The 57,671-nt window shown below is 41.3% G+C and carries 36 protein-coding genes and 1 pseudogene (1 of these 37 running past the window's edge); 15 read left to right on the forward strand and 22 right to left on the reverse strand.

The annotated features are described in order from the left end of the window. Positions 1-37 precede the first annotated feature (37 nt). Positions 38-739, forward strand: coding sequence for a DJ-1/PfpI family protein (locus G4P69_RS17175; RefSeq protein WP_208350622.1), 702 nt, complete (start codon positions 38-40; stop codon positions 737-739). An 805-nt stretch (positions 740-1,544) separates the two neighbouring features. On the opposite strand, the gene treY is transcribed toward G4P69_RS17175, so the two are convergent. From treY to G4P69_RS17225, 10 genes are all read right to left on the reverse strand, one after another. Beyond that, positions 1,545-4,343, reverse strand: coding sequence for a malto-oligosyltrehalose synthase (gene treY / locus G4P69_RS17180; protein ID WP_208350628.1), 2,799 nt, complete (start codon positions 4,341-4,343; stop codon positions 1,545-1,547). Positions 4,344-4,756: 413 nt separating this feature from the next. Beyond that, a complete protein-coding gene (gene treZ, locus G4P69_RS17185; protein WP_208350631.1) occupies positions 4,757-6,604 on the reverse strand; it encodes a malto-oligosyltrehalose trehalohydrolase in 1,848 nt (615 codons plus the stop codon). A 166-nt stretch (positions 6,605-6,770) separates the two neighbouring features. Further along, complete coding sequence (glgX, locus tag G4P69_RS17190) at positions 6,771-8,906, reverse strand: glycogen debranching protein GlgX (RefSeq protein ID WP_208340233.1); 2,136 nt, start codon at positions 8,904-8,906, stop codon at positions 6,771-6,773. 692 nt (positions 8,907-9,598) lie between these two features. Continuing rightward, positions 9,599-13,024, reverse strand: coding sequence for a maltose alpha-D-glucosyltransferase (treS, locus tag G4P69_RS17195; protein WP_208340232.1), 3,426 nt, complete (start codon positions 13,022-13,024; stop codon positions 9,599-9,601). Positions 13,025-14,322: 1,298 nt separating this feature from the next. Beyond that, positions 14,323-15,489 carry a hypothetical protein gene (locus tag G4P69_RS17200; RefSeq protein WP_208340231.1) on the reverse strand — a complete coding sequence of 389 codons (1,167 nt, stop codon included), beginning with the start codon at positions 15,487-15,489 and terminating at the stop codon, positions 14,323-14,325. A 143-nt stretch (positions 15,490-15,632) separates the two neighbouring features. Beyond that, positions 15,633-17,054, reverse strand: coding sequence for a WGR domain-containing protein (locus tag G4P69_RS17205; protein WP_208340230.1), 1,422 nt, complete (start codon positions 17,052-17,054; stop codon positions 15,633-15,635). Between the two features lie 452 nt (positions 17,055-17,506). Further along, positions 17,507-20,260 (reverse strand): PAS domain-containing protein, encoded by a 2,754-nt coding sequence (locus tag G4P69_RS17210; RefSeq protein ID WP_208340229.1) that lies wholly within the window; start codon positions 20,258-20,260, stop codon positions 17,507-17,509. Between the two features lie 164 nt (positions 20,261-20,424). After that, positions 20,425-22,581 (reverse strand): DNA helicase RecQ, encoded by a 2,157-nt coding sequence (gene recQ, locus G4P69_RS17215; RefSeq protein WP_208340228.1) that lies wholly within the window; start codon positions 22,579-22,581, stop codon positions 20,425-20,427. Between the two features lie 126 nt (positions 22,582-22,707). Continuing rightward, positions 22,708-23,151 (reverse strand): hypothetical protein, encoded by a 444-nt coding sequence (locus G4P69_RS17220; protein ID WP_208340227.1) that lies wholly within the window; start codon positions 23,149-23,151, stop codon positions 22,708-22,710. 164 nt (positions 23,152-23,315) lie between these two features. Then, a complete protein-coding gene (locus G4P69_RS17225) occupies positions 23,316-24,674 on the reverse strand; it encodes a M6 family metalloprotease domain-containing protein (protein WP_208340226.1) in 1,359 nt (452 codons plus the stop codon). A gap of 801 nt (positions 24,675-25,475) precedes the next feature. On the opposite strand from G4P69_RS17225, the gene G4P69_RS17230 reads away from it, so the two are divergent. Next, entirely contained in the window at positions 25,476-27,851 is a 2,376-nt protein-coding gene (locus tag G4P69_RS17230; RefSeq protein ID WP_208340225.1) for an alpha/beta hydrolase family protein, read from the forward strand. Positions 27,852-27,862: 11 nt separating this feature from the next. Here the strand turns inward: G4P69_RS17230 and G4P69_RS17235 are convergent, their stop codons facing one another. After that, entirely contained in the window at positions 27,863-28,252 is a 390-nt protein-coding gene (locus G4P69_RS17235; RefSeq protein ID WP_208340224.1) for a 6-pyruvoyl trahydropterin synthase family protein, read from the reverse strand. Between the two features lie 493 nt (positions 28,253-28,745). Here G4P69_RS17235 and G4P69_RS17240 point away from each other — a divergent pair, with 493 nt between their 5' ends. The 3 genes from G4P69_RS17240 to G4P69_RS17250 all read left to right on the forward strand — a co-directional run bounded on the left by G4P69_RS17240 (position 28,746) and on the right by G4P69_RS17250 (position 31,771). Beyond that, positions 28,746-30,035 (forward strand): glucose-1-phosphate adenylyltransferase, encoded by a 1,290-nt coding sequence (locus tag G4P69_RS17240; RefSeq protein WP_208340223.1) that lies wholly within the window; start codon positions 28,746-28,748, stop codon positions 30,033-30,035. Positions 30,036-30,164: 129 nt separating this feature from the next. After that, entirely contained in the window at positions 30,165-30,641 is a 477-nt protein-coding gene (locus G4P69_RS17245) for an AAA family ATPase (protein ID WP_208340222.1), read from the forward strand. A gap of 137 nt (positions 30,642-30,778) precedes the next feature. Further along, positions 30,779-31,771 (forward strand): DnaJ C-terminal domain-containing protein, encoded by a 993-nt coding sequence (locus tag G4P69_RS17250; protein ID WP_208340221.1) that lies wholly within the window; start codon positions 30,779-30,781, stop codon positions 31,769-31,771. A 190-nt stretch (positions 31,772-31,961) separates the two neighbouring features. Here the strand turns inward: G4P69_RS17250 and G4P69_RS17255 are convergent, their stop codons facing one another. The 4 genes from G4P69_RS17255 to tsaB all read right to left on the reverse strand — a co-directional run bounded on the left by G4P69_RS17255 (position 31,962) and on the right by tsaB (position 34,790). Continuing rightward, on the reverse strand, positions 31,962-32,681 hold the full coding sequence (locus G4P69_RS17255; RefSeq protein WP_243902240.1) for a carbonic anhydrase: 720 nt from the start codon (positions 32,679-32,681) through the stop codon (positions 31,962-31,964). Then, positions 32,678-32,989 (reverse strand): P-II family nitrogen regulator, encoded by a 312-nt coding sequence (locus tag G4P69_RS17260; protein WP_208340220.1) that lies wholly within the window; start codon positions 32,987-32,989, stop codon positions 32,678-32,680. Before G4P69_RS17260 ends, G4P69_RS17255 begins: the two co-directional genes overlap by 4 nt. 4 nt (positions 32,990-32,993) lie before the next feature. Next, a complete protein-coding gene (locus tag G4P69_RS17265; protein WP_208340219.1) occupies positions 32,994-33,962 on the reverse strand; it encodes a sodium-dependent bicarbonate transport family permease in 969 nt (322 codons plus the stop codon). Positions 33,963-34,103: 141 nt separating this feature from the next. Then, positions 34,104-34,790 carry a tRNA (adenosine(37)-N6)-threonylcarbamoyltransferase complex dimerization subunit type 1 TsaB gene (tsaB, locus tag G4P69_RS17270; protein WP_208340218.1) on the reverse strand — a complete coding sequence of 229 codons (687 nt, stop codon included), beginning with the start codon at positions 34,788-34,790 and terminating at the stop codon, positions 34,104-34,106. Between the two features lie 210 nt (positions 34,791-35,000). Between tsaB and G4P69_RS17275 the strand changes: the two genes are divergently transcribed. Then, on the forward strand, positions 35,001-35,612 hold the full coding sequence (locus tag G4P69_RS17275) for a hypothetical protein (protein ID WP_208340217.1): 612 nt from the start codon (positions 35,001-35,003) through the stop codon (positions 35,610-35,612). A gap of 192 nt (positions 35,613-35,804) precedes the next feature. On the opposite strand, the gene G4P69_RS17280 is transcribed toward G4P69_RS17275, so the two are convergent. From G4P69_RS17280 to G4P69_RS17295, 4 genes and pseudogenes are all read right to left on the reverse strand, one after another. Continuing rightward, a complete protein-coding gene (locus G4P69_RS17280) occupies positions 35,805-36,761 on the reverse strand; it encodes an MDR/zinc-dependent alcohol dehydrogenase-like family protein (protein ID WP_208350633.1) in 957 nt (318 codons plus the stop codon). Positions 36,762-36,902: 141 nt separating this feature from the next. Continuing rightward, positions 36,903-37,274 carry a hypothetical protein gene (locus G4P69_RS17285; RefSeq protein ID WP_208340215.1) on the reverse strand — a complete coding sequence of 124 codons (372 nt, stop codon included), beginning with the start codon at positions 37,272-37,274 and terminating at the stop codon, positions 36,903-36,905. 927 nt (positions 37,275-38,201) lie between these two features. Then, the gene (locus G4P69_RS17290) at positions 38,202-38,762 is read right to left on the reverse strand and encodes an aspartoacylase (protein WP_208340214.1); all 561 of its coding nucleotides are present in this window, start codon (positions 38,760-38,762) and stop codon (positions 38,202-38,204) included. Next, positions 38,740-39,018, reverse strand: a pseudogene (locus tag G4P69_RS17295) (transposase family protein); the annotation flags it as partial. The gene G4P69_RS17290 and the pseudogene G4P69_RS17295, both read right to left, overlap by 23 nt. 271 nt (positions 39,019-39,289) lie before the next feature. Between G4P69_RS17295 and G4P69_RS17300 the strand changes: the two are divergent. Continuing rightward, entirely contained in the window at positions 39,290-40,426 is a 1,137-nt protein-coding gene (locus tag G4P69_RS17300) for an AAA family ATPase (protein ID WP_208340213.1), read from the forward strand. After that, positions 40,426-41,136 carry a DUF4276 family protein gene (locus G4P69_RS17305; protein WP_208340212.1) on the forward strand — a complete coding sequence of 237 codons (711 nt, stop codon included), beginning with the start codon at positions 40,426-40,428 and terminating at the stop codon, positions 41,134-41,136. The genes G4P69_RS17300 and G4P69_RS17305 overlap by 1 nt, the downstream gene beginning before the upstream one ends. Before the next feature lie 677 nt (positions 41,137-41,813). Here G4P69_RS17305 and G4P69_RS17310 read toward each other — a convergent pair. Together G4P69_RS17310 and G4P69_RS17315 are read right to left on the reverse strand one after the other, a co-directional pair. Continuing rightward, complete coding sequence (locus G4P69_RS17310) at positions 41,814-42,512, reverse strand: tetratricopeptide repeat protein (RefSeq protein WP_208340211.1); 699 nt, start codon at positions 42,510-42,512, stop codon at positions 41,814-41,816. A 3-nt stretch (positions 42,513-42,515) separates the two neighbouring features. Next, positions 42,516-43,289 carry a Uma2 family endonuclease gene (locus G4P69_RS17315; RefSeq protein WP_208340210.1) on the reverse strand — a complete coding sequence of 258 codons (774 nt, stop codon included), beginning with the start codon at positions 43,287-43,289 and terminating at the stop codon, positions 42,516-42,518. A 443-nt stretch (positions 43,290-43,732) separates the two neighbouring features. Between G4P69_RS17315 and G4P69_RS17320 the strand changes: the two genes are divergently transcribed. The 4 genes from G4P69_RS17320 to G4P69_RS17335 all read left to right on the forward strand — a co-directional run bounded on the left by G4P69_RS17320 (position 43,733) and on the right by G4P69_RS17335 (position 48,409). Further along, the gene (locus G4P69_RS17320; protein ID WP_208340209.1) at positions 43,733-44,839 is read left to right on the forward strand and encodes a serine/threonine-protein kinase; all 1,107 of its coding nucleotides are present in this window, start codon (positions 43,733-43,735) and stop codon (positions 44,837-44,839) included. Positions 44,840-45,014: 175 nt separating this feature from the next. Then, complete coding sequence (locus G4P69_RS17325) at positions 45,015-45,548, forward strand: COP23 domain-containing protein (protein ID WP_208340208.1); 534 nt, start codon at positions 45,015-45,017, stop codon at positions 45,546-45,548. A gap of 215 nt (positions 45,549-45,763) precedes the next feature. Beyond that, positions 45,764-47,287, forward strand: coding sequence for a S1 family peptidase (locus G4P69_RS17330; RefSeq protein ID WP_208340207.1), 1,524 nt, complete (start codon positions 45,764-45,766; stop codon positions 47,285-47,287). A gap of 30 nt (positions 47,288-47,317) precedes the next feature. Beyond that, positions 47,318-48,409, forward strand: coding sequence for a S1 family peptidase (locus tag G4P69_RS17335; RefSeq protein WP_208340206.1), 1,092 nt, complete (start codon positions 47,318-47,320; stop codon positions 48,407-48,409). Between the two features lie 95 nt (positions 48,410-48,504). On the opposite strand, the gene acs is transcribed toward G4P69_RS17335, so the two are convergent. Then, complete coding sequence (gene acs / locus G4P69_RS17340; RefSeq protein WP_208340205.1) at positions 48,505-50,475, reverse strand: acetate--CoA ligase; 1,971 nt, start codon at positions 50,473-50,475, stop codon at positions 48,505-48,507. 813 nt (positions 50,476-51,288) lie between these two features. On the opposite strand from acs, the gene G4P69_RS39290 reads away from it, so the two are divergent. The 3 genes from G4P69_RS39290 to G4P69_RS17355 all read left to right on the forward strand — a co-directional run. Beyond that, the gene (locus tag G4P69_RS39290) at positions 51,289-53,328 is read left to right on the forward strand and encodes an AAA-like domain-containing protein (RefSeq protein ID WP_243902238.1); all 2,040 of its coding nucleotides are present in this window, start codon (positions 51,289-51,291) and stop codon (positions 53,326-53,328) included. Between the two features lie 107 nt (positions 53,329-53,435). Then, the gene (locus tag G4P69_RS17350; protein WP_208350635.1) at positions 53,436-57,221 is read left to right on the forward strand and encodes an AAA-like domain-containing protein; all 3,786 of its coding nucleotides are present in this window, start codon (positions 53,436-53,438) and stop codon (positions 57,219-57,221) included. 222 nt (positions 57,222-57,443) lie between these two features. Beyond that, positions 57,444-57,671, forward strand: the 5' portion of a protein-coding gene (locus G4P69_RS17355; RefSeq protein WP_208340203.1) for a hypothetical protein. It continues 162 nt past the right edge of the window; only the first 228 of its 390 coding nucleotides appear in the window; it begins with the start codon at positions 57,444-57,446; its stop codon lies off the right edge, out of view.

A 57,671-nucleotide genomic window follows, 5' to 3' on the forward strand; every position in this document is an offset into this window, starting at 1 on the left:
TGAACCAAGCTTTAAGGCATTGGTGGACTTGTAGCCCATGAACAATCAAGCACAATATGACATTGGGTTGGTGATTTTTCCTGAAATGACCCAACTTGATATTACAGGACCTCACCAAGTATTTTCCTTTATTCCCAACGCTCGCATTCATTGGGTATGGAAGACTTTGGAGCCAGTAAAGAGCAACGATGGCATGACAATTTTGCCGACTACAACCTTTGATGCATGTCCACCTCTAGATATCTTCTGTGTTCCTGGTGGACCAGGACAGATTAATATGATGCAAGATACCGAAGTGTTGGAATTTCTCAAGCAACAAAGCAAGACAGCAAAATATATCACATCAGTCTGTACTGGCTCTCTAATTCTGGCTGCGGCTGGGCTACTTCAAGGTTATCGGGCTGCTTGTCACTGGTTATTTCTTGAGCAACTAGCAATGCTTGGAGTCGAAGTTGGAACAGAAAGAGTTATCATTGACCGCAACCGCATTACAGGTGGTGGTGTAACTGCTGGCATCGATTTTGGTTTAGTGGTTGTTGGTGAGCTATGCGGAGAAGACACCGCAAAGATGATTCAGCTACTACTACAATACGACCCAGCACCGCCTTTTAATGCAGGGATACCACAGAAAGCTGGAGAAGCTGTTGTTCAACAGGTCAAAAAGTTAGGAGAGCAACTGGTAGAGGCATCTCTCGCACAAACAAAGCGAGCGGCGGCTCAGTTGTCTATTGATCTTTGACGGGTTGTGGGAGCTTTCTTATAACGAAACTTTCTGTCGGGGCAAGATCCCGCCGCTTTTTGGAGTTCTTGAACGCATATATTGTATCACTATCCCTATTACTGAAAGTAGTCTTCTGAGGAGAGATAAAAGGCGTGTGCTTTGTCTCTTCTATAAAAAATGGCTCTTGTGGAGGAATTGACATAACTTCATCTTTTTGAGCTAATTCAGCATTTGCTCTAGTAAGAGATCCGAGCAACAGCGCTGGCACTAGTGTTATGAATCTTAGCTTACGTAAGAAGTTAGAAGCGTTGAATTGTAATGGTATTTGCACAGATTTATCCACGTTAAACAGTAGATCCGTAACATTAGTTACGAAATGGTTTCAGCAATGTATTGGTTTTAATCAAATTTCTATGTGTCTGAATTAATGGACATTCAAGTTGCATCAAACGGACATCGAACCCATGATGGGAAGAAGGTTCAGCTGCAAAAATGAATGGCGCAAGCAAGAACAAGAACCATTTTGAGAAGTATCTAATACTTTGGGTTTACAAAAGGGCTATGTTTCAACTAAAACATCCTGCTGGATTTGCAATTCAGAACCTCATGAAAAATGGCTAAAGTTGAACATGTAAGCTTCTTTAAAGTTACTTTGTACTGAGTATCGGAGACCTCAGAATTAATACTTAAAATAGAATCTTTTGCTAAGTTTGAACTCGTAAGCTGATGTGCAGTAATAACACGCTACAATCTTAATTACGGTGCGTTAGGACAAAGTCCGTAACGCACCCTACCGTACTATACCCTACACCTTACACCCTGTTCATGTGGTTGTACTGGTTAGCAGAGCTACAGGGAAGTGTTTCAGTACCTCGCCGATTAGGAGTTTGCCATTAGCCTGAACTGGTTGCTCTGTGATTGCATCTTTCCAAGATGAAGATACCTCTTTTGGTAAATAAAGATAAGTATCATCCCAGATTTGTTTACCCAGTGGGTACTCGCCAAGTTGAATAAGCTTTGTGAAAAAGCGAGGGGCAATGGTAATAATCGTTGTATCACCATGACTCCTGGCAAAAGCAACTATGTGTTCTTTAAACCTACCGCCAGCCTCTAAAGGTAAGTAACTACCTTTTTGGAAAACGTCTAAATATTCTGTTCTTGCTTTTAAGGCTTGCACAATTACAAACAGCTTGATTCTTGCATCTTCCTTATGATTAAGTAAGTCTGCTATGAGCTTGAGAATATCTGTCTGTGCTTGCTTTTTAATTTCTTGGAGATATGATTGCCGTATTTCAAAGTCAACTGGACGGCGGTTGTCAGGATCAACTAAACTAAAATCCCATAATTCAGTTCCTTGATAAAAATCTGGAACTCCAGGAGAAGTGATTTTTAGCAAGGTTTGAGAGAGAGAGTTAAAGATCCCATAGTAAGCAACTTTTTTCTGAAATGGTAAAAATTCTTCAAGGAAAGTGCTTCTTTCTGGAGTTTCTAAAACTGCCGACACAAAGTCAATAAACGCATTTTCATAGGTACTATTTTGTCTAAGCCAGGCAGTGTAAACTTTTGCTTCTCGGATCGCTTTAAGCAGATAATCTTTAACACGTTGAACAAAGCTACTGTACTCTTCCTCAGCGAATGGAAATGCCCCTATTAATGTCTGATAAAAAAGATATTCATCGTTTTTAGCTGGCATTGTAACCCGCTTAACGTTCTTTTTATAGGAGTAATTAATTTCCATCCAATTACGGACGTGTTGTTGCCATTCGTCAGGAATTTCGGAGAGAACATTCAGTCTTGCTCTAGTATCTTCGCCGCGTTTAGTATCATGAGTAGAGAGAGTACTCATTGCATGAGACCATCGATTTTGGCGTTTTTGGTTGAACTCATGAAACTCAGAAAGCTCAATCCCAAACCTACCAGGTTCACCACCAACTTCGTTTAAAGCAACGAAGCGGTTATAAACGTATAAAGCAGTGTCTTCTACTCCTTTTGCCATTAGTGGTCCTGTGTACTGTTGCACTCTCATGACAAAATATAACCACTGGTCTTTTTCTGCTTGGGTTAGAGAATCTTCATATTCCAACAACATCAACTTTTGAATGAAGTTCAACTCATGAGACAGCAGAGGTGTATTTGCTTTTGCAGCTTCAGTCACTTCCTGGATATAGTAACGATCCATATCCGATAGACTGTCTTGAGTCACATAAGTTCGGTATACAGGAAAGCGAGTTAGTACTTCTGCAAGTGCCTGCTTCAAACCGTTAATTGTAAAGTCATTTCCATGACGATACATACCAGCTATTTTCTTTAGAAGAACTGTCAGATTTTCAATATCACCTGCAAAGTTTCTATCTATAATCAAATGTTTTTTCTCTGCTACAATTTCCTCATATGGGGTTTTATTTCCCGTAATATCAGCATAGATTTGAGTAAACTTGTCTTGGTTTTCTGTTTGACAAAAAATATCGTTGACATAATTTAAGTAATCGTAACCAGAGGTACCTTGAATTGACCAATTATCAGGTAAGTCCTCGCCGTGTTGCAAAATTTTCTCAACAAGTATGTATGTATCGCCTGTTTTTTCTTTCAACCTTTCTATATATTGTGTCGGGTCATAAAGACCATCTATATGGTCAACTCGTAACCCTGTAATTTTACCCTCTTCCACTAGCTGACTAATCAAACAGTGGGTATTGTTAAATACTTTTAATTCTTCGACTTTGACTGATATTAACTCGTTAACGGTAAAAAATCTTCTATAATTAATCTCTTCGGCTCCAACTTTCCAATAAGACAGCCGATAAAACTGTTCTGAAAGTAGATTATCTAAAAGATTAAAACTCTCTGGTTTTCCTTTTTCACCGTTAAAAAGTTCTAAATTTTCATCAATAAATGCTTGAATTTCTGAATTGTCTGTGTAAAGTTCCCAAAGAAGCCCTTTAACAAATTCTGTCTGATCTCGTCTTTGGCGTGCAGTTGCTTCTGAAGGAATATTTTTGACACTATATAGCAAACCAAGTAATCTCACAAAGGTGGGATGCTTCCGCCCCAAATTCGTGACTAATTTACCTAAATTGCGATTTAAAAAACTGGCGTAAGATTCTAGTTTGATTGGTAACTTTAAACTGTAGTAATTGATACTTAATCCACTTTCATCGTATTGAAGTTGAATTTCACCGTTTTCTAAACAATCTCCGTAAAAGTTACCGAGCAATGGAACTAAGATTGGTTCTTGGTTACTCCCAAAAGGAGAGTTCCAAGAAATATCAAAGTAGTCAACATAGATTGAATCTGGGCCATTTTCCAGAATATCCATGAGATACTTATTTTCACTGTCATAAGCCATATGGTTAGGTACAATATCCTGCAACCAACCCATATTCTTTTGTTTTAAGTCTTGTATTAAGTTCTCAAAAGACTCTTCGGTTCCTATCTCTGGATTTAACTGTGTCGGATCAACAATATCATAACCGTGACTACTTCCTGCTCTAGCTTTAAATATGGGAGAAGCATAAAGATCTGAAATTCCTAATTCTGCAAGATAGCTTGTAATTGCTTTTGCTGCCTCAAAGCCAAATGCAGAATTGAATTGAATTCTATAAGTTGCTGTTGGAATTCGCATATAATAAAATCTTCCTTCCAAGCTAAGTGAATCGACTAGTGCAGCGCGGTGTACATAAACCTACCATTTAAAATGGCGCAAAAGACCAGTAGAATCAATTCTTTTGACTTTTGACTTTTGATTTTTGACTTCCGCGAAGCGGTGCTAGGGAAGGCAATGCCTACCCTAAAGGAATCTTTGGGCATTGCCAACTACATCTGTTTTGATTGAACTCAAGGGTTAAAATTAACTAAGAAGAATTCAGGATTCAGGAGCCAGAATTCAGAAATAAGATTCGTACGTAGGAGTGGATGAATCATGGTTTAAAGCCGCCGATATTAATCGTGGCGATAATATTAAATATCAGTTGATGAAACCTCCAACTTGATTTTTTGGGGTATTCTGAATCCTGACTTCTGACTTCTGACTCCTTTTTATGAGTTTTCGTAAAGTGCAAAACTCTGCGATCGCAAAGTTAATTTCTGCCCTGAAGCAATTTCTTCTGGCGAAAGTGAACCAGCACCTTGCCACTGTTCATCAGCAGAATCTAAAATCTTTTTCCAACCGTTAATTATCAATTGAGGTTGGAAAACCACATCACTTTGATTGAAATTCATCAAGCAAAGTATTTTGTTACTCTCACTCCACCTACACCACCATACAATTTTTTCTTCTTCTTGAAAACCTACTTCTATATTTTGGCGTTCTCGCTTCACCAAAGCCGGAATGGTACGGCGTAATTCAATCAAGCGTTGATATAGTGACCAAATAGCTTGATGTTTCCCTTCTTTGCGCTTTTCCCAATTCAACTTGCAAGCTGCAAAGGTTTCTGCAGACTCGGGATCAGGGGGTTCTCCTGCCAAGTGAAAAGCTTTAAACTCTTCTTTTCTGCCTTGTCTTACCGCCCTAATTAAATCTGGATCGCCGTGACTCACAAAATAAGTAAAGGGGGCTTCTTCACCATACTCTTCTCCCATAAATAGTAAGGGAATGTAAGGAGAGAGTAAAACCGCACCAGCCGCTAGCTTCAAGGCTTCAAACGATACAAGCTTAGATAACCTCTCCCCTCTTGGTTGGTTGCCTATTTGGTCATGATTTTGGATACAAACCACAAATTGCGTAAAGGGGCGATCGCCTGTGTAATTTCCATGAAACCTTTGCCGATGCGGTGCATACTTCCAGTCATACACAAAAGTATCCTTGAAGGCTTTTGCTAAATGTTCGCACTTACCAAAATCCTCGTAATACCCGATCTCATCTCCTGTAAGCAAGGCGTGTAGCGAGTGATGAAAATCGTCACTCCATTGAGCATGGAGTCCATATCCTCCGTACTCACTAGGACGAATGATGCGGGGATCATTTAAATCACTCTCTGCAATTAGATGAAACTCCCGACCTTCTTGCTTAGACAAATTTGCCACATTTTCTGCCATCTCTTGCAAAAAATGTTTTGCGCCTAAATCATATATAGCATGAACTGCATCTAATCTTAGTGCATCAATGTGATGATCCCGCAGCCAATACAGTACATTCTCGATAAAAAACTGACGCACATGATAGCTGTGGGCATCGTCAAAATTAATAGCACTTCCCCAAGGGGTACGATACTCGTCTGTAAAGTAGTATCCAAAAATGTTTGTGTAATTCCCTTCTGGTCCAAAGTGGTTATACACCACATCTAGAACCACTGCAATTCCCTCTTGGTGACAAGCATCTACCAACCGTTTTAATGCTTGGGAACCACCATAAGAGTTTTGAACGGCAAACGGATAAACCCCATCATAGCCCCAGTTACGATAAGCATCTTTCTTATCTGTAGGATGATCCCCAGTAAACTGAGCGATCGGCATCAATTCAATGGCGTTAACCCCTAACTCCCGTAAATCCTTCAGCCGAGGAATGATTGCTTCAAAAGTGCCTTCTTGGGTGAAAGTACCAACGTGTAGCTCATAGATAATCATGCTTTCTAAAGGAACACCAGACCAATTGCTGTCGTTCCACGTAAAACTATGGTCAATCACCTGCGAAGCTCGATGAACACCCTCCGGCTGAAAATAGGATGCGGGATCTGGTCTATTATCACCGTTATTGACTTGGTAGTAGTACAGCGTTCCCGGAGGAATGTCATTAGCAGTCGCTTGCCAATACCCTCCTTCCTCCTGCTGCATGGGGATCAAGCGTTCCTGTGGCGAGACGATTTTAACCGCTACAGTTTCTAACTTCGGTGCCCAAACCCTAAATTCGCAATTGTTGTTACCCAGATAACGAGCGCCAATTTTCATGTCTATATTATGTGCGAGGAGTAAATGTTTAAAGAAGGAGTCAGGAGTCAGGAGTCAGGAGTCAGGAGCCAGAATAGTATTTTGTGGGACTGGTCGATAAATTGTGGTAAGACAGTAAAACATATTTTGACTCCTGTATTCTGTATTCTGACTCCTGTATTCTTTTTTATCCTTGACGGCGTAGCACTAAGAGCGATCGCGCCGCAACTGTAACAGTTTGAGAACTTTTATAAAGTCTTTCTTCCTGTACAAAGCGAGGCTCCTTAGTATCAATTACAACAATCCATTCTCGATTTTCTAGTTCAGCTAACGCTGTTGGTAGGGTAAACTCGATTGTTTCATAGTGAGCATTAAAGAACAACACAAAACTATCATCGCTAATCCTTTCGCCTTTAGGACCAACGCTAGGTAGCTGGTTTCCATCTAAGAAAACTCCTATTGCTTTAGCGTAACCAATATCCCACTGTTCCTGAGTCATTTCACTACCATCAGGGTTAAACCAAGCAATATCACTGATCCCCTGTCCGTGAATTGCTCTACCTTGGAACCACTTACGCCGACGAAATACGGGATGCTGATGGCGGAAGTAAACAAGTTCACGGGTAAAATTCACCAGATCCTTATTTCCTTGTTCCAAATCCCAATCGAACCAAGATATTTCATTGTCTTGACAGTAGGCATTATTATTACCTTTCTGCGTCCGCCCAATTTCATCTCCCCCTAGTATCATTGGGATACCTTGGGATAGCATCAGGGTTGCTAAGAAATTCCGTCGCTGTTGTTCGCGTAATTGCAGGACTTCGGGATCATCGGTTTCGCCTTCAACTCCACAATTCCAAGCACGGTTATGGCTTTCGCCATCTTGGTTATCTTCCCCATTAGCCTCATTGTGTTTTTCGTTGTAGCTAACCAAATCATTTAAAGTAAAGCCGTCATGGGCGGTGATAAAGTTAACACTCGCGTTAGGTCGCCTTCCGTTGAGAGCATACAAATCAGGGCTACCTGTGAAACAATACGCAAATTGCCCTAATGTACTATCTTCCCCACGCCAGAAGTCTCGCACTGTATCGCGATATCTACCATTCCACTCAGACCAAAGAACTGGGAACTGGCCAACTTGATAACCACCGTCTCCAATATCCCAAGGTTCTGCAATCAGTTTCACATCAGCTAGCACTGGGTCTTGGTGAATAATATCAAAAAAAGCAGCCAGACTATTAACTTCGTATAGCTCTCGTGCCAAAGCAGAGGCTAAGTCAAAGCGAAAGCCATCTACATGCATTTCTAAAACCCAGTACCGGAGGCTATCCATTATTAACTTGAGAACCTGCGGGTGGCGCACATACAGGGAATTGCCACACCCTGTAAAGTCCATATAATAACGGGGATCATCTTCTACCACACGATAGTAAATACTATTGTCAATCCCTTTTAGCGTTAGAGTAGGACCCATATGATTGCCTTCTCCAGTGTGGTTGTAAACCACATCTAGGATCACCTCAATTCCAGCACGGTGTAGCGCCTTCACCATTTCCTTGAATTCAGTGACTTGTTGCCCAAGTGAGCCACTGGAACTGTAGCCTGAGTAAGGAGCAAAATAGTTGACGGAGTCGTAACCCCAAAAGTTCCTTAAGCCCTTATCAGCGAGATGTCCTGGACTGGATAGAAAGTGATGGACAGGCATAAGTTCAATTGCTGTGATCCCCAGGCGTTGCAGGTGTTCAATAGCAGCAGAGTGGCTCATACCTGCGTAGGTTCCACGCAATTCTTCTGGGATATCTGGATGCAGCTTGGTAAAACCCTTAACATGCGTTTCGTAAATTAAGGTTTCGTGCCAAGGGGTTCGCAATAGCTGATCCCCCTCCCAATCAAAAGATTGATCGACGACGACAGACTTCGGTATTAAAGGCGCGCTATCTAGATCCGAGAAAGATAAATCTTCTTCAGGTGAGTCCCAGGAGTAGCCAAAGATCTCTGGACCATTGCCAACTTCTCCATCTATTGCCTTTGTATATGGGTCTATCAAGAGTTTATTAGGATTAAAGCGATGACCTTCACTGGGTGCATAAGGACCGTGTACTCTAAACCCATATCGTTGTCCTGGTCCTACTCCTGGCACATACCCGTGCCACACAAAATTACTGACTTCAGTTAAAGTCAGACGTGTTTCCTGATCATCTTTATCAAATAAACAAAGTTCAACCCCTGTTGCATTTTCTGAGAATAAGGCAAAGTTTGTACCTTTACCATCCCAGCTTGCACCTAGAGGATATACGTTACCTGGCCAGAGCGCTAAGAACATAGATCAGTCACTAAAAACAAACACTTTGATTGCTGGAGAATACTTTGAGGCGCAGCTTTGTAAATTATTCTTTACGAACCGTTTTTTTGAGTCTACCTTTAGGAGGATAAAATAAGTTGAATTAACACAGTAGTGGACTATACTTCTTTAAATCGTTTCACAAAAAGGGGCTTTTTTTTTCCTAAAGCTACCTAATGATATATTAGAAATATTTATTACATTGATAAATAAGTTTAAAGACCTAATTTAACAACCATTTTTCTCAAGATAAATCTGCTTCATTTTCAGCCATTAGGTATATTGACAAATGCGCTTATATATCAAAAAGTAACGATTTATACCATTTTTATATGAAGATCCCCCCCGCCTTCTTTCCTCTCCTTGGAAAGGGGAGGAAAGAAGGCGTAAAAATAATGTGCAGCTTCACAGAAAATTGATACTAGCCATAAGGTGATTTCCAAGAAAGAAAATACCTGGGGAATGCGAGTTTCGGCTCCGCTCAACTCAAGGTTTCGACTTCGCTCAACTCGCGATCTCTCAGTTGGTTGAGCGAAGCCGAAACCAACTAGGGTGGTATATTTATTCCTGTAAATCACCTAAAATAAGGGAGTGCTCAACCGAGTACTCCCTTATTTTCAACCTTCAAATTTCAGCATATGCGCCTAAATGCAGAATCCTAACGTTATAAAATTCTAAGGGTTGTTGCTGTGTGATTCTCGCGCGAGCAGCTGCAGTGGAATTTGTACCCACTCAGGACGATTATTAAGTTCATTCCCCAACGCGTTAATGAGCTTCTCCAAAAGATAGAAATCTAGGAGTACTTGCAGTTCAGCTTTTGTTTTTGGTAAAAACGAGTCTTGAGCAGCAGTTTTAAGATAGCTGTTTAGGAAAATACTAGTTACCCAAGTATACCAAAAATCGCTCCACTTTTCCATTAGTGGTAGGTTTTCATCGCGGATCATCCCTTTTTCTTTTTCATTACGCAGAGCTTGACTCACGGCGTAGTTAAAGGAGATTAACATTCCTGCTACATCTCGCAGAGGCGATCGCTTCATTCGTCTTTCATTTAAAGTACGAGCCTCTCTGCCTTCAAAGTCAAAAATAATGAAATCCTTACCAGTGTAAAGCACTCGACCAAGATGGTAATCACCATGATAACGGGTACGCATGGCAGTGATTTTGTGGTTAAGTACTAACTGAAAACGATTGAGAATTTCCTGTTGCTGATCGAGAACAGCTTTTGCTAGGGTTTGTGTCTCAGGTGGTAAGGAATGAAGGCGATCTGCTAATAAACGGAAAACTTGCCCTGTTGTGTTACGCGCATATTGGTAGATCGAACGCTGGTATAAAGATGAAAAGGGTTCTGGAGCAAAGTCAGGATTATCTTGCGAACTAGCAAGAGCAATATGAATTTCTGCTGTAGATTGAGCCAACAGTTGAGCGCTAGCGACATAAGAACCGATAGTTTGCTGAACTAATTCGGGAATTTGGACTGGTTGTAAATCTAGCAGAGAAGATGATGGAACAGGCACATCAGTAATTTCTGAATGCTGCGTCGTCACTAGTTCAAAGTAGTCCTGCAAGCTATCAAGAGTATAATTCCATCCGCTACGGGTATTTGGAATAAATTCTTGCAATATACCTAATGTAACAGATCCTACGCCTGTCTGAGTTGGGCGGCGGTATTCCAACGCTCCTGCAATAGCAGCAAAGTGTTTTAAGATCTTTCTCTGGCTGAGAAAGCGTCTGGTTTCTAAGTCTGGGTGTATACCCTCCTCAATTTTGCGGAAGAATTTCAGGAATAGGCGATCGCTATATATAACGTAGGTGTTGTTTTGTTCCCCCTTCAAAACAACTGGATCAAGACAGGAATCTCCATCACATAACAAGTTAAACAAATCTGTTGCTGTAGCAACGACTTCACCCCAAATTCCCTTGTAAGAGCGATTTTGAAAAATAGCATCTAGAGGGAAAGTCAGAAAATCTTTATCTGCTACAGCGCTGAATAAAACCCCTACTTCATCGTGTCCTTCTATTTGTAGGCGCGCCACTACAGCTTGTGGAGTTTCTGTTAATAGCTCCATAGCTTGTTCACCTTCTGTATAAGCTAGCAGCAAAAGGTAAGTTTCTGGGTTTCCTTCAATGTAATCCACCTGCAACCACAGTATCAAAGCCTCAGTTGGCTCTTGTCCTCCTGAATTTAGCGCAGTCACAGCTGGACAGGGAGTAGTTCCTTCTTTTTTATAGGGAACTGGAATTGCTTCAGTTATTCTTGCCGATTGAATAGTTTGGGTTTTGCCACCGAACCAGCTACAAGTGTACAAGTAATCTGAAAGAATGGCTTCCAGTTGAGACACAAAAGTTCGCGTTTCTATAGACTGTGTCTGTGAAAAAACGTGTTGCCACTGGCTATTGATAAAGAGTGTTGGTAACTCCGCTGGCAATTTGGGCGGCTGGGTTAAGCTATGTTTACGCTGGAGAGTGAACCAGTAAAATCCGTAGGGACTAAGACTTAAGAAGTAGGGTGACTCGCCAATAGGAGGAAATTCCGTTTGACCAAAAATTTCTACTGGTACTAAACCTTCAAAATTTGATAAGTCTAGTTCGACTGTTTGGACAAATTTGGATAAATTTGCTACTACCAAAATTCTTTCGTCTTCGTATGTGCGGGTGAAGGTAAGAACTTTACGGTTATTTGGAGACAACAACTCAAAGTTCCCTTTCCCTAACGCCTGGAAACGCTTGCGGGTAGCAATTAAGCGTTTCATTGCGTACCAAAGGGAGTTGGGGTTAGCTCTTTGTGCTTCGACGTTGACTGCTTCGTAATGATATTCCGAGTCAACAATGACGGGTAAATACATCCGTTGGGGGTTAGCGCGACTGAAACCAGCGTTTCGATCAGAACTCCACTGCATTGGGGTGCGAACACCATTGCGATCGCCCACAAAAACGTTATCTCCCATGCCAATTTCATCCCCGTAGTAAAGCACAGGAGTTCCTGGTAGAGACAACAGCAAACTAGTGAGCAGTTCAATCTGACGGCGATCGTTTCCTAACAAAGGTGCTAACCTTCGACGGATACCCAAGTTAACTCTCATGACTGGATCTTGAGCATAGACCCTATACATATAGTCTCTATCTTCATCCGTAACCATCTCTAGAGTGAGTTCATCGTGGTTACGCAAAAATAATGCCCATTGACAGTTGTCCGGAATCGGCGGAGTTTGTTGTATAATGTCAACAATGGGGAAGTTATCTTCCATTCGCAGTGCCATAAACAAGCGAGGCATCAGGGGAAAATGAAAGTTCATGTGGCACTCATCTCCAGCCCCATAATATTGGGCGGCATCTTCAGGCCATTGATTTGCTTCTGCTAAAAGCATTCTGTTGGGGAATTTTTCGTCTATACGCGCTCTAAGTTCCTTGAGGACAGCGTGGGTTTCTGGTAGGTTTTCACAGTTAGTCCCGTCGCGTTCATACAAATAAGGCACTGCATCTAGCCGCAGTCCATCTACCCCCATTTCTAACCAAAAATCAAGAACTTCAAATACCGCCTCTCTCATATTAGGGTTGTCGTAGTTGAGATCTGGCTGATGAGAGTAGAAGCGATGCCAATAATAAGCTTTGGCAATTGGATCCCAAGTCCAGTTAGAAGTCTCGAAATCTTGGAAAATAATTCGAGCTTCTTGATATTTCTCTGGTGTATCACTCCAAACGTAAAAATCTCGCTCTTGACTACCCTTCGGTGCACGACGCGCACGTTGAAACCAAGGATGCTGGTCAGAAGTATGATTGACGATTAACTCTATAATTACGCGAATGCCACGCTTATGAGCAGCCTCCAAGAAATCTTTAAAATCTTCCAAAGTCCCGTATATTGGGTTGACGCTGGTGTAGCTAGCAATATCATAACCGTCATCCTTCAAGGGCGATGGAAAAAACGGTAATACCCACAGAGCAGTAACACCTAAATCTTGTAAGTAGTCTAGTTTTTCCGTCAAACCACGGAAGTCACCAATTCCATCACCATTGCTGTCTGCAAAGGCACGAACAGGCACTTCATAGATGATAGCGTTTTTATACCACAAAGGGTCGTTGTTCAAAATTGATTTTTGCATTTTTCCTTTCTACTGACACGGGAGAGCTCATTCACAAGTCTATCTATCAACCATCTTTTAGGAATTGATGAAGAGGAGTCAGGAGACAGAATTCAGGAGTCAGAATACACCACCCATAAAGGAATGGTGTTTTAAGAAAGGTTTCAACTCTTATCTTGTCCACGAGGGACGAGCTTTTAAGCAGCATTTATTCTGATTCCTGTCTCCTGACTTCTGAATTCTGTTTGATAAAGCTTTTGAATCAACCCAAAGACTGATGGAATGATTTAATTTATGTATATAAATACCTAGTAAAATTCTTAGGCTCTGGTAAAATAATTTAACTGAATAAACTATTTTACCAAATTAATACATATCAAAAACTTAACTTAGTCATCAATTAGTCTAACTAAGAAGATGGCTTGACAGGTTAATAATATAGCTGAACTTCTCTACAAAATGTTGGCTAAAAACATAATTTTTTTAATTAAATTTACAAAAGCAAAAATTTATAGATTTTTTGCTAGAATTTGTATTTTTTGCGTTTAATTAAACAATACATATATATACAGGGGTATTTGCAAACCTTGCAGAGCTATGCTTCTTCTAGAAAGCTTGTTTGAAAGTTCATAATTTCCACCCTAGCTCTATATAAGTACTATTACTGATTTTATCACACGGAAAAAACTTAGTTTTTCCTTACTATCCCTTGAATCTTAAAACAACAAGTTAAAGTTTTGATAAAATTTTTCAGTCTACTATTCAAGTAGATATATATTATGAATAATGTGGTCATTTCGTGACTACAGTTAATAGTTATTTGTACATATGAAAATTTTGTACAAATATCTTTGCTAAAGATTTTCTATTAGGTTTAAAAAACTGATTGATTATTTTTAAAAAATTCGCTCATGGAGAAATTTCAAGAAATAATTGGAATGGGAATTACCTAATCCAAGACTATTTCCTCAAATTGAATGTCAAATTAGTGTGTTTCCTTTTATACAACTCTATCGTCTACTCTACGTCTTCGCAAATCAGATAAACTGATACGACTACAAAACAGAAAACAAATACAAGAAACTTAACATTACAATGAACTGATCACCCTCTGTCCTTCATTACGGGTGACGATTTTAACCAACTATCATTTTTGTGTGCTATCACAAGTGTTAGTCAAAAAGCAGACTCATTCTCCCCTAGAGCGGATCTCCAGCAAGGTCAAAACTACTCTACCAGATAAACCAGTAGGGTTAAAAGCTGAGGAGTAATGTTTTACCAGAATCTCCGTACCGCGATAGTCGGAGAGAGGTTCAACTTTATGCAGGATTCCTTAATTTTCGGGCTGCTTCATGCAGATCATCAAATAGAGACTGGTTTATGAGCTTCTGAGGATAGTTGCCTTGGATAGCATAAGGGTCTTGCTCTATAACAGACTGACGAATAGACTCAATAGTCTCTCTATCTGCGCCAAGTTGCTGAAGTGTTTCAATTAAGTCACTAGGCAGACCATTGGACGCAACGCTTGACTGAAAATTACGTACGTCATCTAAGCTTACTGTTATGGTTCGGAAACCATTACTTTGAAGGACATTCACTAAGTTGGTTAGCAATCCTGGTTCTGCATCCAAGAGGTTAGCTATCTCCTGCATATATTGATTTGCAACTTCTAGCTGTTTTTGACGCCACGTAGCGTTACCTGCATCGATAGCCCCCGAAACACGGTTATAGGAGATATAGGCGGCATTGGCGAATCCAATAGCTTGCAACTGGTTTTTAATAACCGCATTGGATGCGTCAACTGCTGCCTTGGTTAAACCAGGTTGAACCTGTAGGTCTGGCAAGGAAGGAAATAGAGGTTGCTGGATGACGGTATAATTAGGATCAGGTGGGTCAGAAGCAAGTAGTTTGAATGCACGTCCTGCAAGCGATGTTGTCGTACTGAAACCCAAATAAAAAGCCCCGCATGACGCGCCAGCAGGTGGGTCGATAGCCACCAATACTTTACAAATTTTCCTAGCAACCTTGGCTCCATCTGTTAATGTTTTGAGATCAGAGGATACTTTTTGGAGTACGCTTTTCGTATTTTCTGAAAATAGTTTTTTAGCAGTGTTACTAGAAACATTATTGGAGCATGTAATAAATTTAAAAGCATCGCAATTTGGATGATTCACCTTTTCTTGACAGACTCTTCCATCACCAATAACCTTTGTTATTGTAGGGCTATTATCTATGCCAGAGCTTACGAGTTCACTATAACCATTTTGGTGACAAAATTCTTTAGCAGCTGGCACTCCACAATCATGCTCCCATGTGAGGCAACGATCTAATCGCAAACCTCCAATACTGGGATTATCAAAAGTTACAGTTATTGTTTGTGGATTTTGCGCTTGGGACGGTATAGCAATAAAAACTTGCTGACTAATTAAAGCTATGGCTACGACAGCAAAAAGCGCAAACCACCAGAAACGACGGCGAAATAACATAAAGCTTATCGGTATAGCAGAATACCTGTAACAATATCATCTTAAGAGGAGATCACTTTTTCCTGTTGCAAATCACAATAAAATCAAATAAAATTTGATATCAATTAAATTTCTTTTCTAACCACCACTGCTTGAAGAGACTTCTAGATCAATTTTTTAATATCGCCCCTAGCTCGGTAGAATTCGCCACTGGAAGATTCTCGCACCTCTTGAACAAGATAGCGCTGTCCTTCTTGACGAATATCCTTGGGAAACTGTACGTTCCAGTTAGAATTATATCCAGGGGATACAACCCGAATTCTTAGTTTATTTCCAGAGCGAAAGCACTCAACAATTATCCCTTGACTCGTATCGGTTGCCGTTTCCAGCACGGTGGACGGTGTAACTCCATCGCCTGAAGGTGCTTGAATAATAGTTGCTTCAGGAACTGTACCTTCTTGGGCGGCGGTAATTGCTGGAACACTAGCATCAATACAGGCAAGAGTTCCATCTGTTGTCACAATATAAATGCAATTGTTGAAAAATTGCATAGATAAAGCCGAACCGCAGCCACTAGCAAGCTTCCAAAGCCGTTCTCCTGCATGATTGAAGCAGTAGATTGAAGAGCTGTTATCGCCAGCAAACACATACTCACCATCAACTGTGGTAGCGCAAGAATAAACTGACGCATCGCACGTGTAGACAGCGAGTTCCTCACCCTGATTACTAAAACAGTAAACTTTGCGATCGCTTGTGCCTGCATAAACAGCTGATGCTTCTTGCCAACCAAATAGCACAGCGCCTCCGGTATTTTGGTGCCATAGCATGCGACCTTCTTTGGTATCATACATCGTCACGCCCAAGCTATGTCCATGACAAATACTAGCCTCGTTACAACGCACCATCCAGCCAGAGCTCCCTTGGCTCAAACGAGTCCACTGACAATCATCGTCATGGTTAAATGTTGTTACCCCGCCGTTTGCGTCCGATACTGCCAATAAGCCATCTTTAATATCTAGCCAGAAAATATCAACATTTTCATCAATTTTGTAGGCAAGACGCGGTAACTTACCTGTCAAGTCATAGACATTCCCATCATCACAACCAGCATAAATCCAGCTATCGTCAGCAACTAAACATTTAACTCCATCAGGTAACTGAAACTGATTAATAACCGAACCTTGATGGTTAACTGCAAAAACTTGACCAGATTGATTTCCCACCCAGCAACGATGAGCGTCAATAAAAATCCCAAATGCAGCCGAAGAGGAGTTAAATTTCCACAAAATTGGTGCTTGTTTTGCTGTAGAGGGAGAGCTAGTCACTTGGCGTCGTGTGACTGGGCGCTTCTGGCGCACACCCATCACAGCATGTTCATAGCCTTTTTTCAGTTTTTCGTTAATCTTCTTAGTTGCTTCCGCCTTTGCTTTGTCAGCAGTGGGGAAAGTTTTACTTTGAGTCTGTCCATGATCACCGATACGACCATAGCGTATGATCAATTCGGCATCTTTAACAATGACCTCATAAAACTTGTGGGATTTGCCATCGTTTTCTGAAAGCTCTAGGTACGTTTTTTCTTCCGTCATAATATTTTTCAAGTAAATATTCTGTGTCCTGGGATTATCACCGTTGTATATTAAAGTTCCCGAACTACGCCCCTAGTTGTATCTTCCACGAGAAATTTCTCTAACAGGAGTCAAGAGTCATAAAACACCATCCCTTTATGCGTCCATTTAATTTGACAGCGTATGTAAGTCCTACCAAAAACGGTTTTAGTTCATTCATTGGTGTGTGTCAACTGTAACTTCGCTCACTTACATGGCTAGCATCAGTCATAAGAACTTAGTTCTGAAAAGATACTTATGCGTTTTGTGCATTTATTAAATGCGTTTTTTGCAAACAAAACAGATCTATGATCGTTTTTGTAGTTACAATTCTAGAAATCAACGATTTTCGGGAAATTGAATATCTCAGGAATAGGACAAAGCCCCTAATAGAGTTATTAGGGGCTTTTTTCTGCCGATAGTAAGTTCATCCGCTACACACGCCCCACCAGTTGCGCGATCGCATGAACCAAGTGATATGGTTCAATAGGTTTAGCTAAATGCTTCTGAAATCCTACTGACAAAGCTTGTTGCTCATCTAGTTCTCCAGCATAAGCAGTGAGCGCGATCGCTGGAATTTGACTATAGCGTTCTGCCGTTAAAGAACGCACTCGTGTGAGTAAGGTGTAACCATCCATTTCTGGCATACCAATATCACTGAGTAAAATATCTGGCTCAAAAGATTCTAAAGCTGCTAGAAATTCCGTACCAGATGCAACTGCCATGACATCTGCTCCATACTGTGGCAACAATACCTTGAGCAACTCGCGCGCGTCTAGCTGATCATCGACGGTTAATACCCGGATGCCTGTTAAATCAGGTTCATCTTCTAACAGATCACATGCTAGATTAATCTCTGGCTGAATGTTTAAAATGGGTAAGCTTACCGTAAATGTAGCTCCCAGATTAACACCTGGACTGTCAGCAGTAACGCTGCCTCCATGGGCTTCAGTCAAGTGACGAACAATAGCCAACCCTAAACCTAGTCCGCCATGTTGCCGGGTAACTGAGATATCTTCTTGACGGAAAGAGTCAAAAATATGAGGTAGAAAGTCGGGAGCAATCCCTTTACCGGTGTCAGAGACTGTTATCTGAGCTTGATTACCTACCTGTTCTAGCCTGATTTCAACCTTCCCATCACGTGGCGTAAACTTGATAGCGTTAGAAAGCAAGTTCCAAATGATTTGCTGGAGACGAACTGAATCGCCAGAGACTTGTATAGTATTCGATAACACTGAATGAATCAGAATTGATTTGGCGGCGGCGGCAGATCTGACGGTATCAAGAGCTCCTTCAATTAGAGATGCCAAGTTGACAGCTTTAGTATTTAAGCTGAGTTTGCCGCGCAGAATGCGAGCAATATCAAGCAGATCATCAATAAGTTGTGTTTGTAGTTTGGCGTTGCGTTCGATAGTTGCTAGGGCTTGAGCAGTTTTCGTTGCATCGAGCTTGCGAGTTTGCAGCAAACTCACCCACCCTATGATGGGGTTGAGGGGGGAACGTAACTCGTGGGAGAGAATAGCTAAAAACTCATCTTTTATACGGTTGGCTCTTTCTGCTTCAGCACGCGCAGCTTGTTCTAATTGGAGAATGCGATCGCGTTCTATATCTAATTCCTTTTGCTCGTGAATATCTGTACAAGTACCAAACCATTGTACTACCCGTCCTTGTTCGTCTTTAAGGGGTACACCCAGCACCATATGCCACCGATAGCTTCCATCGGTACCTCGCCTAACACGATATTCATGTTTATAGTCAGTGCCACTTTTGACAGCATTCCACCACACTTCTTGGGTTACTTCTACATCATCAGGATGCAAAGCTGACAGCCACTCTAGCCCCATGCTTTGTTCTACTGTCAATCCTGTATACTCACAAAAACGTTTATTGATATAATCACAGGAACCGTCTGCGTTACAAGTCCAGACCATTTGAGGAACTGCTTCAGCTAGGTAGCGGTAACGAGCTTCACTGCGCTGCAGTTCTTCTTGTGCCTGTTTATAATCACTAATATCTTGTACATTGCCGAATATCCGCACGGCATTGCCAGCCTTATCATAGAAAATTTTCCCTCTAGCAAGCAGCCAGCGTATACCCTTAGAGTATGGAACACGATACTCAATCTCGTAATCTTCCTGCTGTTGCTGGGTAATCCCAATATTGTATTCTCTAACTATAGTGCGATCATCTGGGTGTATAAGCGACAACCAATCTTCAAAGCTAATTCCCTTTGTGGCATTATCAAGCTCAAACAGATCACAATACTCTTCAGAGATCTTCGCTATGTTATTGGGTATATCCCAATCCCACAATCCTGATTTAGTTGCTTTCTGCCCGAGTTTCAGCCATGCTTGATTCTCTTGTAGTTCTGTTTCTGCGCGTTTGCGATCTGTAATATCTAAATCAACACCCGTCATGCGAACAGGTTGCCTCAGCTGATTATAAAAAACTTTGCCTTGACTTAGCGCCCATCGAACTATACCGTTGGGATAAACTACCCGAAATTCAATTGTGTAGTCTGCTTTATTTGTGATGGCATTATTGATTGCTTGCAAGACGCGATCGCGATCGTCTGGATGCAGGCTAGAAACAAACATATCGAAGGAACCATCAAACTCTCCTGGAGCAAGCCCAAACATAGCTTCCAAGTTAGTAGACCATTGAATGTCACCTGTCTGGATATTCCAGTCCCACGTCCCCATGCGGGCTGCTTCCAACGCTACTCGTAGTTTTTCTTCATTGTGTCGCAGAATTTCTTCAGTATGTTGCCGCTTGGCGAATTCATTTTGTTCCTGAAGGTAGTTTTCTAGCGCCTCATTCACTGCTACTTGCAGATGTTTGGGAGTGATTCGTTCCTTGACTAAGTAATCTTGCGCACCTGCTTTAATTGACTGTACTGCTATCACCTCATTTCCCTGATCAGCTATTACAATCACAGGTAATAAAGATCTACGGAACCCTGTTTGTAGTTGAATCAGCAATTCTATCGCGTCGAAATCTGGGAGTTGGTAATTCGCCAACATAATATCTGGTTTGTGCTGTTGCCATAGCTCTAAACCTTTTTTCCCGCAATCTGCTTGCAAGAATGTATAATGATAATTCGGTTCTGCCTGTAAGTACTGCTGATATAAAATGCGGTCTTCCGGGCTATCGTCGACAATCAAAACAGTGCGCTGTTGCTGACTCATTGTTAAGTTTTGAGTTCGTAGGAAAGCTACTATATTTCAAATAGGTATTTAAAAGAATCTTAAACTGTATTTTATGCAACGGAAATTAGTCCAGCCTAATTATTATAGAAGTTTTAGTGAACGGATTGATCAGTAATCGTGCACAATTATTCTACTGTCAGATCTCACTTACGGCTTTCCCGTCGCCACTTTCCTCTTACTAAACGGATTTCATCAAAACTGTAGTTTTGACCAAGATATTCTTTTATTGGTGTTAACGATATATCACCTAACACTTCTAATACTTGTAGAATTTTTTGCTGTTTCTCGATCGGAACTAACTGATTTAAGTCTACTGATTGATTTTTCTCGATTAAATCACAAAGGTGACGGATAACTGTGGTGCTACGTATGTTGCGTTTTTGAGCAATTTCTGTCACAGAAAAACCTTGTTTATATAGCTGTAATGTGTATAATTCTGTTTCAGAAGGTAAGTTAACAGGGGGTTTAGAATTATCCTGCTTTGTTGGTAAACCTTGTTCAGTACGGTAAGCCCGGATCTCTGCAAGGAATTTATCTCCGTATTGAGCAAGTTTATGACTGCCTACACCAGAAAGTTTACTAAATTCCGCTTTTGTTTGGGGTTGTATTTGTGCCATCAATTTTAGAGTAGAATCTTGAAAGATAACGTAGGGTGGAACAGATTGTTCATCAGCAAGTTGTTTGCGTAGCGATCGCAATCTTTGCATCAGAATTTCCACTTCTACGGCTTTTTGGCTTTCAGGTTCCACCGTAATCTTTTGTACTACCGGCATGGCAATAGATACAGTTCGCTGTCGCCGCATCACTTCCCAACTTAGCGCATTAAGTTTTAATACTGAATAACCATCCGTTGTCTGCTCTATTAAGCCTTGATGCAAGAGCGATCGCCCTAACGTTCGCCACTCATCTACACTTCTATCCTTCCCAATCCCATAAGTAGAAAGCTTATCATGCTCATTTTGGGTGATTTTCTGGTTTTTTGCTCCCCGCAACACATCGATAATATAGACCATTCCATATCTTTCTTTTGTACGCGCCACGCAAGATAAAAACTTCATTGCTTCAACTGTCCAGTCTTGTACTGGTTTGGGATGACGACAATTGTCACAGTTACCACAGTTACCTGCAAAACGTTCCCCAAAATAACCCAGTTGAATTGTGCGTCGGCAATCTGTACCATCTGCATAATCTATCATTTGCCGCAGTTGCTGCTTTGCAATCAACTGTTCCTGGGAGTCTGGTTTTTGGTTGATGAGAAATTCTATTGTCTTGACGTCACTGTAACCAAGAAACAGTGTACAGCGAGAAGGTTCTCCATCTCTACCCGCCCGCCCTGATTCTTGATAATAGCTTTCTAAATTTCGGGATATATCATAGTGAACAACAAACCGCACATCTGGTTTATTAATACCCATACCAAAGGCGATTGTTGCTACCATAATTCGCACGTCATCCCGAATAAACCGAGTTTGATTTTTTGTGCGTTCTTCATCACTTAGTCCAGCATGATAAGGTAAAGCTGGAATTTTATCGTGTTCTAATTTCAGCTTAAGTTCATCAACTTTTTTGCGCGTTAAGCAATAAACTATTCCTGCACCTTCCGTTTCGCGAATAATTTCTAATAGCTCAGCATAAGCATACTTTGTTTTAGGACGAACTTCGTAATATAGGTTTTGACGATTGAAGCTAGCTATATGGACGCTGGGTTGTTTTAGCCCTAGCTGTTGGATGATATCAGCCCGAACGCGATCTGTGGCTGTGGCGGTTAGCGCGATCGCGGGGATATCTGGGTAACGTTTTCGTAGTGATTTAAGTTGGCGATACTCAGGGCGAAAGTCGTGTCCCCATTCGGAGACGCAGTGAGCTTCGTCAATAGCAAACGTGGAGATGCCAACTTGGTGCTGTACTAAATCAAGAAATGGGAGAAAGCGATCGCTCAATAGTCGTTCTGGTGCCACGTAAAGCAGTTTGACTTTACCGTTTACGATGGCGTCTTCGCGCGATCGTGTTTGATAAGGGTTAAGACTACTATTAAGAAACGTTGCTGCAATACCATTATCTCGCAGTGATTCCACTTGGTCTTGCATTAAAGCTATCAGCGGCGACACAACTACAGTTATACCTTTTTTCAGTAGTGCTGGTAGTTGAAAGCACAACGACTTTCCCCCTCCTGTAGGCATAACAATCATTAAATCCCGATTTTCTAGCGCTTGTTCAATAATCTGCCGTTGTCCTGGACGAAAATTGTCATAGCCGAAGTAATATTTTAGCGCTTGTTCTAAATTGGGATACTGAGCCATAGGAGATTGTTTGACATGGAAGGCGTGTTAAGCCCTGCCTTACATGATACCAATTCTAAAAGTGATTGTTACGAAAGAATATCCTCAGAGTTGCTTATAGAACTAACGAGCGGCTAACACTGGTACTTAATTTTGTGATTTGACGATTTGGATATTGTTCAGCCTAAAGAAACCCCCATGTGGATCACCGACAAACTCAGCTTGAGCACTAATTATACTATTAGCGCCAAAATGAGGACTTTGTGCGATCGTAAATGCTTTAACTTGATCTCCTATCTGGGCGAATGTGCCTCCTGTTATATTTTTACTTTCTAAAATCTTTAACTCCAAATACCACTTATCTGAAAATTGATCAGATTGTTGAATATGCAATACCTTTGCCTTTATTTCACTTTGGTTAGGTGCTGCCATCATTCCATGTAACTGCGATGTCATACAATCCCTTACTCTTAAAGTTTCAATCGCAACATTCTGCTGAACTAGGTTAAGCGGAGTGGCTTTTATTGCAAATCCGGATGATCCAATAGTAAAAGCTAAAACAATTAATAACAACTGTAAAATTTTCCCCATATCACCCCTTCTCCACCACTCTTAATAACTGTTAATGTGGGCACTGCTTATAAGGTGAAAATAACCCAACGAACCTTACGCAATGTCCACTTTATAAAAATTGTCATAAATCAACTGCTGCAAGATGATAACAATACAGCCGACTTATGACAGAGCAAATTCAACTACCGAACCAAAGGTATCTTAGGAGTCTGAGGTACCTGTGACTTTATATCTACAGTAATGTCTTGTCCTTGAGATTGGATATCAGTGATCATAATCCCTGAATCAGAGCCATTGTATGCTTTGCTGTTGGGTGTAGTGCTTACGGTAAAGGAATGATTAGCACCACAAGGGAATGGATCATTGGCATCTCCTCTGTTGGCACCCTTGTTTAGATCTTGCCTGCCATCACACTGTTCAATGTCAACTAGGTAGTGAGATTCGTTGGTATTAGCAGTTTTATTTTCATCTACATGCTCAATGATTAAACCTTCACCGGGTAAGTATTTATCAAACCCTACTTTGTGACGATTTGAAAGTAGGAAATATTCCTTTCCGTTAGGTTCCGCGATTGGGATTTTGTAGATTTGACCATCATTTGTAGCATAGGGTTTAATTGTGACTTTTTCTTGCCTATTGCAGATTATCACGGGGTTTACCCATCCGAGTTTAACTTTACAATAAGCAGTCGGATGAGCAGGTGTTTGCCCACCGTTGTTCCAACTTCCACCAGCCATCAAATCCCAACCACCGGTACCAGATGAACTATAGTCAGTATCATACAGATCTGGCAATCCAAATACATGTCCTAACTCATGACAGAATACCCCAACTTTTCCGTCTTCAGGTTCGATACTATAGGCTTGAACCCTAACGCCATCTACAGTTTTTGGTGTTATTTCCCACTTGTGCGACCAGATATGATTATGGTTACCAGTTACTTCTGCTCCAGCACCTGCATGAACTATAAATAGAGCATCTACAACGCCATCACCATCATTGTCATAGTCGGCAAAATTCACAAATGGATCTGCTAAATCCACTAAATCTTCAACTAGCTTCTGGGAATTTTGTGGATAAGAACCCGTTCCAAAATTATTGTTGGTGTAATATGAGTATGGTTTTGGAGCGCGATACCAACCATTTGTAACTCCTTGTTGACCGCTAACATCACCGTCTACCGTTAGTTTATGGTGAGAAACCTCCCAGTAAAAATCTTTCAAGCTACCTGTGGGGTAAGTGCCTTGAGAAAACAGCATATCTTTATAGTGTTGCTGCGTTTTAGAAGCACGATTATCTGAGAAGTCTACCAGTAGTACTAAAGCTCTTCTTGTACCATCAACTGAAGCGATCTTTCCAGTTGTTGTATGAATGTGTCTGCGGCGATTGCTAATTAAGTTGAAAGTTCGTAAATCAAGAACATCAATTGTTGCTTCTTCTGTTGATCGATCTCCAGCCAGTAATCGCTCTCTAGTTCGGAGGAATTTCTCTCTCAGTTCTGGAGAAGCGGGAACTAAGTAACAGTTATCTGTCGGAAACATAAATCTGCTCCTTAAAATCTTTTTATGCAGTTTCATTCTGAGAGATAAATATGAGGAACTTGTGAATTAGATGAAATTTTTATAAAACTAAAAATTCAACAGAATATATGATTTTAATTTCATTAAATACTTAAAATTCTGTTAATTATATTTGTATAATAAGAAAATTATCGCATGATTAATTATCATTTATTAAAAAACTTAGTAATCACTTAAGTAAGTAAAATTGAGCAAGAATACTAAAATAATGGCTCAATTAATGACATGATGTCTGGCGATTGCAGTTACCTGATATCTTGCACATTTTATAACCGTTATACAGTAAGGCTTTGGGAGACTTATAAAAATGTGCTTGTTTCATATGTTGGGGGAGCGGAAACCGCGCCCGTTAGAGGCTGATATCTTGCACCTGTGCTGTTAGCCAGCCAGCCAGCGATTTAAATCGCTGGCTGATAGCTAAAGTCCTCTTAAGAGGACTGATCAAGAATTTCAGTCCATTTCAATGGACTTAAGCTATTAGCCCGGAACTTCAGTTCCGGGCGGGATATCGGGCTAACTCAGAATGGTGCAAAATGCCAGTTACTGTTTCTCTGTACAAAAATGCAATTATCATTCAAAAATCAAGCTAGAAATAGATTTATAAAGTGAGCTAGGGAAAAATCTCTACGGACTGGTATAAAAAGCAAGCTCCTACATCCCTCGTGTAACTGTTGCAATCATTGGTTTAACGTAGGGCACTATTTTTGGGAATACAATGAAGTCTTGGTAATTTTGAACTGAACTTGCCTTCCCCGACTCAAAATGGACAATTTCCCTATAAATAACCCCATCATTGAACAAATCTGGCAATTGCCTCCAGAACCAATTAACCAAATCTTAGACGCTCCATCGCTACCTACTATTGTGCTGTCTCCTAACAGAGAATGGATGGTGGAGTTGGATAGACCATTGTTGGTTCCAATTTCCTCACTTGCAGAAATGGAAGTTCCTTTAGCAGGTTTGTTGATCAATCCCAAAACGAACGCGCCTGTTCATGCGAACCCTTTTCAAACAATGAAAGTTAGGAGGTTCCCTTTCCTAGAGAAAAGCAAAACGGTGGTGCTTCCTGACAACGCCCAGATTGATTATCTAAAGTGGTCACCTGATAGCCGAAAACTTGCTTTTACTCTCACTCAACCAACAGGACTGGAATTATGGTTTGTGGATGTTGAAGATTTTATTCCCAAGCAGTTAACACAGCCAGTTCTCAATGGTGCATATGGAGAGCCATTCCATTGGCTGTCTAATGAGACTCTTATTTGTAAGTTCATTTTGACCGAACGCCCCGAAGCTCCCTGTGAGCCAACCGTTCCACCGGGACCACTTATTCAAGAAAATCTCAAAGGTAAAAGCCCAACTCGTACCTACACCCACTTACTGCAAAATCCTCACAACGAGGCACTACTTGAATACTACTTAACGTCTACTTTGGAAACAGTGACGCTAGATGGTCAACGTACTTTGTTAGTTTCTAACCGTCTCATTCATGAAGCTATACCTTCTCCTGATAGCAAATTTATTCTAATGAAGACGTTGCACCGACCGTTTTCTTACCAAGTTCCAATCTCGTACTTTCCCAAAAAAATTGAAGTGATTGATGAACTAGGAAAATGCGTTTATGAGGTTGCTGATCTCCCTCTTTTTATCCCTCGTACAACTAAATTTAATGAAGTCCGAAAAGGACGCAGAGCAGTTTTTTGGCGCACCGATGTAAATGCAACATTATTTTGGTTAGAAGCTTTAGACGGAGGTGATCCAACACATGATGTTCCTAAACGGGATGCTTTATTTGAATTGGATGCTCCTTTTACGAATACACCAAAGCAACTCTGGCAATCTGAGTATCGCCTTTCTAACCTTGCTTGGGGTAAACAAGATGTCGCGCTGGTTTGGGAACGGTGGTACGATAACCGTAAACAAAGAATCTGGCGCATATATCCCCAAGCGCCTGAAACACCGCCGCAACTACTGTTTGACCGCAGTTATGAAGATAAATACACTGATCCTGGATCAGCTTTAATGACTGTGGGACCTTACAATTATAAAGTTCTGCGCTTTGCACCACAGGGGAATATTATTTACCTAAAGGGGCGAGGAGCTTCATCTAATGGGGCATATCCGTTTTTAGATTGCTTAAATTTGGAAACAGGGGAGAAGCAACGCCTATGGCAATCTCAAGATCCATATTTTGAAGAAATTGCTTATGTGCTTGATGATGAAGCACAAACTGTTATTACTCGTCGACAATCTCGCACTGAGCCACCCAATTATTTTTTGTTGAATCGTCATAACAACCAAAGTCCTTTCCAGCTAACTGATTATCAAGATCCTGCTCCTCAATTAGCTGGAGTTTATACTGAGTTAGTAAAATATCAGCGAGCAGATGGTGTGCAGCTATCGGCTAAATTATATCTCCCTCCTGGTTATGATGCTGAGCGTGATGGCCCTGTGCCAATGTTATTTTGGGTTTATCCAGAGGAATTTAAAGATAAGGAATTTGCTGGACAGATTACAGAATCTCAGAACAATTTCAGCCGTCCCTTGCGTGCTTCTGTTTTATTTCTTCTCACTCAAGGCTATGGAATTCTTTCTGGTCCTAGTTTACCCATTATTGGGGAAGGCGAGACAGAACCAAATGATACTTACGTAGAACAATTGATTGCTGGAGCACAAGCAGCCGTGGATTATGTGGTAGAGCGAGGCATTGGCGATCGCAACCGTATTGGTATTGCGGGACACTCTTATGGTGCTTTCACTACAGTAAATTTGCTTGCACACACTAACTTATTCTGCACAGGTATTGCTAGGAGTGGTGCTTACAACCGAACCCTAACTCCGTTTGGTTTTCAAGGAGAACAGCGCAATTTTTGGGAGGCACAACAGACTTACATTCATATGTCTCCTTTTACTCATCTTGAAAAAGTCAAAGCACCTCTTTTGCTGATTCATGGGAAAAAAGATTCTAATTCTGGTACTTATCCATTACAAACGGAACGACTTTATGAAGCGCTTAAGGGGCTCGGAGCAATTGTTCGCTTGGTAATCTTACCTCTAGAAGACCACTCTTATCGCTCTCGCGAAGGGGTTGCTCATGTCCTTTGGGAAATGAGCAACTGGTGTGATAGGTATCTCAAATAATTTATGCTTGCCTAGTCATCTTCGTACTCTGCCCAAGAATTGGGTGTCTCAGATACAGCGACTTTCAACTTTACATCCGAGGGCAACTGCTTCTTAGTTTTATCGTAGATATACTGAGCAATCATCTCTGCCGTTGTTTCGTAACCTTCGGGGAGGACATCATTTAGGACTGAGTGATCAAGTCCTCCTTTAAGCATGTCTTGCTTCGCCCAACGAAGCGTGCGGAAGTCAGCTACCATAACTGGGTGAGGGCAGTACTCGGAAGAATGAAGCTGACTGGAAATGGCTTCTATCCGAACTTTGTAGGTGTGACCATGTAGCCGACCACAGGGACCATTGTAATCCTTAATGTAGTGAGCAGCGTCAAAGGTAAATTCTGTGGTCAGCTTCCACTTAGGCATACAGAAACCTTAGTTAAGCAGGTTGCTTAGAACTAATTTATCAAACTATATCACTTTTGCGCTTAAAGTGAAACTTAAATCTTCTAGCTTGAGATGACTGTCTCAAAAAATGCGCTTACTTAACAGCTAGTGCTATTACGGGAAATTTTAAAAAACTGTAATGTTATAAGCTGTTAAGCCTTCTCGTACGCCAAAAGGTATAAATAGCTTTATTTATACCTTACTGTACTAGTACAGCGCCGCGTAAATAAGCATACCATTCAAAATCTGTGAAAAGCCTACGCTGTATTCCTAACAGAATTTTGAATGAGCGAATGAGCGAATTCCGCCTTGCGGTACTAGTACCATAAGGCACTAAGTTAATTATCCTGTTTTCTATCCACGTATTCCGTCTTAAGAGTATTTCTCACAAATCTATCTTCCCCCCCTTACCAGAGGTCTCACACAGTCCTAAACTGTAGATGGGAGTTGAAAGGCAGTTAGGAGAAATTTTGTGAAAAGAGTTTTAGGAATCATTCTTGGGGGTGGTGCAGGTACCCGTCTTTACCCACTTACCAAACTACGTGCTAAACCAGCTGTACCAGTCGCTGGGAAATACCGCTTAATTGATATACCTGTTAGTAACTGTATAAATTCCGAAATATTCAAAATTTACGTTCTCACCCAATTCAACTCAGCTTCCCTCAATCGTCACATTGCTCGTACATACAGCTTTTCTGGCTTTACTGAGGGTTTCGTAGAAGTCCTAGCTGCACAGCAAACTCTAGAAAACCTCAATTGGTTCCAAGGAACAGCTGACGCGGTTCGGCAATATTTGTGGTTGTTTGAAGAATGGGATGTAGATGAATATCTTATCCTTTCTGGTGACCACCTTTACCGCATGGACTACCGTTTGTTTGTGGATCGTCACAGGGAGACTGGCTCTGATATAACCCTTTCGGTTATACCTATTGATGAAAGTCGCGCTTCTGACTTTGGTTTAATGAAAATCGATGGCTCTGGTAGGGTTATTGACTTTAGCGAAAAACCCAAAGGTGAAGCATTAACAAAAATGCAAGTTGATACAACTGTCCTGGGTTTGTCGCCTGATCAAGCTCAAGAAAAGCCTTATATTGCCTCGATGGGGATCTACATCTTTAAGAAAGATGTTTTGATTAAGTTGCTGAAAGAATCTTCACACCGGACTGATTTTGGTAAAGAAATTATTCCTCAGTCAGCACAAGATTATAATATTCAAGCCTATTTATTTGACGGTTACTGGGAAGACATTGGAACAATAGAATCATTCTATAATGCCAATTTAGCATTGACTCAGCAGCCTCTTCCACCCTTTAGCTTCTATGATGAAGAAGCTCCAATTTATACCCGTGCTCGTTACTTACCTCCTACTAAACTGTTGGATTGCCAAATAAGACAGTCAATGGTTGGTGAGGGTTGTATTCTCAAAAAATGCCGCATTGAAAATTCGGTGTTGGGAGTGCGATCGCGTGTTGAAGAGGGCTGCGTTATAGAAGATACCCTAATTATGGGAGCGGATTTCTATCAAGGTTTTGCTGAACGTCAGTCTGATTGCGAGAGAAAAGGTGTCTCCTTGGGTATTGGTGCTAACACCACAATCCGTCGTGCGATAATTGATAAAAACGCTCATATTGGATGTGACGTGCAAATTATCAACAAAGACAATGTTCAAGAAGCAGAACGCGAAAGTCAAGGCTTTTATATCCGTAGTGGAATCATTGTCATCCTCAAAAATGCTGTAATTCCCGATGGAACCATTATTTAGTTAGTTGTTAGTGGAGCCAATGTGCTCCACTATAGCAATACCAAATCATTTTTCAGAAAACTAAAGTACATCTCATCCCCATACCCTGTTCTTCATTAAGGTTTACAACTCCTGCACGAATTGTTATAAATGACGAAACTCTTACTACTGATTGGTCTTCCTGGTAGTGGTAAGTCAACCTTAGCAAAACAGTTGCTGGCAGAATCTCCCGAGATGAGACTAATTTCTACCGATGCTATTCGAGAAAAAATATTCGGAAATGAAGCTACTCAGGGAACGTGGCTACTTATTTGGCATGAAGTACAACAGCAATTTCAGCAAGCCCTGATTGCGGGTTCTTCGGCAATTTATGACGCAACGAACGCCCAAAGACGCCATCGCCGCGAAATTATTTCTCTTGCTCGGAGTTTAGGCTTTACTAATATTACAGCAATTTGGGTAAAAACTCCTGTTTGGCTTTGTTTAGCACGGAACAAAAAGCGGCACCGTCAAGTGCCAGAGAACGTTATATTTCGTATGCATCGGCAACTCCGCGATGCACCCCCTTCATTGTCAGAAGGACTAGACGAGCTAATTTTTAGTACGGAAATTCCAACGACGCAATGAGCAAAAACCGCACTTGATTTTATTTAATCTTTGTTAAGTTAAAAGTTAGAGTCTATAGAATTGTAATTTTATTAAGCAAGGCTTGCCGACTCAAATTAAAAAAAAAATTAATGAGAATTTTTATAGGAGGCTGGTAGATGGCTGCAACCGACTTCAAAGACTATTATGTGATTTTAGGAGTTAGTAAGACCGCCACTCCAGAGGAAATTAAACAAGCCTTTCGTAAACTAGCGCGGAAATATCACCCTGACGTCAATCCGAACAACAAACAGGCGGAAGCACGGTTTAAAGAAGTTAACGAGGCGTATGAAGTCCTGTCAGATCCTGACAAACGCCGAAAATACGATCAATTTGGTCAATATTGGAAACAGGCGGAGGGAGGTTTTCATCCTGGCGCTGGAGTCGATATGGGAGGCTTTGACTTCAGCCAATACGGGAGCTTTGATGACTTTATCAATGAGTTATTAGGGCGCTTTGGTAGTAATAGTAGTCGCGGTGGTCAACAATCTTATCGTACTAGCACACGACCACCGGGTGGCTTCAGCGGCTTTAATGATTTTGGCAGCTTTAATGATTTTGGTGCTGGTGCTTCCGTACAGGATAGTGAAGCTATAATTCGTCTTACTTTTGCAGAAGCTTTTAATGGGGTACAAAAACACTTAAATTTAGGCAATGAAGTTATAGATGTACGCATACCAGGAGGAGCTAAATCTGGTAGCCGTTTGCGTGTGAGAGGCAAAGGACAAATAAATCCTATGACTCAACAACGCGGTGATTTGTACTTAAAAGTTGAACTTATTCCTCACTCTTTCTTCCAGTTCGAGGGTGATAATTTAGTATGTGAAGTGCCAATCTCACCGGACGAAGCTGTATTAGGAACATCTATTGATGTACCAACCCCGGATGGAATGGTTAATGTTAAAATTCCTACCGGAGTACGTTCTGGTCAATCTTTACGTCTACGTGGTAAAGGATGGCCTCAACCTAGAGGAACACGTGGTGACCAGTTAGTTAAGATTAATATTGTAACACCAAAAGAAATCAGCGCTCAGGAGCGAGAATATTATGAGAAACTCCGCGCTATACGTACTTTTAACCCTCGGAGCAATTTGCAGCAGGTGAAGTTGTGAGGAAAGTGGGCATAGGGCAATGGGCAAGGGGCATCGGGCAGAGGAGTAGTTCACGGTGTACTCTTACGGAAAGTCGTAAAGCACTGAACCATTATGAGGATTCTTATAAACGGTGCGTTACGAGTCGCGCTAACGCACCCTACTTGGTATATATGCCCCATGCCCCATGCCCCATGCCCCATGCCCATAATTAAACGATAGTCACTTTCCCAGTATCTAAGTCGTAACGACCTCCAACTATTTTTAGTTTGCCAGATTCTACGCGCTCAGTTAAGAGTTGCGATCGCCCTAACCGTTCAATTTGATATTGAACATTTGCCACGACAGCATTCTCGACTGCATCACCAGATTGACCACTAACCTTTTCTAAAGCTGGTTTAATCGCTTGCACAAAGGTACCAATGTTACCCAGCAGTGCTTGTTTTTGGACAGTTGCAGTCACAGCGCCACACCGTTCATGACCTAGCACCATTACCACGGGTGTTCCTAAAAGGACAGCAGCATACTCAATACTACCTATTGCTTCAGGTATAGCAATATTGCCAGCAATCCGAATATCAAAGACATCTCCAATACCCTGATCGAAAATAATTTCTGGCGGAACCCGTGAATCTGCACAACTGAGGATGGTTGCAAATGGGTGTTGCGCTTGAGCAACTTCCAGCAACCGCGCAGCTGATTGATCTGGATATTGAGGGTGATGCTGAGTAAACCTCTGATTTCCTTCTAGAAGTTTTTCCAGTGCTGCATCGGGAGTAAGAGATTGCGTAACTGCTGAACCAACTCCGCCAGCTTTAGCAGGTTCAACAGAACAAAGTAGATCGCTGGTACTTATTATCGTCCCAAACACCCCGGTAACTCCTAACTTTAGGAAGTGACGGCGTTCCATGAAATGCTTGTTTGAATTCATAACGATGCAACGCACTTTATAGAACGAATTTCCATTACATCAGAGATGTAACAAGTACCACCAAATTTGTTAAGTAGTGGTCTAATGTTTTCAACGACAGGCTTAACGTACTCTGGCATACAAAACGCAATAATGTAAACATTATCAAGCATCGTCATGTCTAAATCTTCCTCGGCTCCTCGTAATCCTTTACCAGCAACATTGCGGATGACAGCATGACCGTGTACACCTGACTTATCTAAACCTTCTAAAATCTTGGCAAGCTCAAACGAATTCGCAATAATTTCAATTTTCTTAACTAAGTGCATATTATTACCTCCAAAACAAGTTAATTCCGTACAGATATAACGGAATCCCCACGATAATATTGAATGGGAATGTAACTGCCAAAGCGGTAGAAACATAGAGGCTCGGGTTGGCTTCCGGAACAGTCAACCTCATGGCTGCTGGAACAGCAATGTAAGAAGCACTCGCACACAACACAGCAAATAAGAGTGAATCCCCTTGAGGCATACCAATGAATTTGGCAATCACTAACCCAATACCCGCATTGAGTATTGGAATTAGTATCGCAAATGAAATCAGAAAAAGTCCGGTTTTTTGCAAGTCTTTAATTCTTCTTGCTGCTACTAGTCCCATATCCAACAAAAAGAAGGTGAGAATACCATAGAACATTCCTTGTGCAAAAGGTTCTAATACTTGCCAGCCGTGCTCTCCTGTTAAAAAGCCAATCAACAGACTACCAACTAAAAGAAAGACAGAACTATTAAGAAATGCTTCCTTGATCACTTCTGACCAAGAAAACTCCCGCTTTTCATCCTTAGTGAATAAATTCACCAAGATTAAACCAACAATGATAGCCGGAGATTCCATTAGGGCAAGAGCTGCTACCATATAACCATCAAACTGAATGCCAAGTTCACTGAGAAAGGCGCTAGCGGTGATGAAAGTAACAGCACTGATAGAACCGTAGGTTGCTGCGATCGCTGCCGCATCATAAGTATCCAACTTCAGCTTGAGGATAAAAAAGGTGTAAATTGGGACAAAACAAGCCATTAATATAGCTGCTAGGAGGGTTAAAACCACTTCCTGAGTGACTCCGCTCTTTATCAATTCTACCCCTCCTTTAAAACCAATCGCAAAGAGCAGGTAAAGCGATAGGAGTTTGGGTACCGGGGCTGGAATTTCCAAATCAGACTTTACAAAAACGGCCGTCATTCCCAGAAAGAAAAACAGGATTGGCGGATTCAGTATGTTAGACACAATCAAACTGACATCCATTTCCACCCCTCCTCATATTCCCGAAATCGGTAATTGAAAAAATTTCTCATTACTTTGTTAATTTTCTGGCATATCCTTTCTCCATCTATACCATGCCTGCTTATACCAGTTTCGTAAATCTTCAACGGGGCATAATATTCTCTAGGAAAGAGTCACTGGATGTTGTCCATAATATGGCAAAGCTTCTGACCAATCAGGGCGTTTCCCACATTGCCATTCTAAGTATGCTAGTTCCAATATGATCGTAACTGTAGCAGCCAAACCAGATTTTGCTTCAATTAACTGATAACTTGTCTCCCATGTGGCTAATTTTTCCTGCCATGCTTCTGGTGTTAGCACTGTGTCTGGAAATAAAACCCGTAGGTCAGAACCATCTGGTGTAGGTTGATAAATAGCCGTAAAAATTTTACCTTGTTGTGCTGGCATTTGTACAGCAATGGCTTGTTCGCATTTCATACTAGAAGAAATCGAGGTGATGTGCGATCCCGCATAGCGCGATCGCGCCACTGCTGCTAAAGTAGAAATAGCAAATACAGGAATACCTAACTGTTGTCCTAAAGTACGAGCAGTCACAACGCCAATGCGAGTACCAGTAAAACCACCTGGACCTTTGGCTACAGCGATAAACTCTAAATCAGCCCAAATTTGAGGTTGTATAAACTCAAGCAAATATTTGTGCAACTGGCTGGATAATTCACGCTCCAGATTCCAAACACCTGAACGTATATCGCCTGCAAAGTTACTCATTGCCAAACCAAGTTCAGGTGTGGTGGTATGCAGCGCCAATCCGTATTTTGTTGGTTCGAGTTGTTGTAGTTGGGTGGTCAAGGCAAATTACATCGCGACTCAGTATCAATATAATAGCGCTCGAATTATAAGTTATAAGTTTCAATTCAACGAAAAGAATTGATTTAAAATGAGAATTGCTGAACTGTATACGATGCGCTCACACTTACCCGGATTTCTCTCCACCAGCGTGCGATCGCCATTTCCTGAATCCCCGGTTGGGGAATAAAACTAGAAATTGCTATAGAAATTATGGCTTACTCAGACTTCAACGATTTACCCAATGTACTAAATCAATTTGAACTAGAGTTAATTCAAGAAACCCCAAAGTTATTTACTAATGCTCCACCAATAGAACCCAGCAGTCTACTTAGTCAAATTCTTAAAAGAAACGCAACAAGGGTTGTTCTAGAATTAAGAAGTGAGAAAGAAAAAAGCGAGCGAATCATCAGCCCTATACTGGCAGAACTGCAAGAAATTTCCACTACCCCCATTAACGTGTTTTCAGGAGAAACCTTTAATGTAGACAAATCAATAGGTTTAAACGGTGTGTGCGACTTCTTAATATCAAAAAGTCCGATAAGTATTACAATTGTTAAACCTGTAATAGTCGTAGTCGAAGCAAAAAAGTCAGATATTGCTATGGGCTTACCTCAATGTATTGCTGAAATGGTGGCTGCCCATAAGTTTAATAAAGATATGCAACCGGTTTTTGGTATTGTTACTACAGCAACCCAGTGGGCTTTTTTGATTCTCAGAAATAATGTAGTAACTATTGACCCTACAATATATCTGTTTCCATCTGTAGATAAAATTTTAGGAATTTTGATGGCAATGGTAAATAGTACAAATGATGAAGCCTAGAAAAACATTTGTAAGTGTCCAATTGAACAACAAGTTCTGGTTGTGTTTCAATCCCGCGAACATACTAACATTAAAGCATTAAGTTAAGTCAATGTGCCCGTTTTTTTGCCCCCACTATCTCGGGAGGCGATCGCCGTCACGCTTCGTAATAGCTCTTCACCTCTCCCCTCAGGAGAACCGCCGTCCTAAAATTTAATGGCTCATTTCTAGCAAGACCTTTAAAACACCTTTAATTTGAGCACGCTCAAAAGCCTCTATCCCTTGCGCTAAAGGGTAATGAGCATGAATGAGAGGCTTTACATCTACTCGTTCTTGTGCTAATAGGTCGAGTGCTGCGGGAAATGGACCACAACGGGAGCCAATGAGAGTAATTTCATCAACGACTAAGGAAGAAGCATCCACACTCAGATTACCAGCATAAGTACTTTTGAGTAATAAAGTTCCCCGTGCACGTAAAGCACGCCGAGCAAGTGCAAAGCCTTCAGCGTTACCAGTACAATCCACTGAAATATCAAAACTTCTGTCTACAATTGCATCGACTAAACCAGTTTTGATACCTCGTGCTTCTAAGTTAGCAAGTTTATCCTGATGTCGCCCAACTGCTAAGAGATCGCAACCAGTTAAAGCTAATGTCTGTGCTACCAATTGCCCTAGCTTACCATCTCCAACAACTAGCACCCGATCATCTGAATGTATAGCTACTTGTTGCTGAATTTCCAAAGCAGCAGCTAAGGGTTCTGTAAATGTTGCTACTTCTGTAGGGACATGATCAGGAACGGGATGCAAATTCTCAATGGGCAAACAGAGATAGTCGGCAAAAGCGCCGTTACGGTTAACAATTCCAAGGACAGTGCGATTTTCACAATGAGTTGGTTGTCCACTACGGCAAAACCGACACTTTCCACATGCAGCGTTAATTTCTCCAACAACGCGCTGGTTAACTAAGTGTTGTGGTCCAGTCTCTACTATACCAACAAATTCGTGTCCTAAAATACCGCTGTAAGGATAGTAACCTCTCTTCAGTTCTATGTCAGTGTTACAGATACCAGCACACAAAACCCTCACCAAGGCTTCTCCTTGTGTCGGTTCAGGAACAGGGATATCAGTGCGCAGTTCTAATTGGTTGTCTTCGAGCCAAAGTCCTTTCATTGATTTGATCTGCTAAATGTTCCAAAAACCTTGATATCCTTCATACCACCAACCAAAAAACCCGATAAAAATGGTGACTATTGGACAAGTAGCATTATAGCGAAATCAGGATACCAATAGCTGTTTTTCACTCGCACAAAATTATTTGATTTCCAGTAGCTCAGGTGGGTTCATTTGTAATGGATCGCCAAAGTAGTATTCGAGAATGGCAGCTATAGCCTCATCAATTGACTCAAATGATTTTTGAAAATCACCAGGTCCGGGACCTGGTAACCATTCCCAGATTTCAAATATCCATTTACTTTTACTTTCTTTTGGATAAAGATTGGCACCTGGCGCATCACAAGGTATTTCTTCAGATCCCCAAGAGCACTCATAGTCTTTTCTTATATTTCCAGGAGTTGATTTGGGCTTTGCAATAGAATATCCATTTGCAAATGGACTAACTGACCCAAGTGATCTAACTAACAAACCGGCTTTCTCTAGTCTTGCAACTGCCTTTGATTCCAGCATACTTTAGCTTACTTGTGATTTATAATTATATGTCATTGCTAAAATAAATTTAAATCAAGACTGTTCCAGTCAGTCCCACTTTTATCGTTGGTCTTATTAGCCGATTTAATATTATTACCGTCATCGTAAATCAAAAGATAAAAATCCTTCTTGGACAAACGTTCTTCGAGAAGAGCTATCTCTGCCAGATGGTCTGTTATGCGCGAGAGATAAGCCAACTCAAGGGCAACCCGATTCCTGTGGAGTTCGTTGCGAAGAGAGCTTCAATACACTCTCGATGAATATCGGCTGTCCATTTAGCTTTGAAAAGATCAATCACTGCAAGTTGTAAGCCGTTACGCCTCCGCGTTTTTATATGGAACGCGGGCAAGGTACCCGCACTATAATCATTTTACATTTTTGCTTTATAAAAGCTAGCTGCGCATCATACCAATTCAAAAAATGATTGATACAAATATAGGTTGGGTTGAGGAACGTAGACGCCTCTGGTGGCTTCCCGCAGGGTAACCCAACACATCAAAGCTTTGTCTTTGGAGCGGTTGCATGGGATCGCACTACTCACCCCCATCAAGTATTATCAGTTGGTCGGATAAAAAACATAGCCTGTGGAACATCACCAACTTGACCTGTTTACAAATACCGTATAATGGTTTGACCTAACAAGGACTCGTTTTGAGGGCTCCCCACGTTCGCGATTGCCCTAAAGGGCGCTACGCTTTGTGCAATCGCTAATTACCAAATCTAAGTTCATCATTTAGGCTCGCTTTTTCTCTCCCTATAGTGATAAAAGCTGTTTCGTGGCGATTGCGCAAAGCACAGTTATACTATTCGTCGGTTCACTATCACAATGGCACGACTGCGTACATAGGAGAGTAGCAAATCTGAAAATAAGCTCTCCTTGTACAACATTCGGCGTAGATGGCTAACCTAACCTATTCCTAACATTTCATATTTTAGAAGTAAATCTTTAAGATTTACTTGCTGTTTAATAGCCAAGCTCATAGCGATTTGTTTTTCGTAATATGCAGCTTCATTAATGAAGATTGGAAACATAGGAGATTCTCCTTGATACAAAATCTCTTCTCCATCAAAACTGAGGAATAATGGATCGCCATAATGCAAAATATTATAGTCTTTAAATTGAAGTTGAGGGTGAATCATTGCCCGAATTCGTTGTTGCTCATCTCTCGGATAATCTACAGATTTCACTTGTTGATATAGGGTAAAAGTTTTAGAAATTTCAGGTATTCTTCCTTGATTATAGAGTTCGACAAAATTGAGAATTGAACTAATCAAGGCTTCCGTTTGCAAAAATAATTCGGCATCAATAGTCCCTTGAGCTACTGGACCTACTTCAATAGCAAAGCTCAGTTCGTAAAGACTTCTCAGGTAAGAATGCTCTTGATTAAGTGGGTACTGCAAAACTTTGACTAAAGGATTAATTCCACTCAGATAAGCAGCTAAACCCCACAAAATCAAGCTTTTCATTAAACGTTTTTCGGCACGTTTTACATTTAAATCTTCGTCTATTTACATTTAATATTACTTCTTTATCTCCCATTGGTAAATCTTTTACTAAAGATTTTTGATTTTGGTGTAAATGTTCGGACTTTTTACCGCACTGCGGACATACTGCACTTTTCGTTTTTTTACTTACTGATAAAATTAAGACTGAACCCTCCTGTAGACTTGATTCTACCACTACGTCAGATAAATTTAATAGTTGAGTAAGGATTCTTTTCATAATTAATTTTACTTAAAAAATGAATATATATCCTAACATTTTAGCACGTTAAGTACGCAAGAGCCCAAAAACAGGGTTTAGTTACGAAGCTTTTAACAATGCAGTTGAAATAGTTCGTCAACAAGGTGTAGAAGGAACCTGTGTCTACAAAGTAATTAACTAACGATAAAACTATATGTCGAGGTTGCCCGAAACCGTAGGTATATAGCCTTACCAGTGGTAAGATAGCACGAAAAAACAGCCTACTCGCCTGTATGGGATATGCTTACATATGATAAGTCTTATAGCTGATTCAGGAGAAAAACTTTTGAACAAGCTGCAACGATTAACCCTCGACGGATTCAAGTCTATTAAGGCGATGGATCTTGATCTGCGTCCCTTAAATATTTTGATTGGAGCAAACGGAACAGGCAAAAGCAATCTCATTTCGTTCTTCAAGATGCTTAATGAGATGATGGCTGGACGCTTTCAACAATATCTTGGTATGTCGGGGCGCGCTCAGTCCCTTTTGTACTTTGGACCCAAAACCACTCCTCAGATAGAAGCAACACTAAAGTTTGAAGTTGAAAACGGGATCGATACCTATCATCTGCGATTATTGCACGCGGCAGGTGATAGCCTGATCTTCTCCGAAGAGACATTGAGTTTCCAACAAACGGGTTGGACATCCCCAAGGATTGACCAATTGGGTGCAGGACATCAGGAAACAAAAATCAATGCAGCAGCAGAGGGAGGGATGCAAACAGCCAAGACTCTCAAGTATTTGCTTGATCGTTGCCGTGTATATCACTTTCACGATACATCTTCTACAGCATTTGTGCGCCAGTCTTGTTACATTGGCGATAATCGATGGCTTATGCCTGATGCTGGAAATTTAGCTGCATTGCTTCTGAAATTCCGTGATGAGAATAATGTAGCTTATAAAAGCATCGTTGGAACAATCCGTTTGATTGCGCCATTTTTCGATGACTTTATTCTTGAACCAGATGCATCTAATCGCGTCATTCTGAACTGGCGAGAAAAACAGTCAGATAGGGTATTTGGACCCCATCAATTTTCAGATGGCACTTTACGCGCCATATGTCTTGCAACACTGCTCTTACAGCCAGACGATAAGCTACCAGAACTTATTGTGGTTGATGAGCCAGAATTAGGTCTTCATCCTTATGCTCTAAATGTTGTAGCTGATTTGTTTAGCAAGGCTTCGCTTCATACGCAAATCCTCATTAGCACCCAATCTAGTTCGTTTTTGGATAATTTTGATCCTGAAGATGTGATTGTGGTAAACCGAGAGGGTAAGGAGTCGCAATTTAAGCGGCTTAATCCGACAGAATTAGAAGATTGGCTCGAGGAGTACAGTCTGGGAGAAGTCTGGGAGAAAAATATCATTGGGGGAGGACCGCATTAATGGTGCGCCTCTACCTGTTTGCTGAAGGACAAACCGAGCAGACATTCGCTGACACTTTAATAAAACCGCACTTAGCTCAACATGAAGTGTTTATGTACCCTCCTCGGCTGATCGCTAATACGAGAAAAAAAGGGCAAGTACATCGCGGCGGCGGGCGCAATTACGCGGCAATGAAAAATGATATTCTGCGATCGCTTAAGCAGGATAAAAATCCCGATGCATTCTTCACTACTATGATTGATTTGTATGCTATCCATCCTGATTTTCCGGGATTAGCTGAATCCGAAAGTTTGCGCTATTCTCCTACAAAGCGGGTCGAATTTCTAGAGCAATGCTTTGTAGAAGATATTAAGGATCATCGATTCATCCCATACATTCAGTTGCATGAATATGAGGCATACCTTTTTGCTGATCCAACCTGTTTTGAATACCTTGATCCTGATCGTACAAAAGAGATTGAGGTTCTCAAGGCTATTGCTGATCAATATGAGACGCCTGAGTTAATCAACGATGGACAGCAAACAGCGCCTAGCAAGCGTATCATAAATCAGTTTCCTGATTATGGAAAAGCAAAGTCTACTTTTGGCCCACAGTTGGCTGAACTCATAGGGCTGCAAGTAATTCGGAGCCGATGCCCCCACTTCAACGTCTGGCTGTCACGGCTCGAATCGTTAAACAATGAACGCGAAAACTTTGCCGGAACCATCTGAGTTGAATGGTTAGACAGGTTTAAGTGAAAGGTTATTTCATATCTTGCACCAATAAAATGATAAATATAAATGCTACCGCGACGATACGGATTGTGTGACTGCATTTAAATTAGCCAGCATTTAAATTAGCCAGGGATTATAAATCCCTGTCTAAAAGCTAAATTCCTCTATAAGAGGAATGGAAACCAATGTTTGATAGTTCAATCTTCGATACTTTTGTGGTGTTAATTCAGTATTTATATTTAAAGGTGTAAGATTTGAGTTATCCCAACCTTAACCAGGGTGTAGAGCGGCAAGTTTCAATCCCGCGAACGGGATTCATTTAAGTGAAAGAACCGCGAGAAACGGGCAATTCCTCACCGCAGGATTGGTTTCAATCCCGCGAACGGGATTCATTTAAGTGAAAGTCCGCCAGCCAGAAGCTAAATATAGAGCCATTCCCAAGAGTATTTTTGACGGGTCTAGTTTAAAAGTCCGTTTCCGGCACTCATGAAGAGGCTCTATGGTCATACTTAGAACACTAAAACTATTGAATTGTGAAGGTTCTGGCGATTTGACGGGAGGTGGGGGTTTTTGCCCATGCTTTCCCATGTCAAAAATTTTAGCGCGATCCTGATATTAGCATTATAAAATTATCGTCTCTTGTTGTCTATATAATAGTATATTTTATTACATAATTAATTAGCGGTGCTACCAATACGAACCTGCTCAACAGTCTGAATTTGATCAGAACTGAAAGCTGCTTGCTTGAGATTACTGAAAAAAGCTTGACTACTATACCGAGAATCTAAGTTAATAGCCTTTTGGTAAATTTTCCTGGCAGTTTTTTTGTCACCGCTATCCCAGTAGGCGATCGCAGCAGCAACCAAAGGATGTGGATTATTAGGTTCCAAAATAGCAGAACGATTAGCAGTGAGGATCGCTAAATTATATACTTGTAGCCGATGTAACGCCAAACTCAAGTTGTAATAAGCAACTTCATTATCTGGCTTAAGGATTGCTGCCCAAGTATGAAGTAACACCGTTGCTGACAAGTTCCCATCAACTAAGTAGACAATTCCCAAAGCATTGTAAGCTGGAACAAATAGGGGCTTTCTATATATGACTTCCCATAGAGATTTTGCTGCAGCTTCCTCTTTCCCTGCTAAGTGCTGTGTCCAACCCAAATTCACTCGCCCCATAATATTTTCTGGCTCAAGTGCTACAGATTTTTGCATTGCCTCAATAGCTTTAGGGTATTGTCCTTGTTGACGATACAATAACCCTAGCTGTCGGTAGTCACTAGCTGTAGTTGCAGCACTTACTGAAGGACAGATGAAAGCAAAAGTTAAGAATAAACAGCTACAAACCCCACTTGCTATCTTTACTTTTACCATTTTCTAATCCAAGAGTTCTGGATCAATTCCCAAAGTATCGAGTTGTTCAGGAGTGAGCGATCGCAACTTCTCCACAATTCTCTCCCGTTTTTGCCGTTCAACTTCAGCGCGTTCCTCACCTGTTAGTAGTAAATTCCCTTGTAAGTCCCACCAACGTACCCAAGGCAATTCTGCATTTGGATACCATCCCTGCCAAATACCCAGTTCTACACCTAAAGGAGCAATTGTGTAATGTCCTCGTTCATTAGGTTGCATTAATTGGTAAGAGTTATCCACCAAATGATAAACTTCTACCTGTGCTTTTGCCACCTCATAAATTCCATAATAAGGCACCCGGATTGCTTGCTCATAAACCCAAAACTTCCCGACTTTTCCATCTTCCCGTTGAGATGGTGGTGTTTTATCACGCTCCTCCTCACCGTTTCCAGACACAAATTCCAGTACGATCAACGGTGCAATATATTCCTTCCACAGTACATAAGAACGCCGTGTTTTTCCGTTGAGAGTAGGTGGTACATTAGGTACATAAAACCAATCTGGTGCTTCCGCGCCTTTTTCTGGAGGATCTGTTAGTCGCCAGTAAATGCCTAAATCCTGTCCGATACAGTAATGATTATCGGGATGAAGTTTTTCTATAACAGGAGCAATAGAGTCAGTAAGTAAATTGCTTTGAGGATGTTCTTGCCAATTTTTCACGAATGTTCCATCTGAATCCGGTAACTGGGTGTGGTCAGGTAAAGTTAATGCCGATTCAGTAGCTGTAGTGACAGAGGTCATAGGCTTCAACTAGGCGTTTCTCTATTCTTCATTATACCCAATGGGAGAAGAGTAGGGCGAACGGCGTCCGCCCATACAGTTGGGTGTATTTTACACTTAAGAGAATTGCTATAAACACGCGCTTTTTTTGTTAAGTAACTAACGCTCTTTCATCACTTTCGCCAGACGAAATTTAAAACGCTATTTTTAGGTTAGTCCGCGTAGGCGGACTAACCTTGTGCAGCCACGATTTCTGGTTACTTCAATTATTCTCTCCTAAGAGTGATGAAAGAGCGCTAAGTAACTAAGTAGGTAGCACAGATAAACCTGTCTGTACCATCCACTCAAAGGTGCGTCGTTGGAAACACTTTTATATTTCCACTTAAAATTTTCTGTCTAGGGAGTAAATGCTTACGGCCAGGTATGATTAAATTGTAGGGGAGCACTTTGCTGGGGTGTATCAAATGGGTCTAACACAGGGAGATATAGTACATGGACAGTACCAAATAATCCGACTACTCGGTACTGGCAATTTTGGCGAGACTTACCTAGCAGAAGACTTGCACTCTAGACGCGATTTGCGTGCTCTTAAGCGCTTCAATTTTATGAGTAACGATCCACAAAGAATCAAGATAGCGGAGGATCTGTTTGAAAGGGAGGCAAAGGTTTTACATAGCTTAAATGACCATAATAGGCAGATACCAAAGTTTTATGCCAACTTTCCTGAAAACCAAGATTTTTACTTAGTACAGGAGTTTATTACAGGAAACAACCTCGCAGAAGAACTCCGACAAAGAACTAGGCTAAAGAAAGAAGACGTTGTTGAGTTATTGAAGGATGTGCTAGAAATCCTTCAATTTATCCACAGTGACAAGATTAATATTATTCACCGCGATATTAAGCCGGAAAATTTGATGAAACGTGATCAGGACGGCAAAATAGTTTTGATTGACTTCGGTGCTGTCAAAGAGGTACTAGCTCAAGCTGCAAACACGAGTCCACGACAAACACCCACTCGAATCTACACAGAAAACTACGCTCCTAGAGAACAACGCCAAGGTTACCCACAACCAAACAGTGATATTTATGCGCTAGGAATAACGGCTATACAAGCTTGGATGGGAAAAGAGCCACAGAACTTAAAGGACTATGACACAGGTGAGATAATTTGGAATGACGATATAGAGTTTAAAGATCCGCTAGCTAAAATTCTTGAAAAAATGGTACATGAGAACTATAGGCATCGGTATCAATCAGCAGATGAAGTACTCAATGACATCAAAGAATATCAGGGAACTCATGTTGTCTCACCAAGATCCACACAACCAGGGGGAATACAACCAGCTTCTATACTGAGTAGACCCAATATTCCTCAATGGTTAAAGTTTCTCTTCATAGCAGCAGTAGGAACATCTATTTTAGTTGGTATTGTCAAAGTGTTTATGAATCATGCTCCCCCGATCCCTACCCCCCAGCCAACCAATTCATCTGAGAAACTTCCTTCTGATTGTCCTCCTTTCATACCTCCCAAACATCCTTGTCTCCAGCAAAAGCAAAGTAATTCCAAATAAAATCAATAGTTAGAGACTAAACCTATCCGTTCAGTCAATATTGCGGATGTTGAATGTAACATTGTGTATATTCAGAAATTATGCTATGCAAAAAATGATATACTTACGAAAGTTTTATTGACATATATTCAGTATTTGTGTAGCAACTTACATAAGTAGGGGAGTAGTCAGACAAATGAAAATTCATCAGGGAATATGCGTATTGGTTGCTTCTGTATTGACAGCAGGCTCTATTGCTGTAGCTAACAGACCAGTTCAAGCTGAGTCAATTAATTTCACTTGTGAGAAAAATGATAATGGTACATTCACAACCTTTGGTATAACAGCAAATGGACGAAGAGAGTTTATCAATTGGACTTCTGAGGCTTTTATTCTGGCTGGATATACTCCCGAAAAACGCTGTCAACAGGTCACAAATCGAATGAATAAATATCAGGCTTCGGGAGAACGGTACCTCATAAATGGAACGATGAACAATCTGCCTGTAATCTGTGTAACAGACAAGATAGGTCATGGTTGTACTGGACTCTTGTATACCCTAAAGCCTAGAGACGACGGTCGAAAGGCTCTACACCAGTTATTCCGTCTCAACGATGAAAACTTTAAAAATGACCCCAGGCAAGAAGGAAAAGCTTGCCGCACCTATGTTGACATCAATGCTGTGATCAATAAAGCGCAAAAAACAGCAGAAGTCAAGTGCCACTCTTAATTGAGTGAACGTTGATGATTCACTCCTCCCCCCCCAAAATTGAGAGAATCCTTGATTTTTCCTTGAGGATTAGAGGAGTAGCTTGGGTTCTTGGAATAAAACCCAATATTTGTAAGCATTTGTTGGGTAACGCTTCCGCTCTACCCAACCTAGAATTTTCTTAACCGAGCAGTATTAGGAGTGGAGGAGATAGTGAACAGTTGCAATGTAAAGAAATGAACCGCACTTTATCTATACTCATTGTCCTAGCCTGTGTGTGCAGTCCTCTAATTGATCTGCGCATACAGGCTAGCGATTTACCTACGAAAAATGCTCTCAGTAAGCAAAAACAAATAGAGGGTATAGCCAAAAAAATTACTGTTAGGGTATTCGCAGAACAATCACCAAAAGATGGCGCATCAGGAATTTTAATACAAAAACAACAGCAAATACAGGGACAGCGGTCAATTTACCTATATCTTGTACTTACTAATAAACATGTAGTGGAGTTTTTGACACACAAGGCTCAATCCCTAGGTGGTGGGTATCAAATCCAAACATTTGATGGAGTTGACAAAGCTGGTGAAGTTCACAAAGCATTTCTCTACCAAAAGGCAAATTTCGGAGGAAATGATTTAGGTCTGTTGTGGTTCTCTAGCACTAATAACTATCAAGTGGCTCAACAAGGTCGGTCACAAAGTTTAAACGAGTATGATCAGATATTTGTTGCTGGGTTTCCTATCGACAAACAATCGAGTGAAGAAGAAGCATTCACGTTGACATCTGGTCGGGCAGCTACTTCTTTGATTATATCCAACAAACCTCTAGATGCAGGCTATCAACTTGGATTTAGCAATCAAACCAGTGATGGGATGAGTGGCGGTCCAGTTTTAGATGAAGCAGGTCGATTAGTTGGTATTAATGGTAGGGGTAAGAATCAACAACAGATATTTTTGAGTCCCGATCCACGTTTAGGTAACAGTAATCCATATGGTTATTTTGGTGGAAAAGGTGAACCATCAGCAGAAACTCAAAGGTGGATGAGACATTTCGCCTGGGGAATTCCTATAGAAACTTACAAAAAGCTTGCTCCTCCAAAACCTTTTGATGAACTTCAATCTCAACTCCAAGCATCAGTCCTTCTACGTACTCCAACTGCAAGCAGTAGCCCTAGCTTATCACCTCAATCGACTCCGTCGTCTAAGAGTAATACGGATGCCTTAAAAGAATCACAAAAAATACTAGGTATTGCGCTACTACTGATAATGGGTGGGGGTAGTTTTGTTTTTGGAGCGTCGAAATTGTTTCGACGTACTCAGCAGCATACAAAATCAAAACCAGATACTTCTCCCCTAGAAACATCTCCTGTTTTGCCTCTTGCACCTCCAGATTTAGTCGAACATCCCCAACCACTTGTTGAAGTTATCGTTAATAATTCTCGTAGAGAGGTTAAGATGTTATTTAATAGAGACAGCCTCCTATTTGCTGGTAATAACTGTGAGCGCAATGTTCAGATCAACGGAAATCCAGATATTACAGTTATAAGAACAATTCCTGAGTATGGTAGGATTATACCTAAAACTCAAGACGACAAAACATATAAATTTCAATTTGACACATCCAAAGGAAAGACATCGAAAAATTCTGCTCAGGATGAGGAGTATTGGTATCTCCTCCCAGTGGAGAATGGATCAGAGAAATCCTGTAGGAGCATCCAGATCGAGTTTACAAAGGACGAAAATGTTATAAATAAAGGGTAATTGCGTGATAGGCAACTTATTGTTGCAGATATGAAGCCCAAATTCCCTAGTTTAAAATACCTGATTATAATTGCTAGTATTACTGTAATTTCAGGTTGTGATTTTATTCAAAATATTCTCAGGGGTTATAATCATGAGTCTACCGAGACCCCCACGCCTACACTATCACCACCTAAGCCACCACTAATACCTAAAATTTCTACCAAGACCCCCACGCCTACACTATCACCATCTAAACCACCACTAATACCTAAAATTAGAGAGAAAGCAGAAAAGGAAACGGTCTTTATTAGTCGTGGTGCACAAGGACTTGTTGGTTCTGGGGTAATCATTGGTCAGAGTGATCAAACCATCTATATCCTTACAGCTCTTCATGTTATTGGTATCCCTCCTCAAATGATAAATGATGGTGATGGGAAATTACAACCAGAAGATCCGTATGAAGTCACTACCAATGACGGTGAAAAATTGGTTGATATTGGCTATGATAACTATACAACAATTGTGAAGCCACTTCCTAATAATGTTGACTTAGCAATATTAGAGTTAAAGTTTGCTGGTAAAACAAACTCTCAAGATAGGGTTGCGACATTAACCAGCTCAGTACGGGAAAATATGCCTGTTTATCTTTTTGGTTATATTCCTTGCTCACCCTCAGCCAAAGAAAATCAAAAGAGGAAAAATCAGTTTAGTGATGGCAAGGTTTTTCAAGTTGAATCAAAACCGCAATTTGATGATTCAATTGGACTAGGTGGTTATGATTTGCACTACAACAATAACACAGTTCAAGGAATGAGTGGAAGTCCTGTATTTGATGAACTTGGTCGTGTGATTGCAATTCATGCTAAGACAAATAAACAGAAATACTATAACTTTAAAGATTGTCAGCCCCTAGCCTCAAAACCAAACGTGGATTACGGTGACAACCTAGGTATTTCTATCAAAATCTTTGCAAGCTTGAAATCTTCTTGGCCTAGCGGGTTACAATCAATTTTAAACATAGATCCTTCTGGCGCTAACGGAGGCATAGTTGAGCCACCATCTACGCCTTCTGTTTCCCCTACTCCAAAGATAACTCCCTGTGGTCCTTTCGTATCGCCCGGCGCAAATTGTCGTATGTGATAGAGTTCATGGCGGCTACTTATGCCTGTCCCATTGCCTATGGAGGAAACCCCTCTTACAGAGCGGCTTCCTCCATCTGCGTTTAAAAGCCTGACTTAAGCGCCTTCTCTTAACTTATCCAACACGCTACGATCTTCCAGAGTGGAGGTATCACCAGATACTTCTTGTCCTGCTGCAAGACTGCGCAGTAATCGCCGCATAATTTTACCCGATCGCGTTTTTGGCAAAGCATCGGTAAAGCGAATTTCTCCGGGACGAGCGATCGCACCAATTTCCTGAACAACGTGCTTCTTCAGTTCTTTGCTCAGTTCATCACTACCATGATGACCACCTTCTAAAGTCACAAAAGCAACGATATCTTCCCCTTTCATTTCATCAGGTTTACCTACCACTGCGGCTTCAGCGACCGCTGGGTGAGAAACAAGGGCTGATTCTACCTCCATCGTACCAAGGCGATGCCCGGACACATTAATCACATCATCGACTCTTCCCATCACCCAGAAATAACCGTCTTCATCCCGCCTTGCACCATCGCCAGCAAAGTAGACGTAGTTGCCATCTTTTGGTGCGATGTGTTCCCAGTAAGTTCGACGGAACCGGTCAGGATCACCGTATACTGTTCGCATCATACCAGGCCAAGGATGCTTTACTATCAAGTAGCCGCCTTCGTTATCGCCTACGGTATTGCCTTCTAAATCTACAACATCAGCCAAAATTCCAGGGAACGGACGAGTTGCGGAACCGGGTTTCATCGGAATTGCTCCAGGCAAAGGTGTAACCATAATGCCGCCTGTTTCCGTTTGCCACCAAGTGTCAACAATCGGACAGCGTTCACCACCAATTACCCGATAGTACCACATCCAAGCTTCTGGGTTAATTGGTTCGCCAACAGTTCCTAATAAGCGTAGAGAAGAAAGGTTACGCGCTTTTGGTAGGTGTTCACCCATTTTGATAAAGGCACGAATAGCGGTGGGTGCGGTATAAAAAATATTGACCCCGTACTTCTCAATAACATCCCACATACAGCCAGGATTGGATGCACGAGGCGCACCTTCGTACATCAGGGTTGTTGCACCGTTAGATAGTGGACCGTAGACAATATAGCTGTGTCCCGTAATCCAACCTATATCAGCAGTACACCAGTATACATCTGTATCTTGCAGGTCAAAAATCCATTTGGTAGTGATATGACTGTATAAGTTGTAACCGCCAGTTGTGTGTACAACGCCTTTAGGTTTGCCAGTACTGCCGCTAGTGTAGAGCACAAAAAGCATATCTTCACTGTCCATTGGCTCAGCAGGACAGTCGGCTGATACGCTTTGTTGTAAATCATGCCACCAGTGATCCCTTCCTGGTTCCATGTGAATTTGTTGACATGTACGCTTGACTACGAGAACATCTTTAACTGTTGGTACAACGCCATCTGCTAGAGCTTTGTCAACTTGATCTTTTAAAGGTACGATCGCATCCTTACGCCAACCACCATCAGCAGTAACCACAACCTTTGCTTGTGCATCGATTAAGCGATCGCGCAAAGCTTCAGCACTAAAGCCACCAAAAACAACACTATGAGGTGCGCCAATTCTCGCACAAGCAAGCATGGCGATCGCTGCTTCTGGAATCATCGGCATATAAATTCCGACGCGATCGCCTTTTTGCACACCAAGCTGCTTAAGCACATTAGCAAATTGACAAACTTCCCGATGTAGCTGCGCGTAGGTAAGAGTCCGTGAATCCCCAGGCTCCCCTTCCCAAATAATCGCAGCCTTATTCTTGCGCCAAGTCGTGAGGTGTCTGTCTATACAGTTGTACGAGATATTAGTTTTCCCACCAACAAACCATTTAGCAAAAGGTGGCTGCCAGTCTAGTACTTTATCCCACTTTTCAAACCAGTGTAACTCGGCTTCGGCTAATTCGCTCCAGAATTTCTCTGGATCAGCCTGGGCTTTGTCATAAAGGTGCTGGTACTCTTCTAGGCTTTTGATTTGGGCATTTTGAGAAAATTCTCCACTAGGGTAAAATAAGCGTTTTTCTTGGAGTATTGATTCTATAGTTTGTTGAGACATGATTGCTTCTTTAACGGGTGCTGTATCTGAAATTTTAGATGCAGATTTACATTAACAAAATTCCAAGTGACATTTCATGGTTAATCCAATCCAGGAAAAATTCCTAGAACAGTTCAACTAATGAGAACATTCTTAACATTATTTCAGAAATTGGCACTTAGCAGCATGAATCATGCTATTAGCCTAATATCTGCGCATTCATTATAGTATCAGTAAGCCAAGGTACCTCATCGGGAACGTTTGGGAGCGAACTTCGTTCATGAGTATCGGGTTTAAAAGTGCATCCACACCCAATACTGCTCAGTTAAGGAAAATCGTAGGTTGGGTAGAGCGTCAGCGAAACCCAACAAACCCTTATAAATGTTGGGTTACCCTGCGGGAAGACGAGGCGTCTACGTTCCTCAACCCAACCTACATTAAATTTAAGTTTTTGGCTTAACCGAGCAGTATTGCATCTACACCTGGGACAAAACAAGATTTGCATACCTGATATCTTGCTCCTAGGCTGTTAGCCACCCAGCGATTTAAATCGCTGGCTGATAGCTAAAGTCCTCTCAAGAGGACTGATAGCGGATTTCAGTCCATTTCAATGGACTTAAGCTATTAGCCCGGAACTTAAGTTCTGGGCGGGATATCGGGCTAATTCAGATCGGGTGCAAGATGTCACATACCCAGATCGAATTACTTCCGGTTGATTAAAGTTAGCGATAACTTTTGATGCCGCTCATTGGTGTAATATATTCTTCTATCTGTTAGTTTATCTACTGTCCGGGTGTAGAGATAACAGCACAATTCATATTAATGAAGTCTAACATGAGCCAACACCCTCTGTTTGGAAAAACGCTCCGGAATCATTACAAGATTGACAAGCTCCTTGGAAATGGGGCGTATGGTTATACATATTTAGCTTTTGATTTAGATTTGCCAGGACAACCCCAATGTGTTGTTAAGCATCTCAACCCAAGAGATCGAAGTCCTCATGTTTTGGAAACTGCTAAAAGGTTCTTTGAGAAAGAAGCACAAATTTTATACCGATTAGGTAATGAACATGATCAGATCCCGAAATTATTCGCTCATTTTGAAGAAAATGGAGAATTCTATCTAGTTCAGGAATTTGTTGATGGAGATAATTTAAGACAAGAAATAACTCCAGCCTCTCGCAAGAGCGAGGAGGTAGTGCTTAAACTTTTGACAGAGATCTTGGAAGTTTTAGCATTTGTTCATCAACAAAACGTCATTCACCGCGATATTAAACCACAGAATTTAATGCGGCGAAAAGATGGAAAGATTGTATTAATAGACTTTGGAGCAGTTAAAGAACTGAGTGCTTTGACATCAGATCCACAAGGTCAATCGACTTTGACTGTAGCGATTGGGACTCGTGGCTATATGCCAAATGAACAAGCCAACGGAAAGCCTGAATTATCTAGTGATATTTATGCAGTTGGTGTTATCGGTCTTCAAGCCCTTAGTGGCTTATTTCCTCAACAGTTACCACAGGATAACAATGGCGAATTGTCTTGTACTTTGCTTCCAAATGGGCTTGATATTAACTATAGTTTTGCCGAAATTTTAGATAAGATGGTACGTCGTGACTACACTCAGCGCTACCAGAACGCTACTGATGCACTCAAAGCCTTGCAGGGATATATAAATATTTATCAAACTTCAACAGTCCGGTTCAGACCACCAGAGCAAACAACTTTGACGATACCGCCACTTGAGTCTTTTCCAAACTATTCCTCATCAGCGAATGAAACATCTTTGTTTCAAAGAATTTTCCAATTCTTTAGACAATTGTTTAGTGAATCTGAGGCGGGAAATTCTCAAGAACCAAACATTATTGAACAACCTGAAGGACAAGTATGTTTACAATCTGCTTTTTATGTGGAACGTCAACCAATGGAAGCCGATTGTTATGAAGCAATTTTACAACCAGGATCACTGATTCGGATTAAAGCCCCTCGACAAATGGGTAAGACTTCACTTTTGACACGTATTCTCCATCATGGAGCCCAACACAATTGTCAAACGGCATACATAAACTTTCAATTAGCAGATGTAGATTTTTTTACTAATCTAGATAAATTCTTGCAGTGGTTTTGTGGTAGTGTTGCTCAAGCATTGAATCTTAAAGATAGGCTATCAGAATATTGGCAAGGCTTTTTGGTTAATAAGGATAAATGTACAAACTACTTTCAAAGATACCTACTCTCAGAAATTTCTAGCCCTATTATTATAGGTTTGGATGACGTTGATAGACTTTTTCAATATCCGCAAGTTTCTTCAGAATTTTTTGCCTTGTTAAGAGCTTGGCATGAAACATCTAAAAACAAAGAAATTTGGAAAAAATTGCGATTGGTAATCGTGCATTGTCAGGAAGTTTATATTCCTTTGAATATCAATCAATCACCCTTTAATGTGGGATTACCGATTGCATTACCAGAGTTTAGCTTTTCACAAGTAGAGTATTTGGTTCAACAGCATCGTTTAAAGTGGACTTGGGAAGAAATTCAGCAATTTATGGTAATGTTAGGAGGTCATCCCTATTTAGTTAGGAAAGGTCTGTATGAAATAGCTCGTGGTAGGACTACTTTATCACAACTATTAAGAATTGCACCGACAGAACAAGGTTTTTATTGTGACCATTTGCGTAGACATTTGTCGACTTTACAAGAGGATAGTCAGCTAGCTAGTGCTATGAAAGAAGTAGCTTTAGCTACTGGAGCAGTACGGGTAGATTCGGCGTTGGCATTTAAATTACGCAGTATGGGGTTGGTGAAATTTCAAGAAAATAATATCATTCCCTCATGTGAGTTGTATCGCAAGTACTTTCGTGAGCGTTTGAACTGAATTATGAACGGATAAAGCTAAATTTGGTCAAAATTTCTTGGCTAAAATCTGGAAAAGCGCAGTTGTAACCGGTAGATATTATTTAAGCAAAAGTTGAAATATATCCAATGAATGCTACACCCCGCCCATCTTATGAATATCAGGTTGGGGGCAGTTTGCCAATTAATGCCCCAACTTATGTAGAACGTCAAGCAGATATTGATCTTTATGAAGCATTAAAAGCAGGAGAGTTTTGCTATGTTCTCAACTCTCGGCAAATGGGTAAGTCAAGTCTGCGGGTAAAAACAATGCAACGGTTGCTTCAAGAGGGTATTGCTTGTGCTGATATTGACATTACAGCTATTGGCACTTCCGATATTACTCCAGAGCAATGGTATGCAGGGGTGATTAATGGTATTATTAACAGCCTTGATCTCTACGAAACCTTTGATTTAAGCGAGTGGTGGTCTAGTCAAAGCTCATTATCTCCGGTTAACCGATTTAGTGAGTTTGTCGATAAAATACTGCTCAAGTCAATCCCTGGAAAAATAGTCATTTTTGTTGATGAAATTGACAGTGTATTAACCCTCAATTTTAATATTGATGATTTTTTTGCTGTTATCCGTGAATTTTATAACAGTCGTGCAACTCACCAAGATTATCAAAGGCTGAGTTTTGCTTTATTTGGAGTTGCAACACCGTCAGATTTAATTCAGGATCGGCGACGCACACCTTTTAATATTGGTAAAGCAATCGAACTATCTGGTTTTCAGTTACACGAAGCACAACCATTGGCTGAAGGTTTAGCTCCCAAAACTGATAGTCCTATGTCGGTGATGGAAGCAGTATTAGAGTGGACAGGGGGACAACCATTTCTTACCCAAAAACTTTGTAAATTAATTCTTAATAAAAATGATTCTCCGATTCCAAACGATAAAGCACGACAGTGGATACAGGAATTGGTGGAAAGCAAGGTCGTTTCTAATTGGGAATCTCAGGATGAACCAGAACACCTGAAGACAATTCGCGATCGCATAATTCAAAGTAGTCAGCAGCTTACTGGAAGATTACTAGCACTATGTCAGCAAATATCACAACATCAAGAAATCATTGCAGATGATAGCCATGAACAGGCTGCATTGCGCTTAACGGGTTTGGTTGTCAAACGTGATGGAAAACTGCTCTTTTACAATCGCATTTATCAGGAAGTATTTAACGAGTACTGGTGTGAAACCGAACTAGCAAAACAGCGCCCTTACTCTGATACTCTCAAAGCTTGGATTGATTCAGGGCGACAAGATGAGTCACGCTTGCTGAGAGGACAAGCTTTACAAGATGCACAAGCTTGGGCTGTAGGTAAAAGCTTAAGTGATATAGATTACCAGTTTTTAGCAGCAAGTCAAGAGTTAGACAAGCAAGAGGTTGAAAAAAAGCTACAAGCAGAAGAACAGGCAAAACTGGTTTTAGCCGATGCGAATCGCAAAGCTAATCAACGAATTCGTCTTGGTTTTGTGGTATTAGGGATAACTTTGATAGGCGCGATCGCATCACTCGTTTTTGCCCAAGAGCAATGGAAACAGGCTTATATTGCTCAGGATGTTACTCGACTAGAAAGGGCAGGAGCATCAAATGTAGCACAATCAGAATTTGATCCGATGGGAGCTTTATTAGCTGCAATAAAAGATGGAAAGCATCTACAAACTATAATCAAGAACAATCATCTCCAAAAACTCGAACAGTACCCCGCTGCTAGCCCAATCTTGGCTTTAACAACAATTCTTGATCGCTTAGGATGGCAACGGCAAGTATTGCAGGGTCATCAGGATAGTGTCAATAGTGCGAGTTTTAGCCAGGATGGTCAGCACATTGTTACTGCATCAGATGACAAAACAGCACGAGTATGGGACTTGAGTGGTCGCCAACTTGCTGTTTTGCAGGGTCATCAGGATAAGGTCAAGAGTGCGAGTTTTAGCCAGGATGGTCAGCACATTGTTACTGCATCAGATGACAAAACAGCGCGGATATGGGACTTGAGTGGTCGCCAACTTGCTGTTTTGCAGGGTCATCAGGATAAGGTCAAGAGTGCGAGTTTTAGCCAGGATGGTCAGCACATTGTTACTGCATCAGATGACAACACAGCGCGGGTATGGGACTTGAGTGGTCGCCAACTTCCTGTTTTGCAGGGTCGTAAAGTCAACAGTGCAAGTTTTAGCCAGGATGGTCAGCACATTGTTACTGCATCAGATGACAAAACAGCGCGGGTATGGGACTTGAGTGGTCGCCAACTTGCTGTTTTGCAGGGTCATCAGAATGGGGTCAACAGTGCGAGTTTTAGCCAGGATGGTCAGCACATTGTTACTGCATCAGGTGACAAAACAGCGCGGGTATGGGACTTGAGTGGTCGCCAACTTGCTGTTTTGCAGGGTCATCAGGATAGTGTCAATAGTGCGAGTTTTAGCCAGGATGGTCAGCACATTGTTACTGCATCAGGTGACAAAACAGCGCGGGTATGGGACTTGAGCGGTCGCCAACTTGCTGTTTTACAGGGTCATCAGAATTGGGTCAGCAGTGCGAGTTTTAGCCAGGATGGTCAGCACATTGTTACTGCATCAGGTGACAACACACCATGGGTATGGGACTTGAGTGGCCACCAACTTGCTACTTTGCAGGGTCATCAGGGTTGGGTCAACAGTGCAAGTTTTAGCCAGGATGGTCAACACATTGTTACTGCTTCCTATGACAAAACAGCGCGGGTATGGGACTTGAGTGGTCGCCCCATTAGGTTGCAAGGTCATCAGGATCCGGTCTGGAGTGCAAGTTTTAGCCAGGATGGTCAGCACATTGTTACTGCATCAGATGACAACACAGCACGGGTATGGGACTTGAGTGGTCGCCAACTTGCTATTTTGGTGGGTCATCAGAATGGGGTCTGGAGTGCAAGTTTTAGCCAGGATGGTCAGCACATCGTTACTGCATCAAGTGACAAAACAGCGCGGGTATGGGACTTGAGTGGTCGCCAACTTGCTGTTTTGCAGGGTCATCAGAGTTGGGTCAGGAGTGCGAGTTTTAGCCAGGATGGTCAACACATTGTTACTGCTTCATTAGACTCAACAGCACGGGTATGGGACTTGAGTGGTCGCCAACTTGCTGTTTTGCAGGGTCATCACGATTGGGTCAACAGTGCGAGTTTTAGCCAGGATGGTCAGCACATTGTTACTGCTTCCTATGACAAAACAGCACGGGTATGGGACTTGAGTGGTCGCCAACTTGCTGTTTTGCAGGGTCATCAGGATAGGGTCTATAGTGTGAGTTTTAGCCAGGATGGTCAGCACATTGTTACTGCTTCATTAGACTCAACAGCACGGGTATGGGACTTGAGTGGTCGCCAACTTGCTGTTTTGCAGGGTCATCAGGATGGGGTCAATAGTGTGAGTTTTAGCCAGGATGGTCAGCACATTGTTACTGCATCAAGTGACAAAACAGCGCGGGTATGGGACTTGAGTGGTCGCCAACTTGCTGTTTTGCAGGGTCATCAGAATGGGGTCAACAGTGCGAGTTTTAGCCAGGATGGTCAGTACATTGTTACTGCTTCCTATGACAAAACAGCGCGGGTATGGGACTTGAGCGGTCGCCAACTTGCTGTTTTGCTGGGTCATCAGAATTGGGTCAACAGTGCGAGTTTTAGCCAGGATGATCAGTACATTGTTACTGCTTCCTATGACAAAACAGCGCAGGTCTGGAAGGTAGACACGTTGGGTCAATTAGTCACACGGGGTTGCCAGTGGTTAAAGAGCTATTATCAAGCTTTTTCACCTAATGTTTACAAAAATAATAATGTTTTTGAGCATGATGTCAACAAGGATTTAATTACTCAAGAATTAAAGTCATGTAGTGAAAATGACCAGCTAAAGTAAACCTCAATACCAAACTACAATCTAAGCTGGTGCGCAGCTATCTTGTATAAGACAACACCTTAAAATTATTGTAGTCCGGGCATCTTGCCCGCGTTCTATATAAAAATTAAATGCGCAACAGCTTATATTAGAGATTGAAGAAGTACCATGAAAAATGTATATTTGGTTACTGAAAAGTAAACAAACACTGAAATTCTGAAAAAACTTTTACCAACTGAGCTTGTGCAGAGAACAGAATTTGTTACAGCTCATGGCAGATATTCTGCTAGCTCGCTCGCTGGAACCATTCTCTCAGAACGTATGCGACCCGTTGCATTGGTCATTGACGCAAATACCACTGAGGAAGGTTCGATTCAAGAACAAGCTGTTACCATCACAAGTTTGCTTCTTCCAGCGTCTCCGGGAGTTCCTTACAAAGTATTTATGGCAGATCCTACACTAGAAGCAATT

Source organism: Aetokthonos hydrillicola CCALA 1050 (assembly GCF_017591665.1).
In the GTDB taxonomy this organism is placed as follows: domain Bacteria; phylum Cyanobacteriota; class Cyanobacteriia; order Cyanobacteriales; family Nostocaceae; genus Aetokthonos; species Aetokthonos hydrillicola.

Excerpts from the sequence above, each read along its gene's own strand:
- G4P69_RS17210 (WP_208340229.1), bottom strand. The coding sequence starts at position 20,260 with ATGAGTCAGCAACAGCGCACTGTTTTGATTGTCGACGATAGCCCGGAA.
- treY (WP_208350628.1), bottom strand. The coding sequence starts at position 4,343 with ATGCGAATTCCAACAGCAACTTATAGAATTCAATTCAATTCTGCATTT.
- G4P69_RS17280 (WP_208350633.1), bottom strand. The coding sequence starts at position 36,761 with ATGAAAGGACTTTGGCTCGAAGACAACCAATTAGAACTGCGCACTGAT.
- G4P69_RS39290 (WP_243902238.1), top strand. The coding sequence starts at position 51,289 with ATGAGCCAACACCCTCTGTTTGGAAAAACGCTCCGGAATCATTACAAG.
- G4P69_RS17290 (WP_208340214.1), bottom strand. The coding sequence starts at position 38,762 with ATGAAAAGCTTGATTTTGTGGGGTTTAGCTGCTTATCTGAGTGGAATT.
- glgX (WP_208340233.1), bottom strand. The coding sequence starts at position 8,906 with ATGTTCTTAGCGCTCTGGCCAGGTAACGTATATCCTCTAGGTGCAAGC.
- G4P69_RS17275 (WP_208340217.1), top strand. The coding sequence starts at position 35,001 with ATGGCTTACTCAGACTTCAACGATTTACCCAATGTACTAAATCAATTT.
- G4P69_RS17305 (WP_208340212.1), top strand. The coding sequence starts at position 40,426 with ATGGTGCGCCTCTACCTGTTTGCTGAAGGACAAACCGAGCAGACATTC.
- G4P69_RS17325 (WP_208340208.1), top strand. The coding sequence starts at position 45,015 with ATGAAAATTCATCAGGGAATATGCGTATTGGTTGCTTCTGTATTGACA.
- G4P69_RS17250 (WP_208340221.1), top strand. The coding sequence starts at position 30,779 with ATGGCTGCAACCGACTTCAAAGACTATTATGTGATTTTAGGAGTTAGT.
- G4P69_RS17335 (WP_208340206.1), top strand. The coding sequence starts at position 47,318 with ATGAAGCCCAAATTCCCTAGTTTAAAATACCTGATTATAATTGCTAGT.
- G4P69_RS17260 (WP_208340220.1), bottom strand. The coding sequence starts at position 32,989 with ATGCACTTAGTTAAGAAAATTGAAATTATTGCGAATTCGTTTGAGCTT.
- G4P69_RS17265 (WP_208340219.1), bottom strand. The coding sequence starts at position 33,962 with ATGGATGTCAGTTTGATTGTGTCTAACATACTGAATCCGCCAATCCTG.
- G4P69_RS17310 (WP_208340211.1), bottom strand. The coding sequence starts at position 42,512 with ATGGTAAAAGTAAAGATAGCAAGTGGGGTTTGTAGCTGTTTATTCTTA.
- G4P69_RS17330 (WP_208340207.1), top strand. The coding sequence starts at position 45,764 with ATGAACCGCACTTTATCTATACTCATTGTCCTAGCCTGTGTGTGCAGT.
- G4P69_RS17175 (WP_208350622.1), top strand. The coding sequence starts at position 38 with ATGAACAATCAAGCACAATATGACATTGGGTTGGTGATTTTTCCTGAA.
- G4P69_RS17255 (WP_243902240.1), bottom strand. The coding sequence starts at position 32,681 with ATGAATTCAAACAAGCATTTCATGGAACGCCGTCACTTCCTAAAGTTA.
- G4P69_RS17285 (WP_208340215.1), bottom strand. The coding sequence starts at position 37,274 with ATGCTGGAATCAAAGGCAGTTGCAAGACTAGAGAAAGCCGGTTTGTTA.
- treS (WP_208340232.1), bottom strand. The coding sequence starts at position 13,024 with ATGCAAAAATCAATTTTGAACAACGACCCTTTGTGGTATAAAAACGCT.
- G4P69_RS17230 (WP_208340225.1), top strand. The coding sequence starts at position 25,476 with ATGGACAATTTCCCTATAAATAACCCCATCATTGAACAAATCTGGCAA.
- G4P69_RS17350 (WP_208350635.1), top strand. The coding sequence starts at position 53,436 with ATGAATGCTACACCCCGCCCATCTTATGAATATCAGGTTGGGGGCAGT.
- G4P69_RS17205 (WP_208340230.1), bottom strand. The coding sequence starts at position 17,054 with ATGACGGAAGAAAAAACGTACCTAGAGCTTTCAGAAAACGATGGCAAA.
- acs (WP_208340205.1), bottom strand. The coding sequence starts at position 50,475 with ATGTCTCAACAAACTATAGAATCAATACTCCAAGAAAAACGCTTATTT.
- treZ (WP_208350631.1), bottom strand. The coding sequence starts at position 6,604 with ATGAAAATTGGCGCTCGTTATCTGGGTAACAACAATTGCGAATTTAGG.
- recQ (WP_208340228.1), bottom strand. The coding sequence starts at position 22,581 with ATGGCTCAGTATCCCAATTTAGAACAAGCGCTAAAATATTACTTCGGC.
- G4P69_RS17300 (WP_208340213.1), top strand. The coding sequence starts at position 39,290 with ATGATAAGTCTTATAGCTGATTCAGGAGAAAAACTTTTGAACAAGCTG.
- G4P69_RS17235 (WP_208340224.1), bottom strand. The coding sequence starts at position 28,252 with ATGCCTAAGTGGAAGCTGACCACAGAATTTACCTTTGACGCTGCTCAC.
- G4P69_RS17220 (WP_208340227.1), bottom strand. The coding sequence starts at position 23,151 with ATGGGGAAAATTTTACAGTTGTTATTAATTGTTTTAGCTTTTACTATT.
- G4P69_RS17315 (WP_208340210.1), bottom strand. The coding sequence starts at position 43,289 with ATGACCTCTGTCACTACAGCTACTGAATCGGCATTAACTTTACCTGAC.
- G4P69_RS17225 (WP_208340226.1), bottom strand. The coding sequence starts at position 24,674 with ATGTTTCCGACAGATAACTGTTACTTAGTTCCCGCTTCTCCAGAACTG.
- G4P69_RS17320 (WP_208340209.1), top strand. The coding sequence starts at position 43,733 with ATGGGTCTAACACAGGGAGATATAGTACATGGACAGTACCAAATAATC.
- G4P69_RS17200 (WP_208340231.1), bottom strand. The coding sequence starts at position 15,489 with ATGTTATTTCGCCGTCGTTTCTGGTGGTTTGCGCTTTTTGCTGTCGTA.
- G4P69_RS17245 (WP_208340222.1), top strand. The coding sequence starts at position 30,165 with ATGACGAAACTCTTACTACTGATTGGTCTTCCTGGTAGTGGTAAGTCA.